Source organism: Lentibacillus jeotgali (assembly GCF_000224785.1).
GTDB lineage: Bacteria > Bacillota > Bacilli > Bacillales > Amphibacillaceae > Lentibacillus > Lentibacillus jeotgali.
This window is the reverse complement of sequence record NZ_AGAV01000017.1, coordinates 1-57,671: the sequence shown is the minus strand read 5'-3', so window position 1 is coordinate 57,671 and position 57,671 is coordinate 1. Positions and strand designations below refer to the sequence as shown.

The following is a 57,671-nucleotide window of genomic DNA, read 5'->3' as shown; positions in this document are numbered from 1 at the left end:
TTTCCTCATCGGCATCCATTGAAATGGCAACCGGTGTATTGCTGGAGTATTTATTTGAACTAAACATCGACCGTATCGAAATGATTAAGCTCGGGCAAAAGGTTGAAAATGATTATATCGGCGTAAACAGCGGCATCATGGATCAGTTTGCCATTGGCATGGGAAAACGAAATCATGCCATTCTATTAAACTGTCAGACGCTTGATTATAATTATGCACCCATCGAACTGCAAGATCATGCGATTATGATTATCAACACGAATAAACAGCGCACGCTTGCCGGATCGCAGTACAATGAGCGCCGCCAGCAATGTGAAGAGGCGCTTACCGATTTAAAATCAGAACTTAGTATTAACAGCCTTGGTGATTTAACAACCGAGCAATTCGAACAGTACAAACACCTCATTCAAAATGACATTAACCGGAAACGGGCCAAACATGCTGTTGCGGAAAACAGCCGCACACTGGAGGCATTAAATAAATTACAAAATGGTGATCTGGAAGGATTTGGGCAATTAATAAATGCCTCGCATCAATCGCTTCGACACGATTATGAAGTAACCGGTGCAGAATTGGACACTGTCGTGGAAGCAGCCTGGAAACAAGAAGGTGTTATCGGAGCAAGGATGACCGGGGCCGGATTTGGCGGATGTGCCATTGCCATTGTGCCAAAAAGTAAAATTGATGATTTTAAAGACAATGTTGGACAAATCTACCAGCATCAATTTGGCTATTCAGCCACATTCTATACGGCCACACTCGGCGATGGGGCCAAAGAAATAACGGAAGGAGCATTATAATGCGTATTCTTGTATTAGGCGGAGCAGGATATATCGGCTCGCATGCCGTCCATCAGCTGATTGATCAGGGAGAACAGGTTGTCGTTGTTGATAACCTGGAAACTGGGCATCACGAAGCCATCCATCCAAATGCTGTTTTTTATCAAGGGGACATTCGCCATATTGAATTTCTACGCGAAGTCTTTGCGAAAGAATCAATCGATGGCGTCATGCACTTTGCAGCCAATTCCCTTGTGGGCGAATCCATGGAAAAGCCGCTCCAATATTTTGATAATAACGTTTATGGCACACACGTGTTACTGAAGGCTATGGTGGAACATAATGTGAAAAATATCGTCTTTTCCTCCACTGCTGCAACATATGGTGAACCAGAATCGATACCATTGACTGAAGCCATGCCGACAAACCCGACAAATCCGTACGGCGAAACGAAACGCACCATGGAGAAATTAATGAAGTGGACTGAACATGCCCATGGGATTAACTATGTTTCCTTAAGATATTTCAATGTGGCAGGCGCACGGGAAACCGGTGAAATTGGTGAGGATCACCGTCCCGAAACACACCTTGTTCCCATTATACTGCAGGCTGCGCTAGGCCAGCGTTCAAATATCACCATTTTCGGCGAAGATTATGACACGGCAGATGGTACTTGTGTCCGGGATTATGTTCATGTAGAGGATCTCATTCAAGCACATATCCTGGCAATGAATTATTTGAAGAATGGCGGCCAAAGCAATATTTTCAATCTCGGCAGCAGTCAGGGTTTCTCTGTAAAAGAAATGATTGATGCGGCGCGAAATGTAACCGGCGAAGACATTAAGGCTGAAACAGGTGAGCGCCGTAGCGGAGATCCGAGCGTACTGATTGCAAGTTCCGATAAAGCGAAGGAAGTGCTTGGATGGAACCCGACGCGAACAGCCATTACAAAAATCATGGAAGACGCATGGAAGTGGCATTCAAACAACCCGAATGGATATAAGTCAGAGAAGGAGTAGATGTATCATGATTTACCAGCATATTAATGCCCTGATCGATAAAGCTATCCAGAGCGGGCTGATCGAAAAGCAGGACCATATTTACGTACGCAACCAAATTATGCACTATCTTAAGCTCGACGGGGACAAAGGGACGGGATCTATGTCCCACTCTGATGCTTCTATCCCCGACTTGCTTGACGAACTGGTTGCCTACGCCGTTCGCCACCACGTGATCGATGATGTTTTTGATGATAAAGAAATTCTTGCTGCTAATATCATGAATTGCTTTGTTGCACGCCCGTCAGTTATCAACGCTGTGTTTCAAGAGAAATACAGCAAATCTCCCGAAGCGGCAACCGATTATTTTTACCAGTTAAGCAAGGACAGTAATTACATCCAGATGAAACGGATTGAAAAAAACATCCATTTTAAGGCAAATACCGAATATGGTGACCTGGACATCACGATTAATTTATCAAAACCGGAAAAGGATCCGGAGCAAATAAAACGGGAACGCGAAAACACGAAACATATTGATTACCCGAAATGTGTTCTCTGTGTTGAAAATGAAGGCTATGCCGGCCGCATCGGATATCCAGCCAGAGCAAACCATCGTGTCATCGAAGTCCCATTACTCGGGGAAAAATGGTATCTCCAATATTCCCCATATGTATACTACAACGAGCACAGTATCGTACTCGCTGAAAAACATCGTAATATGAAAATAGATAAACAAGGATTTGAACGACTGCTGGCATTTATCGATAAATTCCCTCATTATTTCATTGGTTCCAATGCAGACTTGCCAATTATCGGGGGATCCATTTTATCTCATGACCACTATCAGGGCGGCCGGTACCGGTTCGCCATGACAGATGCAGAAGAAGCATTTTCATTTGAACTTGACAATCATGATAACGTCACTGCTCAAGTTTTGAACTGGCCGCTGTCCGTCATACGTTTAAATTGTTCCGATAAAAAAGAATTACTCGATGCAGCCGATCACGTTTTACAAACATGGAAACATTATTCAGATGAATCAATTGATATTAAGGCTTTTTCCGGTAACACACCACATAATACCATCACACCAATAGCACGGATGCGTAATGGCGCTTACGAACTTGACCTTGTTTTACGCAACAACCGCACATCTGAGGAGCATCCGATGGGAATCTTCCATCCACATTCTGATGTTCATCATATTAAAAAAGAAAATATTGGCCTGATTGAAGTGATGGGGCTGGCCGTTTTACCCCCGAGGTTGAAAGACGAACTTGCTGAAATCAAGGAATTCCTATTGGATAAACCCAGCAATATAGAAGAGTATCATCACGAATGGGCACAATCCATTAAAGCGAAACACGGTACCATTTCCACACCGAGTGATGCTGAGCTGATTTTACAGCAGGAGTTGGGCCTGAAATTTGCAAAAGTGCTTGAAGACGCTGGTGTATTCAAAGAGAAGTCAGCCTTTGACCGATTTATCAGAACCCTAAATAAGTAGGTGAACACATGGATATCACAGAAGAAAATGTACACGGAAAATGGAAAGAATTTATACTCACAAATGATCACGGCATGTCCGTCAGCATTTTGAACTTTGGCGGGATTATTACAAACATGATAGTTCCCGATAAGTATGGTAAATGCGAAAATATTGTACTCGGGTATAACAATTATGCAGATTATGAGAACAACACCAATTATTTAGGCGCCCAAATCGGACGTGTGGCAAGCAGAATTAAAGACGGCAGCTTTCATCTCAACGGAAGCCACTACGAACTGGCAAAAAATGAAGGCACCCATCATCTGCACGGCGGACCAAACGGGTTTCATCAGATCATTTGGGAATCGGGAACACACCAATCGGAACATGAGGTGAACCTTGTTCTAACGCATACAAGCAAACATTTGGAAAATGGCTATCCGGGCAATCTTGACATATCGGTTACCTATACACTGAACAATTCCAATGAACTCACCCTAAACTACCAGGCAGCATCCGATCATGATACACCTGTCGCACTGACGAATCATACCTATTTTAATTTGAGCGGCGATATGACAGATACGGTGCACAATCATCGTGTTCAATTTGACAGCCGTTATTTTGCAGAACTCGATGAGGAGCTCATTCCAACCGGCAAGCTGATTGAAACGACTGACACCCCTTTTGATTTCCGTAATGGCCGTTTGCTTGGTGATGGCTTAAAATCGGAAACAACGCAACAGATAATTGCCGGGAATGGCTATGATCATTATGTTATGTTTGGAAGCGAAAAAGCGGTGACTGTATCGGAAAATAATAGCGGGCGCACCATGAAGATTCACACAAACGCGCCGGGAGTGGTGCTCTACACTGCAAACGGACTGGATGAGGGACTAAAATTGAACGAAGGATTATCCCAAAAATACGCAGGCGTATGCTTTGAAGCCCAGCCCCATCCAGCAGCTCTTCATCATGAAGGGTTTCCAAATGTCATATTGCAAACAGAAGAAAAGTATCACAGTTACATTAAATATTCTTTTGAATAGTTAAGCTGACCGCGCCAAACGGGTTGATTAAGGGCAACTTAGGTTTTCTCGCGCATGTTTGGCGCGATCCGGAACATGTTACTGTTTCGTTATCAGCTTCCTCAGTAATCAACGCAAAATGATAGGAGTAATCAGCCGATTCAACTTTCTCAGTTTGAATAAAAAATGTCTTATAACCATAAATAACCATACCAATAAAACTAATACAGACAACAACCCCGCTCACTGTATAAAGCAGTAATCTGGAATGACTCACAGCAACTCACCCCGAATATTTGGACGAAGGGTCAGGATCGTTGTCCTACCTCCGCCCAAAGAAGGTGTCAGTGAGGTGCTCGGGAACCAATCCTCTTCCCTTCTGCTTGATCCCGAGTATGGCTGGAGTGCTGCAAGCAGATTAAATGATGATATCGGCTTGATTATGGCCTATGAAAAAACCGGATATGATACCTCCGAAAAAGGCCGCCTGCCAAATCTGGTCGACAACTATGCTGTCCAGGACTTAGCCGAAAAAGGTGCAAGCGCCTTGAAACTGCTCATATATAACGATCACAATGAAGAAGAAAAATACAATACAATTAAAAAAGCATTTATTAAGCGCGTTGGTGATGAATGCAAGCAAAATGATCTGCTGTTTATATTAGAGCCTGTCTCCTACAGTGCAGAAGGTTTAGGGTCAAAAAGTGCTGAATTCGCCAAGAAAAAGCCGGAAATTGTAGAGTATTTCATGACCGAATTTTCCAAAGAGGAATACGGCATTAATCTGTTGAAAGTTGAAGTGCCGGTATCCATTTACAATATTGAAGGTTACGGGCAATATGATAATTATGAACCTGTCTTCAGCAAGGAAGAAGCTGCAAATTTCTATCGTACTTGCGCCGAAAAAAGCCGGCTGCCATTTATTTATTTGAGTGGTGGCGTCACAAATGACCAATTTGTCGAAACACTGCATTTCGCCAAAGAAGCCGGCGCCAATTTCAGTGGCTGCCTGTGCGGACGGGCCATCTGGAAAGACGGTGTTCAGCCATTTGCGGAAAAAGGAAAAGAATCACAATATCAATGGCTTAATAAAACCGGGTTGGAGAACTTAAATAAAGTGAAACAAGCGGTTAAAGAGACAGCAACACCGTGGACGGGGTTTGTAGAATAAAATAGGTGTGCAAGGACAAAAGCCAAGTTCTGATGATTGTGAACTTGGCTTTTTAATTTATGCTAATGTCCTATTTCAAGACCCAGTTCCTTAATGCGTATACACGCATGCAGACATTTATCATGACATATGTGTAGTTATCTCAAATGGACTAATAACTTTTTTGTCTGTACAGTAATCAATATGAAGTCTTGTTGGATATTATAAAGGTCTGAAGCAGCAGCTTCTGCAATTATTCTTCCGTAAGTCCGGTTATATCGAGTATAGTTGACTTTTTCCCCCGTACAGGCTGAGATTGTGCACGAGTTGGTACCATTTTCGCACGAGTTCGAGTATTCCTGCACAAGTTGGTGCTGTTCTCGCACAAGTTCGAGATATTCCTGCACAAGTTGGTGCTGTTCTCGCACAAGTTCGAGATGTTCCTGCACAAGTTAGCGCCATCCTCGCACGAGTTCAAGACTCCCCCGCACAAGCTGGCACCATTCTCGCACGAGTTCAAGACTCCCCCGCACAAGTTAGCGCTATTCCCGCACGAGTTCAAGACTCCTCCGCACAAGTTAGCGCCATTCTCGCACGAGTTCAAGACTCCTCCGCACAAGTTAGCGCCATTCTCGCACGAGTTTGCACTGCTCTCGCACAAATTCAAGCCTCTTCCGCACGTTTAAAGAGTCAATTATAACACCGCGTTGTCTTCTTCCTTCAGATCGGTTATGAACATATGTCCCGGCGCATGCGTTATCATCATCTCAATGTCACTTTCCATCACAACAGACTGCGGTGTGACACCGCATGCCCAGAATACCGGAACCTCGTCCGCATGAATGGCCACTTGATCACCAAAATCCGGTTTGCTTAAGTCATTAATCCCAATCGCATCCGGGTCACCGATATGGACCGGGGCGCCATGAACGGAGGGGAATCTTGAAGTAATCTGCACGGCTCTTATGGCATCGGCCGGTTTCATCGGACGCATTGATACAACCATTTGACCGCTCAATTCTCCCGCAGATTCACAAGGAATGTTTGTCCGGTACATCGATACGTTACGCCCCTCATCGATGTGCCGGATTGGAATGCCATTATCAAGCAGCGGCTTTTCAAATGTAAAGCTGCAGCCAATGATAAACGATACAAAATCGTCGGACCAGTGATCGGAAATGTCGGTTACCTCATCAACCTTTTCGCCATTTTTGTAGATGCGATATTTGGGAAGATCCGTCCGCAAATCGGCATCAGGTGCTGTTTTAACCGGCACCGGCATCCCTTCATCCGTTACTTCCAACAGCGGACAGGATTTGGGATTGCGCAGGCAAAACAATAAAAAGTCGTACGCATAGCGTTTAGGGAGAATAACCAAATTTGCCTGCGTATTTCCCAAAATCACTCCCGTCGTCGGCTTTGTCCATTCTCCCTGTCTGATTGCGCGCCGAATCTTGTCTACATCATTGCTCATTTTCACGACTCCTTTCCATTAAACAGAGAACACATAAACCGCCTCTTTCCCGTTAATCAGCAGCGTCCTTCACATTCATTTCCAAGATACGTAAAAACTGTTCCTCCTTTACGGCCAGCTTTTGCGCTTCATCCACTTTAATCGGATGAAAGTATATTTTACCGTCCGGGGGCAGCTGTGACACCCTCGGTACATCAATGGAAATGACGGTAGCAATCCGGGCATACCCTCCAGTTGTTTGCCGGTCCGCCATCAGGATGATCGGCTGTCCATTTGCCGGAATTTGTATTGTCCCAAATGGTATGGCGTCAGACCATATATCTGCGCCGTTTTTATGGGGAATCTCCGCTGATTTCAGCCGATAGCCCATTCGGTCGGATTCAGGACTGATGATATGCTGCTGGCTGTAAAACGATTCTATCCCTTTTTCAGTAAAATGGTCAGTATCAGGACCCTCGACCACCCGGATGTACCCTGGATCATTATAATCAGGGATGTCAGTGTGACTCAGCCCCAGACCATGGAATCCATTTACATTAAATCCACTGATGACCATATTTTTTTCAATGACTGTGCCAAGATTCGCACGTTCGTATGTCGACTTGCTACCCATATCAACCGATACATCAAATCCGCCTGCAACAGCAAGATAAGCACGCATTCCCGATAAAGGACGGCCAAACGTGATCCGGTCACCTTCCCGCACTTCAAACGACCTCCACATGGGTGCCCTGACCCCATTGACGGCAGGACTTAAATCCGCACCACATATGGCTATAACTGCAGATGATAATACATCAAGTTCGGGCCCCATCAAGGCAATCTCCAGAGCGCCTTCATCACGGCCGTTGCCAACAAGCAAATTCGACACTTGCAGTGCAAATGGATCCATTGCTCCGGAAACGACAACACCATACTGCTGGAGTCCCTGCCGCCCAAGGTCCTGAATCGTCGTTTGCAATCCTGTTTTTCTGAACTTAAAAAGTGGCTGAGACAAGGGCTATTCTCCAATTCGCCGAATGGCGATTCCTTCATCGGAAAGGCGTTCCCGCAATTGTTCGACAAAATTTAAGGCATGCGGATTATCACCGTGCACGCAAATCGTATCAGCCTTAATGTCAACAGCTGTGCCATCAACAGCAATGACACGGTTATCGTTAATCATTTGCAATACCTGTCTTACCGCCTGATCCGGGTCAGTTATCATCGCTTGTTCATCTGAACGGGGGGTCAGCGTTCCATCCGGCTGATATGTCCGATCGGCAAACACTTCAGATGCCGTCCTCAATCCATACTTTTCGCCAGCATTGATCAGTTCACTTCCGGACAGTCCAAATAAAATCAGATGACTGTCGATATTCTTAACAGATCGGGCAATGGCATCAGCTATTGCTGCATCACTCGCTGCCATATTATAAAGTGCCCCGTGTGCTTTCACATGGTTCATTTCGACATCATGCACATGGCAAAAACCTTTCAATGCACCGATCTGATATGTCACAAAATGGTACACATCTTCCGGATCAACGACGATGTTACGCCGGCCAAATCCCATCAAATCAGGCAATCCCGGATGCGCACCGATACCTGCACCATTTTCTGTCGCTGTCTTGACGGTGTCAAACATCGTATTATGATCACCGGCATGATACCCGCAGGCAATATTGGCTGACGTGATAACTTTCAGGACTTCATCATCAAGACCGATTGTATAGGCACCGAAACTTTCCCCTACATCACTGTTCAGATCAATCTGATGGTTGCTCATTCCGAATCACTTCCTTTTCAACTTGAAACGTATTGTTATGGACTTGTTTTTCAATCGTTCTGTAGTCACTTTCCGAGACGGGCACGAACCTTATCTTGTCGCCTGCCTGATATAAAAAAGGGGCATCACGGTCCGGATCAAAAAGTTTTACAGGGGTTTGTCCGATTAAATTCCAACCGCCCGGTGATGCCAGTGGATAAGCCCCTGTTTGGCTGCCAGCAATTCCGACCGATCCAGCGGGAACACTGCTTCTTGGATTGTCCAGCCTTGGTGTGGCCAATTCTTTCGGCAGTCCACCTAAGTACGGAAAACCGGGCAAGAACCCGATCATATAAATAAGGTAATCAACACCGGAATGTTTTTCAATGACCTCATTTACACTCAATCCGCTCTTTTTCGCCACTTTTTCCAAATCCGGTCCAGCGCTCCCGCCATAGAATACAGGGATTTTAACGAGCATCTTTGTATCTTCACCAAGTAACATATCTCCGGACGCAAGCTCCAATAGCATATTTCGGATCGTTTCATATGACATATGATAAGGGCTATAGTAAACCGTTACAGAATCAAATGAAGGCACCCATTCGATTATTGCCTCAACTGCCTGATGACTCAACCGTCTACAAAATGATCTGATTTTGCGGTTTAATGTTGGGGTTACATCCTCATTAAATTTAATACGAATAGCCGCATCTCCTACTGGATCACAACTGATCATATCGAATCACCTTCTCCGGTCCTAAGAATAATCGCTTAAAGAATTCCAAATGATTGTAATGCTAACAAAATCGTAATTGCAAAAATTAACCAGCCTATTACATTTGTCCACGTCCTGTTGACATGTTCACCAAGCAGTTTTCGATTGTTCATTACAAACATGAGAAGCAGAACAATAACCGGCAAAATTAATCCGTTTGCATATTGGGAAAATAATATGACCTGAATTGGCTCGTATCCCAAACTTGCAAAAGTAACACCAATCAGAATGATCGCCATCCAAATCATACGAAAGCGAATAGATTTTAAATTCCTTTCCCAGCCAAGTGCACCGGATGTCGCATATGCTGCAGCCAGTGCTGCTGTCATTGAAGATGAAATGCCGGCTGCAAATATCCCAATTGAAAAAACATATTTTGCCCAGGAACCAAGCAGCGGTTCCAATTGCACTGCCATCTTAGCCGGATTATCAAGGGCCGTTCCAACCGGAAACGAAGCGGCCGCTGTCAATAGAATTGATATCGAAATAACGCCGCAAATAACCATGGATGCTATGACATCAAAGCGACCGTCTTTTATACTATCCTTTCCTTTCCAACGCTCTTGGACTGTCGAGGCTTGCAAGAATAACGTATAAGGCACAATGGTTGTCCCTATCAGTGATATAACAAGCAATCCCGCTCCATCCGGTATCGTCGGGATGAACGTACCTTCAAACACTGCACTCATGTCAGGCTGGACAACGATTGCTGTCAGAACAAAACAAAAACTCATGATCAGAATAAGGGTGATAAAGGCCTTTTCAATAACCTTGTAGTTTCCTGTCCAAAGCAACAATGCTGCCACAGCACCAATAATGATACTCCACGCTGGTACGGGAATACCGGTAATGGTCGTTAAGCCAATTGCGCCACCTGTAATATTTCCCGTTTCATATGCCGCGTTCCCTATCAGTATCGCAGCAATAATAAGAATGACAGTTGCTCCCCTTAAGATTGGATGACTGAATTGATCCCGCATCACGGTACCGAGTTCTTTTCTGCTGACAATTCCAAGCCGGGTTACCATTTCTTGAAGAATCATTGTTGCGATAATGGAAAAAACTAGTGCCCAGATAAGCACATAACCGAATTCCGCGCCCGTGGCGGAGGCTGTCGTAACCGTACCAGGCCCAACAATAGACGCCGCAACAAGCGTTCCCGGCCCCAATGATCGCAGCCTTTCAAAAAACCCCTTGCGCTCCATAATATCCTCCAATGTTTATGTACTTAACATATTCTATTTATGGCAACAATTATACTGATTAGAAAAATACGAATCAATTATCTATGTAACTTGCTTCAATTTAATAGAAACTAAAATAATAGGAGGCAATTTTTCCTGGAAAACTGGGATATGGTGTCTGAAAGCATCTGACGCTATATCCCAGTTCGAATAAAAAAGGTGACATTACGCCACCTTTAGTTGTATTCCAGAACACTTTAAAGTTTAATGCTATAGCTTACTCACGGTTCACAACATACTCCCGCAACGCATATGCTACGCCGCTGTCATTATGGTGTTTCGTAATGAAGTTAGCACACTTTTGCACTTCCTGCTCAGCATTTTCCATCGCAATGCCTGTCGCAGCGGTCTTAAACATTGAAATATCATTCAGATTGTCACCGATCGCCACGGTATCTTCCAATGGCACCTTAAAATAAGCTGCAATCGACTTTAATCCATTCCCTTTACTGGCGTTTCCATGTGCTATTTCAAGCTTTTCTCTGCTGCCAGCTGTCAGGGAGACATCCTTCATTCTCGACAACTCTCTATGAAGTTGTTCCAATGCATCAGGCTTAAATGACAGTACGAACACTTTATAAGGGTTTGATTCGGCGAAATCAACAGTATGAAAATCAGGAACATACACAATACCATGCTGGCTATATTGGGTGCTTACCATTCCGGCAGCATGCTCTCTTTCGGACTGCTGGTTCAGCTGCTCTATTTCATCATAAAGTATATGTGTTCTTTTCTCACTGATTAATATACCTTGATTCGTGTAGATTTCGTAATGCAAATTGTATTTTTCAATCGAACGTGTGATTTTTCCAAGCGTCTTCAAAGGTAAAATGAACTGCTGAAGGACCTCCCCGGAATAATAGGTCATTCCGCCATTACCGGTAATAAATGGGCAGTCGATCTCGGCTTGTTTCAGTAACTCACGTGTATCATGCAGTGAACGGCCTGAAGAGATCACAATTATATGACCGCTTTTTTGCGCCTCATAGATAGCATCTTTATTTTCCTGACTTATGTTGCCGTCATCCGAAAGCAGCGTACCATCCAGATCAATTGCAATTAACTTCATCTGATTCTTCCTTTCTATTACCAAAATAATCGTTGTTGACATGTGATAGATGTCGATGTAGAATGAAAACGTAATCATACATTTGTTACAAAGTATAACATATGTTACGATTTTTATCCAAAAGTGCTTTTCTGGAACAATTGTTACAGAAAAGCTCCTAATTGCACTATGAAATATAGAAAATTGGAGGAAACAATTATGTCTATTTACCAAGAACTTTTAACGCGAGACGATGCGAATCAGCCGATCAAAGTAGGTATTATCGGTGCCGGCCAGATGGGATTTGGACTTATCTCTCAAATTTCAAATATTCCTGGCATGGTAGTTGGCGGTATTTGTGATGTTAATGAAGAAAACGCTAACAGGGCCAAAACGTATTATCACTCACAGGAGAAGCATGATGTTGCTACTGTCGTATCCAGTGACTACCGCGAAGTAATTCAATCTCCAAGCGTTGAAGTTGTTATAGACGCAACCGGCGTACCTGAAGTCGGAGCTCAAATTTCACTGGAAGCGCTGCGCTCCCGCAAACATCTGGTTTTATTAAATGTTGAGGTTGATATTACAATCGGTTCGTATATGAGTTCCCTATTTAATTCAGCTGGCTTGATTTACTCAGGATCCGCAGGTGATGAACCAGGTGTCATAATGGAATTATATGAATTTGCCAAAACGATGGGACTTGAAGTGGTCGTCGCGGGCAAGGGCAAAAACAATCCATTAAAACCAACCGCAAACCCGGATACGGCCGCAGACGAGGCAAAAGCTAAAAATATGAATCCTCATATGCTGGCAGCGTTCCAGGACGGTACTAAAACGATGGCAGAAATGAACCTGTTAAGTAATGCGATCGGATTGGGACCGGATAAAGTTGGCATGCATGGTGTACAAGCGAACCTCGATAATCTCGCTGAAAAACTGAACCTGAAAGAAAACGGCGGCGTGCTTGATAATCTAGGGGTTGTTGAATATGTAGATGGTTTGGCACCAGGTGTCTTTGTCATTGTAAAAAGTGAACTGGAACCAGTTGATGAGGAACTCCGTTATCTATTAAAAGTAGGTGAAAACCATGGGCCACATTATACACTTTATCGACCTTACCATCTGGCAAGTCTTGAAACACCGATAACAATTGCAAAAGCGGTATTGCAACATGATACATCTATTCATCCGATTGGAGCACCGGTATCAGAAACAGTAACAGTCGCCAAAAGAGATATCAAAGCCGGTGAAACCTTGGATGGGATTGGCGGATATTCCGTAAGAGGAGTCCTTGAAACACATGAGGATATGAAATCTAACGGTCACATCCCGATTGGATTAATCAGCGGCAAGGTTGTTGCTAAACAAGATATCAAAGAAGGTCAATTCGTAACACATGACGATGTCGATCTTGACCCATCAACAACTGTTTGGAAATTAAGATCGCTTCAAGATCAAATGTTCTCAGAATAAGTTCGATAAGTGAGGAGGGGGTTGCTGTGGAATTAATTATCATTGCCTGTGTAATATTGGTGTTGAATTATATTCTCACCTTTATTCAGGTAAGAAATTACCGCAAAGAAATGGACAAGCTGATAGGCAAATACAGAGGCAAGAATGATTATTATTTGTTCTCAGGACAGGCCAGAAGAAAATTGAAATCCGGATCAATAGCAATGCTCATAGTCGATAAAGACTACACAATTGTCGAGTGCCAAATAATGAAAGGCGTTAGTGTATTGACAACCTTTAAAGAGCTTAAACAATACAAAGGTCAGCACGTTGGCAGTCTGTTGTCCAGTTTGCATGACGAAAATACTGTATCTAAAAAAAGCAAGAAACAAAAAGGACCCGCAATCAGCACAGCTTTAATGGAAGCAGCGGAAAATGCCCTGCTATCCATTTCTAAACAAAAAGTAGCTGTTAAATAATGCGGGGCTCCCCCTCCTGATTTAAACGGAAATTGAAAGGGGTAACAAAATCCATGGAATTTAAGGAGTGTTGTAAATGGATTGGATCGAGTGGTTTGGTGAACATTTCATAGGTTTGTTTAACGCTGGTGGGGAACAATTCATGAATCTATTCAATTCAATTGTTCCTACATTAGTCGTTTTGCTGACATTCACCTATGCTATGATTAAATTCATTGGTGAAGATAGAGTGACCAAAGGAATTCAATTTGCATCGAGATTCACAGTCTTAAGATATACGTTAATGCCTATTTTATCTATTTTACTTCTTACAAATCCAATGGCTTATACATTTGGCCGATTTGTAAAAGAAGAGCAAAAACCGGCATTTTTTGATTCACTTGTTTCATTCTTGCATCCGGTCACATCATTATTTCCATACGCTAACGCCGGCGAACTTTTCGTTTATCTTGGTATTGCAAATGGACTGGCACAGGCCGGATATTCCCAATCAGAGTTAGCAGTAAGGTATTTCCTGGTTGGTATAATCGTTATCCTAATACGGGGTATTGTCACAGAGCAGATTTCAAAATATTTAGCGAAAAAAATGCAAAATTCTGCAGTTAAGGGGTGATTACGTTGTCTTACAATCCTGTTTTTGTAAATAAAGGATCCGGAGGCTGGGGAAAAGGCCTTCAGATTGAACCAACCGATCAAAAATCAAAAATAGTTTCAGTTACGGGCGGTGGAATTCATCCCGTTGCACAAAGAATCGCTGATCTAAGCGGTGCTGAAGCAGTTGACGGCTTTAAAAATTCCGTTCCTGAAGATGAAATGGCATGTGTCATCATTGATTGTGGAGGGACTGCCAGAATCGGTGTCTATCCAATGAAAAATATCCCTACAGTTGACATTATGGATGCTTCTCCATCAGGCCCTCTAGCCAAGCATATTACAGAGGATATTTTCGTATCAGGGGTTGCCGCAAAGGATGTTGAAGCGTCTGAAGACACAGAAGCATCTTCAGCTAATGAGTCACAGGAAGCAACTGAAGGTAATAAGGAAGAAACAACTGCTCGCTTCGATACTTCCGATAAAGAGCAGTTTCAAGCGGAGTATGAAAAGGTAAAACAGGAAACGAAAGAGCAGCATGAACAAAAAGACAACCTTCTCATGCGATTCTCAAAAGGCATTGGTGGCGTAACGGGCACGTTCTATCAGGCAGGCCGTGATTCAATCGATATGCTGATTAAAAATATCTTGCCGTTCATGGCATTTGTCAGTATGCTTATTGGTATCATCAATTACACTGGAATCGGCGACCTGATTGCCAATACGCTTTCCCCTCTCGCAAGCTCACTCTGGGGGTTAATCGTTATCGTACTAATTTGTACGCTGCCCTTTTTATCGCCAGTACTTGGACCAGGGGCAGTTATTGCGCAGGTCATTGGTGTCCTGATCGGAAGTCAGATTGGTATGGGAAATATCCCGCCGGAGTTTGCGTTGCCGGCATTATTTGCCATTAATGGACAGGTCGGAGCAGATTTTGTTCCAGTAGGCTTGTCACTGGGAGAAGCAAAGCCTGAAACGGTGCAATATGGTGTGCCAGCCGTCCTGTACAGCAGATTAATAACCGGTGTGTTAGCCGTTGTTATTGCGTACTTTGCAAGCTTTGGAATGTATTAAAATATTTGGAGGTATAAATATGTATAAATCAACTGTTAAACAAGTCGGTCCACTAGCGCTAGCATTTGAGGAAGAAAAGGTTGTTATATTATTTGGCCCTGATGCGCCGGATGAATTAAAGGAAGTTTCAATCATCCACGAAGCAGAAGAGGACTCTGATAATGAACCGATTAAAAAAGACGGAAAATTTGCTGTAGACAACCAGGAGTATACCATTACAGCGGTAGGCTCATCAGCCAACGATAATTTGAAAGAACTCGGTCATATTTCGATTTATTTCTCAGAACCAAACGAAGATGTATTACCGGGAGCCATTTTTGCATCACCTTCCAAACTCCCTGACATTCAGGATGGCAGTGTCATTACGTTTAAATAATATCGATGTTTGATTAAGGTAAATAATGCAACTTGGTTAGGATTGATAGAATGTCTTTTCTTGATGACCGAAGACTGATGGTTAAAATCGCTCATATGTATTATGAAGAAGGTACCACACAGTCAGAAATCGCAAAAACAATAGGAATCAGCAGATCGTTAGTTTCAAAGTATCTTACCAAATCAAGAGAATTAGGTATTGTTGAAATTATCATTCATGATGAGGGGAGCCACCCTTTCACAGGATTGGAATCGAAGGTGGAACAGAAATACGGGCTCAGGGAAGTTGTTTGTGTCCCGCATTCAGAAAATGGTAACTCTAAAAGTCAGCTGGGAGCTGCGGCCAGCAAATATCTGTTAAGAATGGTAAGAGACGGTCAAATTATCGGCGTATCATCTGGTACGACTTTATATGAAGTTGCAGCAGCCATGTCCTCCAGTCAATATTTTCCGGATCTGAGTTTTGTTTCATTAGTCGGTGGAATGGGAGACAGAAGACTGGATATACACGCCAATCAAATCGTAGCGCAATTTGCCGAGAGCCTTCAAGCTAAATATCGGCTTCTCCATGCCCCGGTGCTCGTAGACTCAAAGGAAGCAAAAGAAGTTATTATCAACCAATCTTCCATAAAAAATGTTTTGGATATAGCCAACCAGGCAAACACTGCCATCGTCGGCATTGGCGGTACACCTGAACATTCTACAATGGTAAAATCCTATCTTGGCCGGGAATTGGACAGTAATTTTGAAGATGAAGGTATTGTTGGTGATATTTGCTACAATTTTATCGATGAAAATGGCGAACCGGTGGACAATGAATGGAATGAAAAGTCTATTTCATTAACTTTAAATCAATTAAAACACATTCCACTAGTAATAGGGGTAGCTTCCGGGAAAGAGAAAGTAAAAGCAATCAGAGCTGCTTTACGAGGAAACTTAATTCATGTGTTAATCACAGACGATGCAACTGCAAAAGAGTTATTGGATTGAACTAATAAGGGCCCACCATAAAAGCCGCTATTGGCAGCTTTAGGGTGAGGCCTTTATTTGTTTCTGTTATATAAAACATTTCAATTAGAAAAACTAAGGCACGATTAGAGATGATGATGGTGGATGAATTGTGAGGGCCGCGCGAATTGGGTACCGCCTCGCGCGATTTTTAAGATTGTCGCGCGAAATGAATACTAAGCTCCTGCGGTTCAAATTATATATATGTTTGATTGGATCGATAACCATCTCTAAGCCCAGAAACTAATTCCAATCACCCCAATCCCCCTCTTTCTCATAAATCTGTCAATCTTGCCCCCTTTATAGCATGGCTCTGACCCTTATGGTATACTATCATAAACGATTGGATTGGAGGTGTAGAAATGAATGATAAAGAGGATCATAAAAAGAAGCGCTCCTATACTGAACTCATAAAAGAAAACAACCTCACATATGATGACTATGCTTCAATTGATGACGGAAATCGCTACGAACTCGTTAACGGACAATTAGAACTGATGAGCCCGGCACCATCTGTCACCCATCAAATGATCAGCTTTCAATTACAAAAGCATATTGCTGAAAGCTGCGAATCAGACTATATTATTCTACATGCTCCTGTTGATGTCATATTGGCCGATAATGAAGTCAGGCAGCCAGATCTTGTCCTTATTCACCGGAGCCGGATGAATATTCTAAGCAATCGCGGTGTCACAGGACCCCCGGACCTTGTTGTTGAAATTCTTTCCCCCTCTACATTAAAACGGGATAAAATTGATAAGCTCAATACGTATGTAAAATTCGGCATTCCCGAATATTGGATAATTGAACCAAAGGCAGGTTTTTTAGAGCAATATTCCCTCTACAATGAACAGTACAGTCTGATTAATATTTTTCAAGAAGATGAGCATATAACCTCTCCCGCCATCCCATGTCTAGCTTTCACAATGACTGATATCATGAAAAGTATTCCGAATTTAGATTAAAGCCGATTAGCACAAAATCACATTTAGATTACCTCTTAAAACCTAATATTTCTCGTGCTTTCGACATTATATTCCCCAAAATATTTCCCGGGCAATATTTTGGGGAGACGTGTCATATTATGAAATTTCTTATTTGAGTGGTGGATTCAATTCAAACACTCGCGTCCCTAACATTACAATTGCAGATTCAACTCGATCGTTTTTCCGTTCCGCTCGATCTCCCTTTTCTTGTGACCGCTCACGCTTTCCGCATTGAGCTAAACAGTTAATCAGCATTACAAACTCCCTCACCAAATCAATACAACTTCCCAGCCGTATTCTTGCTTATTCCCATTTTGACTTTCTCGGCATTTTCGTAATTTTTGATGGTGAGCCCTGTGCAAATAAGATCAATCAGAAATAATTGCGACACTTTAGCCACAAGTGATCCGCTGTCTAATGGGCTTTCTTTTGCAGATGAAAGCAGGACATGATCGGCATATTGTGTTAGCGGTGATTTGATATAATTCGTTAAAGCGATAACGGTCGCGTTTTGCTGCTTGGCAATTTCGACTGAATCCACGATGTCTTTTGTACTGCCGGTGAGGCTGACAGCAATGACTACTGTATCCTTATCCATCGAGGAAGCGCGCATAAATTGGAAATGGGGATCGGTCACAGCGCTCACATGTTTACCGATTCGCATGAGCCGGTTTTGCATGTCCAGTGCCGCAATGGCTGAGGAACCCACACCAAATAAAACGACATCACTTGAAGCATCAATCGCGTCAACACATTTCTGTAGTTCATCATAATCAATAATTTCATGAGAATTTCCGATGGCCTGCAACATATTGTCTTTAATTTTATCTGCGTAAGTTTCGTCATGATCATCATCGTCATTCACTGTCACTTCCTGGGCAAAGAGAAATTTAAAGTCTTGAAACCCTTTAAAACCTAATTTACGGAAAAAACGAAGAACAGTCGCTTCAGCCACACCGCTTGCCTCCGATAATTCGGTTAATGAATGATACAGAACCTGCTGGCTGTTGGACTGAATATAGTGATATATTTTTTTCTCGGATTTTGTAAAGCTGTGTTTATGCTGCTCCATCGTAATTGATGGTTTGATACCATTTAGCTGATTTTTAGCCACATCATCACTCTCCTCCGCCACAGTCAATAAAATGTTTAGCCGCTCCCAGCAGATTAGCTTGATTGGCATGTTGGGCTATCCTGATGTCCAAACTCGCTGCGTGGTTCGGCATGATTTTTGACGACAGCGATTTCTTTATAGGGTTCAACAGAAAATCACCCTGTGCCGATATCCCGCCGCCAATGACTATCAATTCCGGATTTAAAATATGCACGATAGATTTCAGACCTGTCGTCAAATCATCAATCCACCGATTATATAGCCACGTGCATTTTTCGTCACCTGCGCGCAGTCTATCAAAGAATTCTTTCAATTCCATTTTATACCCTAATGTTTCAAAAATCATCTCCTGGAGTGCAGAGCTTGATGCGTATTGTTCAAGACAGCCGCTATCACCGCACGTGCATGCCTTTCCGCCGGGGTATAAATTGATGTGGCCGATTTCTCCGGCCGAGAAACGTGATCCGGTTGATAATTTTCCGTCTGTAAAAATCGCACCGCCGATACCGGTTCCGATGGTGACACAGAGAAAATCTTCCGCGCCCATTGCTGCACCTTTCCAGTATTCTCCCAATGCCGTACAGTTCACATCGTTTTCCGCAGTTACGTTTAACCCTGTGGCATCCTGTATTGTTTTTTTAATCTGGACACCCGTGTATCCAGGGATATTGCCGGTAGCATGAACAACGACACCTTCCTGGTTGTCGATCTGTCCCGCGGAACTGATGGCGATACCATCCAAATTCCATTCATGTTGCAGTTCCCTGCTTTTGGCAATGACGTTTTTTATTATGGCCTCTCCTCCTAGGTGCGCCTGTGATGGAAACGAATCATCCATTAAAATACTGCCAGCTTCGTCGACAACACCATATTTTATAGACGTCCCGCCGATATCAAAAACAGCAATTAACATAAGCAGTCTCCTTTGCTATAAAAAGAGAAAAACCACGGTCAGGTTTTTCTCTAAACTGATTTTCATTGATCTAAAAATGTAAATGAAGCTGTTTCATTCTTTTTTGAAATAAATAGCCGCTTGTCATATGACGAATCCTCTGCAGGGTAATCCTCCCTGTAATGGGCTCCCCGGCTTTCTTTTCTTTCTTGCATTGATCGAAGCAGAATTCGGGCCATTTTTATAAAGTTCCTTCCCTTGATGGCAAGTTTTCGTGATTGTTTGTGATCAAGAAGATCTGTAAACATGAATCCTGTTTCAAGTTCGCTTATTTGCTTCAATGCCTCTTCCAGCCGTTCATCAGAGCGGACGACATTCCCATGATACCACATGATTTCTTTAATCTGATCGATCATCTTATTTGCTGAGAGTTTATTATCAGCAGATGAACCTGAATCAATCGACTTAGATAAGCGTGCTAAATGTTCGTCCCCTTCTGCTTCACTTATTTTATAAGCATTCGCCGATTGCAAGTACTGATCACAATCAAGCGCCGACCTTTTCCCAAACACCATGCAGGCACCAGTGGAATTACCGCCTAGACGATTCGCCCCTTCTATGTTGGAAGAAAGCTCTCCAATGGCATAAAGGCCGGCGATACCCGTTCTTCCATTTTCATCAATGAATACACCACCATTGCTGGCATGAGCAAACGGGGCAATCTTAACTTCCTGTTCTGTTAAATGGACATTTTTCTCTTTTAGCCAATCCAGATAAACCTTATAAAATTCTTCCTCATTATCATAAAGTTCATCTTCGTACAGCAATGTAAAGCCATTTTCGTCCTTGGTTTTAATAATATTCTCCATCATGGCAATATCAAAATACTTGGATTCAAGTGAATGGGTAAAAGGGCCGTGTGTACTTCTGATTTCCAGGCATTCTTTTATCGAAACGTCTTCTGGCAGATGCGGTTTAAGCAAGCTTTCCCCATGGTTATCAATGATATCCCGGCAATACATCAGGGTGTGCTCGCCGAAAAGTGTTTTATACCGTGGCGTCGTGATGCCGGGGATAAATTGGATAAATTCCATGTTCACTAAACTTGCACCTGCTTCCAGTGCTAACATATGCCCGGAACCATCTACATCGGCAGGATTCAGATTGTGCTTATAGATACTGCCAAAGCCACCTGATGCCAATATCACTGCTTGGCATTCAATCAGTACAAATTCATTATGATCATCCAGCAGAATTGCCCCCGCGATTTGATTTTCCTTTTTTATTAAGGAGACAACAACCGTTTTCTGCATCACGTCTAGATTATCGTATTGATTAAATATTGCCTTAACATTTTCCCGGATTTGATCCCAATCACTCAGCAGATAAATATCCCGGGCATGATTGGCAAAACAGGCTTTCCTTTCGCCTTCCAGCTTTTTCGCCTGAACACCTATATCCTTGTATTCCTTCACACGTTCAGGAATATCGTTCACATAGACTTCAGCAAGATCCTGATTGTGCATTCCACGACTCAGGTCTTCTATATCTTCTAGGAAAACGCGTCTGTCATCTTCATTCTTCGTTACCTGTGTGCCCAAAGAAGCTTTTAAGGGATAGAAGCTGGAACCTGACGCCAGCTTCGTCTTCGTTACCATTAAAACATCACGATTCATGCTTGCCAATTCTTTCGTTGCTTTAATCCCTGAAAGCCCGCTTCCAACCACCAGAACCTCAGTTGTGATTCTTCTGCTGATTTCCAACACAATCCCACCTAATATAGCTTACTGAACATAAGAATCATCTTTATAACCATTTAATTCTGTTTTCCGGTCATAAAAGGTAAGTTCCAAATTCTCATCTTCTGCCTTACTTCTACCACTGAAAATTAAGCTAAACACATATCCGAACACAAGGGAATTCACCAGATTGATGATGGAATAAGCCCATAGTGAAATGTCCGTAAAATAAGATACATAGATTGCAATGATTGACGTTATAATAAATCCAACCATAGCACCTTTAGAATTTGCTTTTCTAGTCATAACACCCAGTGTAAATGTACCACCGACAATACCAAGAACAAGTCCCATCAGTCCATTGAACCATTCATAGGCAGAGCTGATATCAGAATAGGCAAGGACAGTCGCAAATACTATTGAGAATATGCCGACGACTGTGGATACAAATTTGGCTATCCTTGTACTTCTTTCATCACTTAAATCAGGCTTCAAGACCCTTTGAATATCGAGCGTCCAGCTTGTTGCCACACTATTCAGACCGGTTGAAAGCGTTGATTGTCCAGCTGCAAACAGCCCCGCAATCAGGAGCCCTGAGATACCGGCTGGTAGCTGGCTGACGATAAAGTTTGCAAAAATCAAGTCGGAATTACCGCTTGGGATATTACTGCCCATTTGCTGGGTGTAGAAGACGTACAGAGCCGTTCCGATAAAGAAGAACAACGTCGCTGTACCAAGTGACAGAATGCCATTACCGATCGTCATTTTATTCATCTGTTTCAAATCATTTGTCGTTAAATAACGCTGCACCATATCCTGGCTTGATATATACGAAAACGCAGTCGATAAACCAGCACCCAAAAAGATAATGAACAGACTATCATTCACAAGATTTGGATCAAAAAATACTTCCTCACTTAAAAATTTATTATTTTCAAGACCTGTATCGAATATGGCAGGCAGACCGCCTTCAATTGAAAAGATTAGAACGATGAAGGCGAAAATTCCGCCGCCGATCAATACAACACCTTGAATAAAATCTGTCCAGAGTACGGATTTGATGCCTCCGACAGATGAATAAATTGTTGCGATGACACCCATAAACAGAATGATGAATACAGCATTGATTCCCGTCACCGCAGAAAGGGCAATCGATGGCAGATACATAATAATCGACATTCTGCCTATTTGATAAATGATAAACAGAACACTTGCCAAGAGCCGCATATTTTTATCGAACCGTCGCTCCAAATACTCATACGCCGTATCCAAATTCAAATTACGATATACCGGCAAGAAAAAGATAATAGCTACAGGCACTGAAATGAACAGTCCCAATTGAGCCACCCATAATTGCCATGAATCCGAATACGAATTTCCGGCAAGTGATAAGAACGAGATCGGACTTAACATTGTCGCAAACAAGCTGACAGATGTCACCCACCATGGGATTTTCCCGTCACCCTTAAAAAACTCTTTTCCTTTCATACCCCTTTTGGCGACGGCCATGCCAATATAGAGTATAAACAATAAATAGCCAATTAGGATAATATAATCAATCATCGCGAAATTACCTGTCATATGATTCTCCCTCCCAATTTATTGACTTTATTAAGTCGTCATCTTAAGCGTTTTCAATGTTTGACTAAAAGATAACATTGTGAAAATTTATTGTCAATATATTTTATAATATGACTTACAACTATCATTTTAACAAAAAGTGAAATAATATTTAGTGAAGTACTTTTCCCACTGTTGAAGATTTATACAGGCAGCCCACCCACGTTTTTTAAATAATGGGGTTTGCTGCCTGTTAAGGGCGGGTTTAACATCACAAGTGTTTTTCAGCAATCTCTTGAGCCCTTGTTACACCTTCCTGATCGAGTGATTTCAATGGCTTGCGGCAATAGCCTGCATCAACGCCTTTATGTTTCAATATCCCCTTAATTGTTGGATAAAGGCCATTGTCTAAAATCTCTGCAATCAGATCGTTGGTCACTTTTTGTATTTTGCGTGCTTCATCAATCTGACCATTCTGGGCAAGTTCAAAGATTTGTCTCGCTCGCCGGCCGTTAACGTTAAATGTACTGCCAATCGCCCCATCGACATTTAACACACTTGCCGACAGCAGCATCTCATCAAAACCAGAATAAATTAACTTATCCGGAAACGCATGTCTGATTCGTTCCAGCAAAAAGAAATCCGGTGCTGTAAATTTCACACCAATCACTTTGTCATTTTTAAAGAGTTCACCAAACTGTTCGAGATTCATGTTAACGCCTGTCAAAGCTGGTATGGAATAAATGATCAAATCATTATCAACATTATCCAGAATCGTATTGTAATAGTCTTTTATTTCGTCAAAGTCAAACTTGTAGTAAAACGGTGTCACGGCAGAAATGGCATTATAGCCTAGTTCTGTTGCGTATTTTGCGAGTTCCACAGCCTCATCCAGGTTGAGAGCACCCACTTGAGCGATAAGCTTTACGTCATCCCCTGCTTCATTCTTAACAATGTCAAAAATCTGCTTCTTCTGTTCTTTGGAAATGAGGAAGTTTTCCCCGGTGCTGCCGTTCACATACAACCCATCGACTTGCTGTACATCAATGTTGTGCCTGACAATCTCCCGCAAGCCTTTTTCATTCACATTGCCATTTTCATCAAACGAACACATTAATGCTGTATATAAACCTCTCATTCTATCACCTTTCTATCTGTTGAATTGTTGTTAAAATCCAGTACGGCCTGACTGAACTTCTCCGTAATGATTTGCGGACGTGTGATAGCACTCCCAACGACCACGGCATGAGCACCCAGCTGCAATGCCTTTTTCACTTTATCCGGTGAATCGAAATTACCTTCTGCAATCACCGGGACCGACAAATGTTCAATAAGTTCCGTTAACAGATTCATCGGCACTGTATCTTTTGAATAAGGCGTATACCCTGCGAGCGTTGAAGCAACGATATCGACGCCCATTTTTTCAGCATTGATTCCTTCCTCCAATGTGGAAATATCCGCCATAAACAGCTGATCCGGATACTTAGTCTTAATGTTGGAGAAGAATTCCCTGAAGCTTTTGCCATCGGGCCTTTCCTGCCCAGTGGCATCAAACGCGATGATATCCACACCTTCCCGATAAAGTTCATCAACTTCATGCATCGTCGGCGTAATGAAAACACCGCTATTGGTGAAATCCTTTTTGATGATACCAATAATAGGGAGATCCACTTCTGTTTTGATCGCCTGTATGTCCTGGACGGTATTGGCCCGAATACCGGAGGCACCACCCTGTTTCGCGGCCAAAGCCATTTTCGACATAATATAAGGGCTGTGAAGCGGCTCATCCTCCAACGCCTGACAAGACACAATCAATTTCTGCCTGAGTTTCTCCAGTATGTCCATAAATAGTCCCCTTACTGATTCCTATAGCTTTTAAAACGATTTCATTGGTTGTAATGTATCAGATGTGACTTGTTATTGTCAATATGTATATTATTTATGATAATTGATAATCAAAACACCCCCCTATTACACAGGGGCTACAGTTAGCCATACAGGTTGAAAAATCTATACCAGTTTGGGAGCGATTATAGTAGGGCTCTTTAATAGAAAGATTTTCGGCAACGGCCGAAAATCAACAGCATTTAAGGGGAATTGGAACTTCGGACGAGCTACCCTTATTCAAAGTGAGTTGGCGGCGCTGACAGATATTTGAGGCACTCCGTACGATTGATTTAGTGATTGTTCGATCGATTTTACCTGTTTCCCGATCGATTACCAACTGCTGCACCATGATGCCCGGACGTGGTGTCTGACGATCCTGGTACTCTTAAATAATAAAACTTGAGGAATGCCCCTGATCAAAGGAGCATTCCTCATCATTCGAACACATTTTCAATTTACTGATCCAAATCATTCACAATCACTTCATCAAAGTTAAAAATGTTGCTGCTGTCAGAATCAAAATTAATAACACTCATCAGCGCTTTACCCGTTTCATTTTCCAATTGTTCATCCGAAGAGAGTGCGTGCACCATATCCCATTCTTCGGGTTCTTCTTGATCATCTTGCCAGAGGCGCACCATCAGCTCATCACCCTGTTTACGTAACCGTACCCAATGCCATTCATCTGACATATTCGCATTCATACGATCAAAATAAGTGGAGCTGCTGTCATATCTGCCTCTAAGAATCAATTCATCCGTGTTGAGGTTTAATTCAACACCTAAGCCGTTCACTGGCATTGAACTGCCTGTTGTAAATGTATCAGACTGCAGCCACAACCGAAGCCGCTGATCATTGCCTGTCTCATCAGCCTTGAAACGAACCAGCATCTCACTGTTCTCTGTTTCTTCCATATCAGGCGTCATACGACCGAAAGCACTGCCGTTCTCCTGCAGACGGTTATCGAGCTCAACCTGCCCGGTGTTGTCCTGAATCGTGTATGTGGCACCATCCGGATTCGATGGCCAGGTATGCAGATCCACAAAATCCGATGAATCCCAGCTGTCGCCATTGTCCCAGGTAAACCCTTGATAAAAGGCATACTGCAGGTCTTTCATGTAACTGTCAGCCTGTGGTTCAATCAGGTTATAAGCATCTTCGGTGAGCAGTTCATTATCCTTTTGATGCTGCAGTAAATCCAGTAAATTTTCCAGATGCTTAACAACCTTTTCTGCTCTGCCCTGTTCTTCAAATCGGCTGATTGCAGCCAAGTGAACCTCTACAGCACGAGCAGCTCCATCATTTGCAAATTCCTCGTCTTCTTCAAAGCGGTCAGCGAGAATCTCTAAATTTGCCAAACTTGGTGCTCCCAGCGGCGGTTCAACTTCTCCCGGATTTGAACAATTGTCCAGCGGCAATCCGTTCACTTCGTTATAGTTCGCTCGTTCATCAAGCAAGAACGGAACCACTGTCATCATAGGTTGGTTCATCGTAACAAATACGCCGTGTTCACTGACTTGTTCTGTCTGCAGTGAAAACAAGTCAGTATGCTTGCTTACTTCGTCTGCCTGAGAACTGTTGATAAGATAGCCGCATGCTTTTGGATCGAGCACAATCGTCGGATCCCAGTTATCTGCGCCATCGAGATAGAATGGGTCTGATGGATCGGCCCCTGCTTCTGCCTGACGCTCTGGCGCTTCATTGACAACTTCAGTGACATCATCAAACCGCTCCCGATAGAATCGAAGTACCGAATCAGCTGCTTCCCTTTGCATTTCCACCCTTTCCAGTGGTTCCTGACTGCCGGCACTCTCCGTTAAAATTCCAATGCCATTCCGAAGCCCCAGCATATTGCGCAAAATCCGTTCATCTCCGCCGCCAGCGCCTCCAGGGGATCCATACAATCCGGTTGAGAAACCAGCTTCTTCAACATCCGGGATCATATAATCCTGGACCAGCTCTTTATTCAGCGCACGCAATTCCTCATCCACATTAAGATTACGTGGCCAGAGCATCTCCATATCCGGGTTTCCTGTTGCGCTTGGCCGCTCATGAGCATCCATCGTTATATCGGGCTGAAATTTATCCAAAATCCCCGCAACCGTTTGCATTTCCGGTGTATCCAAATTGAGGTGATCACGGTTGTTATCAACACCCCAGGCATTCCCGCGTGTATTCGCAGCTCTTCCGTCCGGATTTGGTGTTGGGACAAACAATACTGTCGCATCTTGCAATTGCTCTATCATTTCCTCATTCTCTGTAAATGCCAAATCCCTCATCAATTCCAGTGTCATCTCACGTCCTGCAGGCTCATTTCCGTGCGGCGTTCCCATGATCAAAATACTGTTTCCCTCCGCAATTTCTTCATCAGACGGCGGCTCCGGGGAGCCTACCCGCACTAAGCGAATCGGGCGCCCTTCAACCGATGTCCCGACCTGGGTGTAGGAAACCCGTTCGGACATTTCCGTCAGGTCTTCCAAAAATGCCGCTTCCTCCTCAAGCGTCGTCCATCCGTCACCATTCCGGTCCTCAAACCCTGTCGTTAATGTTTCTTCCGGAGCGTCTAAAGTTTTTGTACCGCTCTCAGCAGCCACACTAAATGGACCTAGGGTTAAGAGGAATGACAGAATGATAATGAACGGTATAAACGCTTTATTTACATGTGTCATTAATATTGGCCTCCTCTTCTAAACATTTAGATAATAAATTGTAAGCTTTGCTTCTTTCTCAAGAATTTGATCATCCCTTCCAGCAAGGATTTATCTATTATCCTATCTTCTGCTGATAAGAAAGATTTGATCAAACGTTTAATTAACTATCTATGTTGTATTGGACTGCCTGCTCTTCTTCTATTACCTTATTTTTGCACAGCCATATCAAGGTGGCCCTAACTGCTGTGTCAGTTCTCGGCATTGCCTTTCAGGGGCTCGTACTTGCGATGGCTATTTAATCGACTCGATGTCATTTATAAGCAGATTAAATATCAGCACTGGCATGAGCAGGAGGCTGTTCCCGCATGAGTTTGATGCGTCCTCGCGTGAATTCAAAAGGCTTCTCGCACAAGTTTGGTTAGTTGTCGCACAAATTACGTCTGCTTCCGCACGGGTTCAGCCTATTCCTGCACGAGTTTAAAGCACCCTTGCACAAGTTCCGAGAGTTCTCGCACGAATTCAAAGGCGTCTCGCGCAGGCCGGCGTCATTTCTGCACAAGTTCAGGTTGCTCTCGCACAGATTTGCGCAATACTCGCACGGGAATAGAGCGTTCTCGCACAAGTTCATCTACTACTACTGCACAGGGTTGGCCTATTCCCGCATGAGAACGTTCACATTGACAAACCTACTCCCATTCATCCAGCAGCTCACCAGACGCCGCCATCAATTCCTCATAAGCGTCCTCTGAAATCAAATCATTATCCATCTGATGGTCAAGCAGCGACTCAAATCCATTCAAATGTTTAACCGCCTTGTCCATGGCTCCAGTATTTTCATAATGCGCAAGTGCTTCTAAATGAATGTCAGCTTGTCGAATGGCCGTTTCGCCGTTATATTCGCCGTCCTCTGCTAGTTCATCAACAAGATACTGCAAATACGCAACCGTTGACGCTTCCGGCGGCAAATCTTCGGCCGAAATTCCGATGGCTTTGCCTTCTCTGGTTGAATCGGCAGCGCCAAAGTAAGTCCCGCTTTCAGAGTCGATCCTTAAGCTGTTGACGTTCCCGATTTCACCTGGTGATGATTCCCATTCATGACCCATTGATGACAGCTGCTCCCGTACATCTGACGGAATACCTTCTTCCCAGCTGATACGTGGATAGGAACTGCTGAAGATTCTCGGTTCTTCAATGGCAGCCTTAAGCTCCATATCATACCCGATCACATTGACAATGGTCTGCAATACTGACGTAATGATGGTTGTGCCGCCTGGTGATCCGACTGTCATGTACGGTTCGCCGTCCTCTAAAACAATCGCTGGTGTCATGCTGCTTAGCGGCCGTTTGTTCGGCTGGACTTCATTCGCACCACCAGGAATAGCATCAAAGTCCGTCAGTTCATTGTTCAGCATAATGCCGTAACCGGGCACCATAATCCCTGATCCGAATACTTGTTCAATCGTCGTGGTATATGACACAAGGTTGCCTTCGTTATCGGCAACGGTAAAGTGCGTCGTCTGGCCATTCTTTTTGTCACCAGCTTTTTCACTTATGTCAGAAGGCTCACTTTCCTGGTACGCCCATGGGTTCCCTGGCTGAACGTTGTCATTGGCCTGATTTGGATCGATTGTATCAACCCTTTCTTCAATATAATCAGGGTGGAGCAACCCTTCAGCAGGCACATCTACAAATTCCGGATCGCCCATATAAGCGCCTCTGTCTGCATAGGCAAGGTGCATCGCCTCAGCCATAAGATGATATTTTTCGGCTGATTTGATGCCATGTTGTGTCAGGTTCATCTCTTCAAACATGTCCAGCATTTGCTGCATTGTCAGACCACCTGAACTCGGCGGGGCCATGGAGGCAATATCATATCCCTTGTAATCACCCCATACTGGTTCTTCATGGGTGACGTCATACCGGCTGAGATCGTCCGGTGTCATACTGCTGTCACGTTTTTGTACCTCCTCAGCAAGTGCTTCACCAATTTCACCATTGTAAAATACATCGGTACCATGTTCGGCAATCAGCCTGAATGTTTTAGCCAAATCCTCCTGCACAAGCAAATCGCCTTCTTCCAGCGGTTCACCATCAGGTAGGAAAACTTCTTTTGCCGCTGTGTTGGACAGTTTTTCCTCATTACTCTCGATGGCGTTGGCAAGCACCCAATTCACTTCAACGCCTTCTTCCGCCATTTCGATTGATGGTTCGATCAGTTCTGCCATTGAACGTGTGCCCCATTGATCGAGAGCCGTTTCAAGCCCTTTCAGCGTCCCTGGCACACCAACTGATTTACCGCTGCGGACCCGTTCTTCAAAAGGCATGGGATCACCGTCTTCGTTCAGAAACATATCCGGTGTTGCACCGGCCGGGGCCCGCTCCCTGCTGTTAATGACCGACACATCTTCACTATCAGCGTCATAATACATTAAAAAGCCGCCACCGCCGATACCGGACATCATCGGCTCATTTACATTCAGTGCAAACTGAATCGCAACAGCCGCATCAATGGCATTACCGCCATTTTTTAATACATCTGCACCAACTTCAGATGCTAATGGATGTGACGTCACAACCATGCCATAATCGCCTTTTGCCGTCTGTTCATCCTTAATGCCCTGCGCATTGGCAGTTAAGCCTGCTGGAATCAAGACACTAACTAGAAGCAGCAGCGACATGAAAATCGACAGCCATTTGAATGTTTGATTCTTCACTATCATTCTCCTTTCTGTATTCATTGTGCTTTTTAATTTTTTCCGGGCATGTCATCTATCAACCTCCTTTCCATATTATAAAAAACCCTTGCGGCGAGCGATTGTCCCGTCGCAAATAAGGCTTTTCTTGCTGCTGTCATAATGGATTTGTAAATTACCCCGGCTTACTGATAATTTGCGATAATCTATGAAATTCCAATGAATCGGCTTACTTATTAGTTTTTCTATATCTGGATAAACGTTTTGCGGAATCTAACTTCTAATGAGGTCACAAAGAGGTTCATTGATGTAACTGGTCACCTTTCATTTCTTGTCAATTTTAAGGACACCAGACGACAAAAATGGGTTAAATTATAATTGTTTTTACAATAATAAAAATCTTATTAATAGACTATCAAGTTATAATGCAGCAGTCTATATAACTTTAGTTTTGATTGTCCATATTTTCTATAATTTTCCTGTCCATTTACCTAGTACTTTTCACCTTTTTTGCCTAATCTACACCGCCAATGTTCAGAAAATTAGTATAAAATCCTCTTCCTATTTTTTCTATTAAACGCTAATCTAATATTAATCAATAGATTAGGAGGGAGTTTTGTTGAAACATGATATATTCAAAATTTTACTGATTACGCTGATTCTATTACTGTCAGCTGTTTTTACCATCCCGTCCCATGCAGACGCCAATACAGAAGGCGATTCTGTATCTGGCTACCAGCTCGAAAATGGCGTGACAGAATCAATTTATTCGTATGAGGATGCAATCAGAGAAACAATCTATGTCGAATCGTCCTTGGACAGTGATAACGATGGTAAGTCTGATCGGATCGCGGTGGATATCATCCGTCCACAGAAAACCGAAGATGATTTGCAAGTACCTGTTATCATGGATGCAAGTCCTTATTATGAAAGTCTTGGACGCGGAAATGAATCCGAGATAAAAGACCCCGATGGTGATGGCGACAATGAAAAATTTCCGCTATTCTATGATAATTATTTTGTGCCAAGGGGCTATGCCGTTGTACAAGTCGATATGGTTGGTACAAACAACTCCGATGGCTGCCCTACTACCGGAGGCTATGAAGAGACGGAAAGTGCCAAAACGGTCATTGAGTGGCTGAATGGGAACGGGACCGCCTGGAATGAGGATGGTGAAGAAATCGAGGCCGACTGGACGACAGGTAAAACCGGCATGATCGGAAAATCATATGACGGCACAATTGCCAATGGGGTTGCCGCTACTGGTGTCGAAGGTCTGGAAACCATTGTCCCAATCGGAGCCATCAGCAGCTGGTATGACTATTACCGCTATGGCGGCATTCCATTTTATCCAAATGGACCAAGTGGCCTGGCCAGAACAGTGGTAAGCAGTGACAGTATTGACGAATGTGCATCTGTCAGGGAGGAAATCAGAGCAGGAGCTGACGATGAAACCGGTGATTACAATGCGTTTTGGGATGAGCGTAACTTTGTGAAAGACGCTGATAATGTCAATGCCAGTGTGTTCGTTATCCATGGTTTGAATGACTATAATGTTAAAGCCAACCACTTTTCCAATTGGTGGGAGGAGCTTGCCAACCATGATGTCCCGCGTAAACTTTGGCTGTCACAAACCGGACATGTTGATCCATTTGATTTTCGCCGGGCAGAATGGGTAGACACGCTTCATAAATGGTTTGACCATTGGCTGCTTGATATCGACAATGGCATTACGGATGAACCGACAGTCGATATCGAACGGTCAGCCGATGAGTGGGAAACCTATTCATCCTGGCCACTTGAAGATTCCAAATCAGTTAAAGTAAAACTTGGACCGGCGACAGAAAAGCTCCCAGGAACAATGACAACCACAGCCGTCAAAGGAAATTTCACGCAAACATTTACAGACGACCCTGAACAGACAGAACAGGAAATGGTGGCAGATAAATTTACAGCAAAAGAAAACAGATTAATGTTCCTGTCCCCTGAATTAAAAGAAGATGTGACATTGAGCGGCGTTCCGGAATTTGATATCCAGGCGATGGTGGATGAGGAAGATACAAATCTGACAGCCATGATTGTCGATTACGGAACGGACGAGCGCGTCAATCATCGTGACAGCGGCGAGGGTGTCCGTACGTTGGAGACTGAGTCGTGCTGGGGTGCAAGTACAGATGTCGATGATGCCTGCTATAAGGAAACAGAAAAGACGACACACACGGCACCATACGAAATTGTCACGCACGGATGGCTTGATGCTCAAAATTGGAGGAGTCTTAAACAAACGGACATTTTACAGCCGGGTAAAAACTACCGTTTCCAATGGGATACACTTCCTGAAGACTATGTTTTCAAAAAAGGTCATCGCATTGGCATTGTGATTGCTGGCAGTGATGACAGATGGCTTATGCCGGATGAAACCCGAGCAACGTTAAATGTTTCTCTGGGCCAAAGTCATGTGAAACTGCCGGTTGTCGGCGGCAAAAAGGCATTTGAGCGAGCAATGGGAGGAATTCCGTATTTACAAAACCTGGTTGATAAATTGAAGCGTGATGGCGCATTCAACGATGAAGAGGCAACCCGCAACGTTGAAACCCATTTAACGGCACTTGCTCATTATAAAAAGACAGCAGCCATGGAAAAAGCAGTAAAGCATCTGAATGGATTTAAACCGCTGCTCGAGCATCATAAGGATCAAGATTTAATTTCGGACTTGGCTTACAATAAGTTAATGTCAGCATTAGATCGTTTACTGGAAGATTGGCAGTAGTTTCTAAGATTGACACAAACGGCACAATATATATTTGCAGGCGCAGTCATTATGGACTGCGCCTTTCCTATTTCAACCTCTTCTTCTCGCGAATAGTGACAGCTCTAGCACAAGTTCAGAAGCTTCTTACACGAGTCTGGGGCGCTGCTGCACAAGTTGAGCCGTTGCCGCACAAGTTTAGTGCATTCCTGCACGCGTTGAGGTCGTTCCCGTACGAGTTTAGTACATTCCTGCACGAGTTGAGGCCGTTACCGCACATGTTTAGTACGTTCCTGCACAAGTTGAGGACGTTACCGCACAACTTTAGTACGTTTCCACACGCGTTGTGGCCGTTACCGCACAAGTTTGGTTTGTTCCTGCACGAGTTGAGGCCGTTACCGCACATGTTTAGTACGTTCCTGCACAAGTTGAGGACGTTACCGCACAACTTTAGTACGTTCCTGCATGAGTTGAGGCCGTTGCCGCACATGTTAAGTACGTTCCTGCACGCGTTGAGGACGTTACCGCACAACTTTAGTACGTTTCCACACGCGTTGCGGTCGTTCCCGCACATATTTAGTGCATTCCTGCACGAGTTGAGGCCGTTGCCGCACAAGGTATTTCTCCCAACTTCCCTACTTTTAAAAAACGCTTCAACCCCAAAAACCGGACAGCCTAATTGTCCGGTTTTTAGGGTTAGCCTCATGAAATTCCCATCTTCAGACTGACTTATTGCCACTTCCCAATCACATAATCTGCATCCGTCTGAAGTGTCTCATAGGCATCCTCTGCCATATTTTCCTGCTGGTGATCCAGCAAGTTTTTAAAACCTTCCATATGTTTGATCACTTTATCCGCTTCGCCCTTGTCTTCATAATGGCTGACAGCATTCAGGTGAACCTTTAACGCATGAGCGGTCTCATCACTTGAGATTTTCCCTTCAGCTGCCAAATCTTCGACAAGTTCTGTCATAGTGGATGCACTCCATGCATTAATGGCATCAGCCGTCTTCCCAGCAACTGCCTGACGTATCGGATTGGTGGAAGGTGCTTCACGTGTCGGATGGACTTTGTTTGTCAGTAAAATCGCCACCGTTTCCTTCTCCGGATTAATAACGATAGACGTTCCCGTAAAGCCGGTGTGCCCCATTGTCGCTGGTCCGGATAGTGCACCCATATACCAATCCTGGTTCAGTTCCCAAGCAAGGCTGTGCGCATCCCCCGGAAACTTAGGCAACTGATTCGTTTCCATTTTTTCCACAGTCTCAGTTTCAAGAATGCGGGTACCCTCATATTCACCATCATTAAGAATCATTTGGGCAAATACCGCCAGATCCTGTGCTGTTGAAAACAAACCGGCGTGACCGGCAACACCATCCATCGCCCAGGCGTTTTCATCATGCACCTCACCCCAAACGATTCCCCGATTTGTCTGTGGCTGATACTCCGTTGCCGCAACACGGTGCTGTAGCGATTCAGGCGGATTGAACATTGTGTCAGTCATTCCAAGTGGATCAGTAATATTCTCTTCAATATATTGATCGAGCCGCTCCCCTGAAATTTCCTCGACTAATGCCCCAACTGTAATCATGTTCAGATCACTGTATCCGTAATGTGTGCCGGGCTTATGATCCAATGATGCCGCGAACACTTCTGCGTAGGCTTCCTCGCGGGAATCCGTCGTTTGATAAAGCGGGATCCAAGCCGGGAAGCCTGATGTGTGCGTCAATAGTTGCCTGATTGTGACATCAGCCTTACCGTTTTGGGCAAATTCCGGAATGTACTCCGCCACTGGATCATCCAGGTTAAATGCGCCCTGTTCGTATAACTGCATTGCGGCCGTTGCGGTAAACACTTTTGTAATAGAAGCTAAATCAAATATGGTGTCTGTTTGCATGTCTACCGGATTTTCCATTTCCGTAAAGTCATTATCCAAATAGCGCGCTGCATAGCCGTACGCATCTTCCTTAACAATGGTTCCGTTTCTGGCTGCCAAAAAGACAGAACCTGCCATGTACTTATCGTTGATCCCCTGCTGCATAACGTCATCGATTTCATCTAACGGCGCCTGCAGCATCTGGACACTATCTGCTGGTCCAGGCTGTACGATGGGTGCGGAAGCCGCTGCTTTTCCGCTGCCTGCAACAAACAGCGAAACGAGCAGAACACAAGCCAGCGTTGTCGGGATAAACTTGTTTTTCATTTTGTGACTCCTCCCTATATTTTGCATTCAGCCAGAATCGGAGGGGAGCGGACAATCCTTTTGCTTAGATCATCCGTTAACTCCCCATTGATCCGATTGTGTTAAACTAAGGTCCAAATTAATTTTAAGATTGTCAGTGTTTTTACCCTTTTCAAGTTTGAGACGTTTTCGCACGCATTGTGATGGCTTCTGCACGTTTTAATGCTGCTCTCGCGCGTTTCGATGCCGTTCTTGCACATTTTGGTGCTGCTCTCGCACGTCTCGATGCCGTTCTTGCACATTTTGGTGCCGCTCTCGCACGTCTCGATGTCGTTCTTGCACATTTTGGTGCCGCTCTCGCACGTCTCGATGTCGTTCTTGCACATTTTGGTGCCGCTCTCGCACGTCTCGATGTCGTTCCCGCACGTTTTGGCGCTGTTCCCGCACATTTAGTGTGCCGCTCCCGCACGAGCAATCGATTGCAACAAATTAACGCTTGCCATAGAGAGATGAGCTATTAAATGACTCCCACTTCTCTATCAAAGCATCAGCATCATTATCAAGAATGTTAAATGCCTTTTCAGAAATCACATCATTTTCTTGTTGGTTGTTGAGTAAATCTTTGAATCCTTCAGCATGTTTGACGACTTTTTCCGCTTTTTCCTGTTCCTCATAACGGCTCACAGCAGTCAAATGAACGCTTAAAGCGCGGGCAGCTCCGCTATCTTCAAGCTCCCCATCGTTTTCGTAACGTTCAACACGCTCTTTCATCCCGGACGCAGTCGTCAGAATCGTTTCTTCTCCCGGATAAATCGCGTTGGAAAGCAATCTGTACAAATATTCCGGATGAGCTCTGAACCCTGCTTCCAATCCCATCAGTGTCACATTTTGATCGATTCCTTTCAAAATGACGGGCTCGCCTTGTGCTGCATCAGCATTTTTCCAAAAACCGGCCTTAAAAAAGTTTTCATCAGCGAAAGATGCTACGACTCTATCGTTTTCAATATCCGTGTACCAGACAGGATTGTAGACAAATCCGATATCCTGTTCGCCGTATCCAGCAGTTAACGCTGTATCTTTGTAATTCACGTTGACAACACCATTACTGTTACGCGCACCGGTTTTAATGCTGGCATCTGTCAATCCAAGCTCACTAGCCCTGTTAGATGCCCTTGCACCGATGGCAATGTATTTTCCGCCGTCATCTATAAATGAATGAATGGTTTGTTTGTATGCATCACCGTCATCAATACCGGAGCCGTTCGCTACCAAAACATCGTAACCATCCAAACCATTATCCGAAATCGCTTGCGGTTTAAGCTCGTCCACCTCAAACCCAAGCTGTTCAAGAGCTGTCCTTATGCCATGCTGACCACCATCCTGCAACACGGCCACATTGACATGACTCAACTCTTTTGCATCCTCAGGTATTGCTGCTGTTTTTACCGTGAGACCGGATTCTGCTACAGCCTGAGCCAACACATCACCGTTGTCGCCTTCAACATAAAAATGGCCGTTTTCTGCTTTATAAACTGATAGATTGCTCTGGATTAGCTTGTTGACAAGTGCCACAGCGTCAACCGAACTGTTCGTCACTTTATACGGACCTTCTCCGATTAATTCGCCCTCTATATCAAGCTTTTTCGCTTCTTCAACCGGGACATCTATCGATGAATCGGTCGGTATGGCAGCAAATCCCCATAGCTCCGGTAAGTTCCACGCAGAAATATCATACATGGCACTCGCCTGATCACTGATATCCTCGCCGTCCCACAGGAGCGTATTCGCTAAAGCTGCCTTTGGCTGATCCAGTGGCACAATAAACGTTCCTTCATCATATTGTTCACCGTCAACCGTAAATGGCGCTTCAGCTTTTTCTACTTCAACATCGTGTCTCAGCAGATTGTTAATAGCCTTCTCAGTTGTCGTCGGATCGGTTTCATCAACAGGCAATACATACGCTTTCGGGAAAAATCCATCTTCATGTTCAGGGTGATCAAATTGGATTCCCCGCCTGAAGATTTCCAGCTGATTGTTGGTCATCTCAACTTTGTTCTCTGAGGCAAACTTCAACGCGCCCATCACCGCATCATAATGCCACTTGACACCATCCACACTGTTTGTCGGTGTTTCAAGGGTATGACCGTATGCCCCGTGCAGCATCGCATACATTGGTGTGAAAATTGGCGGGTAATCATCCCAGCCATCCTCGGCGTCTCGATACGGAATATGGGTGCCTTCCATATTTTGATAGAGTCTAGTTTCATAATCTTGTCTGTTTGAAACGATTTCTCCTTCCATGGCCTTAGCCTGATCCAAGGCGTACTCTAGGTACAGGCCATGTTCATAGTTAGGATTGTGCGGCCCAGTTGTCGGTTCAATCAGGCCGGGCTTATCGTCTGATCGCTTCACGAAACCATGCAAATCAAGAAATACCATCGGATTCCATTCGGTAATCAAATCAACATTGACTGCCGATTCCGGTTGTGACAATGTCACGTGGTCACGGTTAAGATCAAACCCTTCCCCATTTTGCCTCGTTCCTAAAATACGGCCGTCGGGGTTATTAACGACATTAAAAACAAGAATGTTGTTGTCAAGAATATCCTTTGTTGTTTCATCATCGTCATAGGCAAACCGATCAATCAGCTGCAATACAGCATCAGTGCCCGGATATTCATCCCCATGGATTGAGCCATTAACCATGAACGGTACTTTAAAGTCAGGGTTTTCTTCAATAAAATCCTTAGCATCTTCCGGGTTCGCGATCATCTCCTCCCGCTTTTCTTTAATTTCTTCAAGATCGTCCCCCGGTTCAGAAATAACCACACTGTACAGGTCATGCCCCAATGCAGATTGACCGATTACTTCAACTGAGACACGGTCACTTTCCTCTTCATGCTGTTCAAGGATAGGGTAAATGTCTTCATACGGAACCGGATTATAAGGTGTTTCATTTGCCTGAACTGTCCCCGATACAGGCATTATGGCTGTAACAGCTAGCATAAATGCAAAGAATAGCATATATAAAAATGATTTTTTTGTTGGATACATTTTCTTTCTCCTTTCCCAGTAAATCAGAAAACTATCAATCTAATTTATTTATCTATTTGATAAAGAAGCAGCCGTTCTTACAAATTTACCTACGGAAAGAACGGCTGCTTTTTCTACCATTAACTGGCGATATCTGTGTCCTGCTCTTGTTCGATGGGAACATCGGAAATGGCTGAGTTGATTAACTCCCCAACCATTTGAATTTTTTCAGGGTCTACCCGATCAATGGTGTCACCAGCCGAGTGATACCATGGTTCGATACCTGCCTGCCCTGGCTCTGTCCCTGGTTCCATCCAGATAAACAGTGCGGCATCAATACCCGCTTCATGGAAGAAAACGTGATCAGACCTGCCTAATTGGTGGAGCGTCAATCGATCGTCTTCCAGCCCTAATCGATCAGACGCTGCATCAACAGATTCCCATACAGCATTTGATTCGCCATCAACGGTGCTGACATGGAGCTGGGAAGCCGGATCCCAATCCGTCCCAACCATATCCATGTTAAAATTGGCGGCGCTTCTATTAATCTCGTCATCTGATAATTGACTGACATAATGCTGAGAGCCTAGGAGACCAGCCTCTTCGGCACCAAAGAAAACGAAGCGGATTTCTTTGTTCGCAGGCTTGTCCTTCATGATCTTGGCCAATTCCAGCAGAGAAGCCGTGCCCGAGCCATTATCGTTCGCCCCCGGAGAACCAGGTACACTGTCATAATGTGCCGTTGCATAAACAATTTCAGGATTCTCAATGCCCTCGGCTTCCTTGATGGCAACCACGTTTTGTGATTGTTGTTCACCGCCGTTAAATTCAAATGTTTGTGTGGAAGTGCTGTATCCCAGCTTTTCAAGTTCACCTTTTATATACTCGGAAGCCTCTTTTTCAGCCTCACTGCCGGGAGCTCGCGGTCCAATCTCTTCACTTAAATGCTCGACATCAGCCATTGCCCGCTCTGAATCGAAAGCGAATGCTTCCCATTTCTCGATTAATGCATCAGCTTGCGATTGAAGCAGGTTATAGGCTTCTTCGGTCATCAGCTCCTGCGTTTGCTGATGATCCAGCAGATCCTTAAAGCTTTGCATGTGTTTGATGACTTTTTCATCGGCTTTCTGCTCTTCATAATGGCTGACAGCATCCAGGTGACGCTTTAGAGCACGCGGTGCCACGTCACTCTCAAACGCGCCTTCTTCCTCCAGCTGATCAACAAATGCTTTAATATCTCCTGCACTTTCAGGTGCCGCCGCTTCATAGTTTTCCCCATGGCCAAATTCATAGTGTCCTTCAATGGTTACTGGAAGTTTGCCACCCGGACTGGCACCGTAAATGACATCAACAGCAGCTTCCCAGGAGACCGGGACTGCCGATCCCCACCTTTCAATCGCATACGTTGCAATATGGGCATCCACCTCAGGATACTCTTTAATGTCGTATGGAAGGCCTAAAGAAATCGACGCAACCGGTTTTTCTGTTTCGCCAAGGGCTTTAACCAATTGGCTTTGTCCTGCGGGAAGTTCACTTGCTGAGAATGTTGAAACGATGATCCGGTCTGCTTGTTCAGCTTGCTGGACTGCTTCGTCAATCTCGCTGTCAGAAGGATCTTCGGACGTGACGTAATGATCAACTTCCCCGTTCGTTTTCCCCTGAACGGCGTCAGCTATATCTTCAATGTAATGACTTTGGTTATAGATTTCCGGACCAACGACAAGTGTTGATTCATCGGATTCAGAATCAAAAGGCAGCGTGTCGTCATTTTTCACGAGTGTCATCGAGTCTTGAGCCATGCTTTCTGCCAATTCCTTGTGGGATTCCGAGTTCACGACATCTGTCGCTTCACCCGGATCGACATAACGATTATCAAAAAGCCCATATCTCACTTTTGTGGCCAGAATGCGCTCCACGGATTCGTCAACACGCTCCTGTGACAATTCACCAGATTCATAGGCTGAAAGAAGCGCCTCAAACGTTTCTTTTTGTTCATCCAGTGAGCCGGTAGCCATGACAATATCAGCACCTGCCTGAATCGTCATCACGGCTGCTTCGCCTGCACCCCAATTGTCTTTGATCGCCTGCATCGACATGGCATCGGTTACAATAAGCCCGTCAAAGCCCATATCTTCACGAAGCAGGCCGGTCAACACATCTTTTGACAATGTTGCTGGAAGGTCCGGGTCAATCGCTTCAATGATGACATGCGAGGTCATAATCGATTCGGCCCCAGCGTCAATGGCTGCCTGAAATGGCGGCAGATGAACCTCTTCCAATGTTTCCCGGTCATATGTTACAGCAGGCAGATTATGGTGTGAGTCCTGACTCGTATCACCATGTCCCGGAAAATGTTTTGGCGTCGATAATACGCCGTTTTCCTGATAGCCTTCTACTTGTGCAACGGTCATATCCGAAACAAGGTCTGTGTTTTCACCAAATGATCTGACACCAATCACTGGGTTATTCGGATTTGTGTTCACATCAGCAAGCGGGGAATAGTTCCAGTTAAAGCCTGCCGCTTTCATTTCCTCAGCCGTCACGCTTGCCATCTCTTTAGCAGCTTCTAAATCCCTTGTCGCAGCAATCCCCATCTGGCGTGGAAAGGCAGTCGCATCTGTCACATGCTGATTGACACCGTATTCAAGATCAGCCGTTGAAAATAATGGGATGCCCGTATTTGTTTCCGATGCCCATTCCTGGAGTTGATTATTGTATTCAGCTGTTGTCTCGGCATCGCGGTTTCCATAAATGATCACAGAACCAGCTTTGTATTCTTGAATCAGTTCCTTGGTGTCTTCATTGGGCATGCTCTGTTCGTTATCGTGGGTGGATGGCATCACAAGCTGTCCGATTTTTTCCTCAGGAGTCATTTGTGCCGCCATTTGTTGAACCATCTGTTGCTTCGCATTATCCTGTACAACAGGTTTCTTTCCTTGTTGCGTTAATGATGATGGTGTTAGAGCCGAAACCGGGGTTGTAAGGAGAAGAACGAACACTAACATGTAACTTAGCAACTGTACAAGTTTCTTCACTTCATTCTCTCCTCTCGTTTTGATTCTTTTAAAAGGTACGAAAGAGCTGGCCATAACGGGTTTCATGACTTATGGCACAGCTCTATTAACATCAATTATTCTTCATCGCCTGATCCTTGTTGTGCATTAAAGGTCCACTCCAACTCTAATGAGTCGCCCTGGAATTGGTTTTGATTTTCTCCGTTATCGACAAAATTGAATTTGACAACCAGATCATCGAGCGATCCCGGCTCAAGCCCATCTTCAAGCAACGGATCGAACACATGCTCATTGACCGCTTCAGGTGACATGTTTTGCAGTTCTGCTAATGTTGTCTGATAAATCACTTCATCCAGCTTATCAGCGTTGTATAGAAATTCGACTTCAATATGATTGCCAAAGTCACCACTGTTGTCCCCTTCTGCATCGATCACGTCATAATTTGTTTCCAGGAGTACCTTGTCGATAGCGAGTGACCCGTTATTTTGCAGCTCAAAATCGCGGGTCATCGAGTCACCTGGCTGGATATTGTCAACTTCAATCACTTGTGTCGGCTCTACCGCCAGATCCAGTGTCCCTGCTGCAAACGTGTTGTTCGTTGTCTCGCTGTCGCTGAAGTATGCATACGTACCCCCTCCGACTAATGATAAACCAAGCGCCGCTGTCATGACGCCCATGCCTAATTGTTTCTTAATACCCATATAAATGCCTCCTTTATATTTTTCCCTCTGATACAGGGATGTTTATATTTGAACGCCTCATAGAATGGGTATCTATCAGCGTTACAAACGATTTAAGTGTGGTTGTACAAAAAGTCCGGTAACAATGATCCTCCTTCTTAAAAGCGGTCTTTAATGTTTTTCAGCCGCTTTTGAGTCATCGAATTGCCTCAGTGCACGCCAGATGGTAATGCCCGAGTAGCCAACCAGTAACAGCCCGGGTAAGATAAGCATCAGTGCAGCCCCTTGTGACGTATTAGCAAAATTCATCACATAACCGATATACGGTACCGTGAACCCGGTATATTTTCCAACAACATTTTGCGCCAGAATCGGGTCTAAATCAGCCCCCTCGTTGTTGTCCCCTTTGGTGATATACTGCTCACCATCTCCTATGACCTCAGCGATTCGGTGGGTGACGAGCATATCTTCAGGTGTTCTATAAGTGATGACATCACCTTTTTCAAAACGTTTCATATCCCCGCCCTTTTCAATCGATATAATGGACCCCGTCTGTATCTCAGGTTCCATCGAGCCGGACAAGACTGTCTTGAATTGATAACCGAAAATGGCCGCTTCCCCTCCCGATGCTCTGAAGGATATTACCAACAGCACGGTTACAATTAATACAGCAAATAAAAGGAACGTGGTAATGTGGTTAATCACGTTTAGGATTTTTTTCATCATCTTTGTCATCACTCCGATCCGGATTTGATTCCGTTGTTACTTCTGACGTCTCTTCGGCATTGGTCTCGGAAGTTTTCGATTTTTTCTCACCGCCTGTCTCCTCTTCAGCTTTCTCACTGTCTGTTTTTGGCGTTTGCTCTGATTTTTCTTCTTCTTCGGATTGATCTGGTGTTTCTTCTTTTTCCTTTTTTATGTTCTTATTTGAGGATGAGACTTCATCATTGCTTTCTGTCTTTTTGTCCTGCTCATTCTGATTTGTCGCTTCCTGCTGGTCGGTCTCGTTTTGATCTTGAGGTTGGCCCTTTTCTTCAGTGCCATCCTTGTCTGATTGTTTTTGGCCATCATTAAAATCATCAGCAGTTGAAACGGTTGCAGAAGCGGTTTCAAAATCCTGAAAATAGGCAGTCGTTGGTGAGGTAAGCATGATAGCGGTGCAAAATAACACGTAAATCACAGCAAATAACTTAACGATCACATGTGCATATTTGTTATTGCGGTTCTGTTGGCCTCTCATATAAAACACCTTCCGTTATTCGGTTTACAACAATTATTAACGCTGCTGTTAAATCTATTTTCAGCAGGGAGAAGGGAGCAATGAAGCTTTTATAAAAATTTCGACTAGAAAATTAACCATAATTATTTAAATAATTTAAATGTTATTAATAGACTATCAAGTTGAAGTGTGGCAGTCTATATAACTTTAGTTTTGTTTTGTCAAAATTTCTACATATTTCACATCCTTTTACCTAGTACTTTTTTCGTCTTTTATCGAAAAAATGGATTTAGACCAAAAAAACACCTGGTCTTGTCGATTACAAGACCAGGTTTCTGTCGATAGATAACGTTAACCGGAAATACGAAGCCCCCAAAGTTGTCCATTCAAGAGGAGGCGGTTCGGCTGCACGAGTTGGGGCTGTTCTTGCACGAGTTTGTGGAACTGCCGCACAAGTTGAGGTCACTCCCGCACGAGTTTCTGGGTTGTCGCACAAGTTGAGGTCTTTCCCGCACAAGTTTTTGGAGCTGTCGCACAAGTTGAGCCCGCTCCCGCACGAGTTTATAGAGCTGTTGCACAAGTCGAGGCCTTTCCCCCACGAGTCGAGGTCTATCAGCAATAGAAAACAGCCCCGCCACAAGACAGGACTGCTCCTTATTCCGAAATCCCCACTATCTAAGCAATATTTTTCCGATCAAGCGCAGCCAATCGCTTCTTATTCGTTGCAATAACGTAAATGGCAATGCCCCAGATGATCACGGCCAGAATCGAGCCGAGGTTGAATATGCCTTTGTCGGCGGTCCACATAATTGAGTAGCCGATCGAGCCTGCGAGCAGTGCATAATAGGCAAACGGGATCAGTGTTTTCCGAATGACGTGGCCTTCCTTGCCGACAAGGCCGACGACAGCTGATGCGGCGACGACGTTATGCACACAGATCATGTTCCCGGCTGCTCCACCTACCGCCTGCAGGGCAACCATCCATGTCGCGCTGCCGCCGATATTTTCGCCGACACCGTACTGGAAAAGGGAAAACATCATGTTGCTGATTGTATTACTGCCGGCCACAAATGCACCAAGTCCGCCGATAAATGTGGCGAAGATCGGATACATGGTGCCTCCTAAATCAGCTGCGGCTTCAGCGAGGATAAGCGGCATCTCCTGGAAACCAGCTGCTCCGCCGTCCGTGTTCAGAAACACTTGCACCATTGGCACCGTGAAAACAAGTGCTGTACTGGCTGCGATCATGTTTTTCCCAGAATCCTTCCAGGCGGTGGCAAATTCATTTGGTTTCATGCTATGCATAAAGTATGTCAGCACAGCGACAACGATGAAAATGAACCCTGGTGAATAGAGAATTTCCCATTCAGCTGTGATTTCTGTACCGAAAATGTTTGGCAGCGTCAGATTCACCGATTTTAGCCAGTCGCCGACGACCGTCAGCCTTGATATAATCAATAGAGCGGCGATCAGCACATATGGTGCCCATGCGCGCCACATGCTGATTTTTCCGGCATTGACATCACTGTGCTTCAGCTCCACCTTGCCATTCCAAAGCGGGTCCCAGCGGTCTTTTGGTTCGAAATCCCATTCTTCACCTTCTTTCGGCATTAAGAAACCTTTTTTCGCGGCCGGAACGACAATTGCCAGACCAATCAATCCGCCGAACATGGCCGGGAATTCCGGACCCATCGTGTAAGCAACCAGTAAATACGGAAGCGTCATGGCAAGCGCGGCGAAAATCGCGAATTTCCATACCTGAAGCCCTTCACTGAACGATTTGTTTTTCCCGAAAAACCGGGTCAGGAGTCCCACTAAAAACAACGGTATTAAAATCCCCGCCAACGTGTGGAGCAGGGCGACTTTTCCGGCAAGCCCAAATACGAAACTTGACACGTCGGATACCTGGGTCAGCGGTTCAACGCCTGATCCCACCCCGACAACGATCGGCGTGCCAACCGCACCGAATGAGACGGGTGTACTTTGAATCACCATGCCGGAGACAACAGCTGCCATCGCTGGAAAGCCGAGTCCGACCATTAGCGGTACGGCAACAGCTGCTGGCGTTCCAAAACCTGCAGTCCCTTCAATAAACGATCCGAACAGCCAGGCGATAATAACAACCTGTATCCGGCGGTCCGGCGTGATATCTGTGAAACCGCGCCGAATCGTATGAAGCCCACCGCTTTCCTGTAAGGTGTTCAAGAGCAGAATCGCACCGAAAATAATGAATAAGAGCGTAACAGCAACGATCAGACCGTTGACAGAAGCAGCAGCGACCTGCGGAAACGCCACATCCCAAACAAAGAGCGCGAGCAGTACAGCTACAATGTAGGAAATCGGCATGGCTTTACTTGCGGGCCATTTAAGACCTACCAGAAATACAGCGACTGCAATAATCGGAAGCAACGCAAGAAAGGCTAAGGTTCCAGTTCCCAAGGTAAATTCCTCCCTTTTTAATTTTTAACCCGCATCTAATGGTCAATTCGTTCAACTAACCATCAGTGAAAAGGGTAAAAACCCCTACTGATGATCGTTTATATCGCAAACAGCAGCATGACGTCGGTACGCGTTCATATGCGTACAGACAGTCAATGTTGCTGTACACGCACTTTTTGTTCGACAGGGTTATGAAGCTCTCCGATGCCGTTAATGCTGCATACGATTTTATCATCGGCTTTCATCATCTCCGCTCCAAGCGGGCTTCCGGTTAAAATGACATCGCCAGGTTCCAGTGTCATTACGCCGGACAGGTAAGCAATCATTTTTCGCATGGAGACGATCATGTTCGCTGTCGGGCTGTCCTGTTTCTTTTCGCCATTCAAATATGCTTCAACGCGTGCATTGTCCGGATCAAATTCAGTTTCAATACAGGGGCCAAGTGGTGTGAACGTATCGAATGATTTACCTACCATCCAATGGCCGTCGTCATGAAAATATTGCGGTGCCGTCACGTCATTGGCCACGGTATAGCCAAAAATATGATCCATCACGTTATCCTCTGCGATATTGCTGGCCGTTTTCCCAATGACGGCCGCCAGTTCTGACTCAAATTTCACTTCGCTGATCCCTTGTGGAATAACAATGGATTCGCCGCTTCCGACAACCGATGAAACCGGTTTGTAGAAAAACACTGGCAACTCAGGCGCTTCAGCGGGCAGATCACTTGGTTTTGCAACATAGTTTGCCCCAATACCAATCACATGCCGTGGTGTAATTGGTTCCAAAATGTCGATCGTATCGGGATGATAGATTCCGCCTGTTCTCTCCCAATCGGTAAACATATCGCCTTCGATTTGCTGGATGCCGCGGTCTGTTATGATGCCCTGTAAAATGGTTTGTACGCCTTTTGGTTTGAATCTAGTAAATTTCACTGTATCCACTCCTTGTGATTGAGATGGGCCAGACGCCGATCTCAATGTTTTATACACTGACTTTTTTACGTTAATTTTGTTGCGCGTGAACCCTCGCAGTTGAGATTAACTGCGACGTAGTAAAAAATGTGTGCGATATCACCGCTTCGGAAATACACTTCGCACACCTTAGGGCGGCTGGCGAGCTTCCTTGTTCGCAGAGAACGCTCGAGATGGGGGCTCTTAGGCTCGCTGTCCCATAGCGGGCTTGCATTCTGTGCCCCGATAACTCGGTTTTCTCCCACTCGAGCTTTTGTGTTGTTCGAATGCGTGATGCTGGCACAAGATCGTGCGGCGCTCTGAATTTCGCGCGAGGGTGGCATGAATTCGCGCGTGGCTCTCCGAATTTCGCGCGAGGGTGGCATGAATTCGCGCGACACCCCTCTGAACTTCGCGCGAGGGTGGCATGAATTCGCGCGTGGCTCTCTGAATTTCGCGCGAGGGTGGCATGAATTCGCGCGACACCCTCTGAATTTCGCGTGAGGATTCCTTGTAATCAATCGAACTTTTGTGCCTTTCGATTAATCCCCCCCGTAGTCGATCTAAGTTTAGGTTTTTCAATCGAAAAATCACCGCGCTCCTAGTTTATCCGTCATAAAATATTTGTTTTACCAAGATGTCGTAAACAAAATACACTGCGCTGACATGGCGTTGATTGGAGCAAAAGGCAGGAGACTCCTGCAGGGAAGCGGGCAGCTTAAGATCTGAGCAGGAAGCGGTCTTTGCTTCCGAGGAAGCTGAAGCGTTGCGCTAAGGTTCGCGACTGCCCAAAGCGAAAATCAACCCTGCCTATCACCCCGTCGCATTAATTGTCAAAATCAACAACCTCCTAGAAAACAGCCATGATCTTAAACGGTTGCTTTTTTCTCATCATGCTTCACTTCGACACAACGGCCCGGTTCAGGGAACAATTTCCCCGGATTCAGCAGGTCGTCCGGATTGAAGACATGCCGGATATCGGTTTGTGCTGCCATTTCCTCATCACTGAAGATAAAGCGCATTTCAGCTGACTTTTCAATGCCGACACCATGTTCACCCGTAATCGAGCCGCCAACATCCGCACACACCTGCAAACATTCCGAACCCGCTTTGGACGCGCGGTCACTCTCACCGGGGACGCTCGCATCAAACAAGATGAGCGGGTGCAGGTTCCCGTCACCTGCATGGAAAATATTCGCAATCCGCAGTTCATACTTGCGGCTAATGGCGTTGATGCGTGCGAGTACTTCAGGCAGTCGGGTCCTTGGAATGACGCCATCCTGGACAAGGTAGTCCGGCGAAATTGCCCCCATCGCGCCGAAACCCATTTTGCGGTTGGCCCACCACATGCTTCGCTCCGCCTCGTCTTTGGCCACCTTTACGTTGCGCACATGATTGCTTTTGCACACCGTCAAAATATCATCGATCTGATCGTCAATCCCGGCTTGAATGCCATCCACTTCAATCAGCAAAAATGCCGCAATGTCACTCGGGTGTCCGACTGGATAGGCCGATGCCTCAACACCTTCAATCGCGATTTCATCCATCATCTCGAGCGCCGCCGGGATGATGCCTGTTGCGATAATGTCCGACACCGCCTGGCTGGCATCATCGATATCGTCAAAATAAGCTAGGACCGTTTTCTTGCCTTCCGGGTTTTTCAATATGTTCACGGTAATCTTTGTCACAATGCCAAGCGTCCCCTCCGATCCGGTGAGGAGACCGAGCAGATCATACCCCGGCTGATCCGGCACACCGCTTTTGCCAATTTCAATAATCTCACCACTTGGCAGAACCACTTCAAGACCCAAAATATGATTGGTCGTGACACCGTATTTCAGACAGTGCGCACCACCGGAGTTCTCAGCAACATTGCCACCGATTGTGCAGGCATACTGACTTGATGGGTCCGGGGCATAATAGTAGCCTTTATCGGAAATCGATTGGGTCAGCTTCAAATTAATATACCCTGGTTCGACAACAGCCTGGCGGTTTTCCAGATCAAGGTGGAGCAGCTGCTTCATCCGGACAAGGCTGATGATCACTTCGCCGCCCCTTGGTGTCGCACCGCCGCTCAAACCTGTGCCAGCACCGCGCGCAATGTAGGGAATCTCCCGTTCATTCAATTGTTTGACGACATCCGAAACGTGCTGTGTGTTCCGGACAAACACGACCGCTCTTGGCATGCCCCGTTCCAGTGTATACCCATCACACTCATAGGACAGGAGATCTTCCTTCAAATAGAGCACATTTTCTTCACCGACAATATCCATTAACTTCTTTACGGCTGCATCCGGCTTTTGCTTGGCTCGCTTTTTTCGAAACATCCTTGTCACCCGCTTTCTGTATGTTTCCTATAATTCGTATTCATGCATTTTCTGCTTATCTTTCTCATAGGCCCAATCAAGGAGCTGAATGGTATGAACGACTTTTTCTTTTCGGCCGTATTTTTGCACACCCATCGCAATCTGCAGCATACAGCCGGGGTTGCCCATCGAAATCATATTAATGTTATCCGGTATGTCATCTATTTTGCGGTCAAGCAGCTTTCCGGCCATCTCGGGATGGGTCAGATTATAGATGCCCGCACTGCCGCAGCACCGGTCCGCATCAGGCAAGTCAACCACCTCAACGCCCGGAATGTCATTTAAAATTTGCCGCGGTTCAGATCGAACACCCTGGCCGTGCGCCAGATGACACGCATCATGGTACGTCACGGTTGTATCAACTTCAGAGTGAGGCCGTTTGAAATCATTGTCGTACAGAAACTTGGTGATATCCTCAACCTTCTCGGAAAATTCCTCAGCGAGCGGCAGCATCTCCGGATCATTCCGGAATAGTTCATCATATTCCTGAAGCGCACAGCCGCAGCCTGCCGCGTTCACGAGAATTTTATCGTAGTCTTTGAACGCCTCAATATTCTTCCTGGCAAGTTCTTTCCCCGAATCCCGCTCACCGGCGTGAATGTGAAGCGCCCCGCAGCAGCCCTGATCAGGCGGCAGCCCCACCTCAAATCCATTGTGCGTTAACACGCGGACAGTCGATTTGTTCACGTCATTAAACATAATGTCCATGATGCAGCCCGTCAGGATAGCAACGCGCCCTTTTGTCTCACCCTCTGCCGGAATGACTTCAGGATACCTGCCCAAAATCGGCTTTCCTGCTTTCGGAAGTGTGGCTTCCATATCTTTTAAGTGATCCGGCATTACATTGAGGACACCTGTTTTCCGAGCCACCTTTTGCAGACCGCTCTGCTGATAAAACCGCATCAGACCGCCCAGTTTTTCCATCCGCTTCTTATTCGGGAAAAATTGGTTCAAAACCGTCTTTTTAAATGTACCGGAGATCCCTGACAACGGCATTGACTGATTGATTTGCCCGCGCGCTTCTTCAATCAGACCGCCGACCTGGACGTTTGCTGGACAGGCGGTTTCACAGGCACGGCAGTCGAGGCAATTATAAACTGGGTCGGCAAACGCCTCATCAAGACTGATTTTGCCTTCTGCTACCGATTTAATTAAGTAAACCCGACCCCGTGGTGAATTCTGTTCCTCACCCGTTTCCTGATACGTCGGGCATGCTTCCAGACACATGCCGCAGTGAACACAGTCAGCCCATTTCGTCGCATCCGGTACATCATCCCAGATGTAGTTGCCAAGCGGATTCGACTGGCATGCCGGATCCATTTTATTTTCTTTCGTAGCAACAGCGGCAGCTTCACTATTAGACTTGCCGCCACTCAGCATGTTGACTAAACCAATGCTCATTTAAATCCCTCCTACAAACCGCTGCCGGTTTAAACGTTTTTTCGGATCATTCGCCCGTTTAACGCCATCTAATAATGGAAAATAAGCAGGCTTTTCGCCCCACACATCAGCTTCTTCCCTCAGCGCGAAAGGTAAATGAGTGCAAACAACGTACCCATGCTTCTTTTCTGCTTCTGACCTTAGCGCTTTTATGAGGGTGATAACATCCTCTGCGTATCCGTTGATATAGACGCGCGAAATCCCGTGCCCGGCGCCGCCATGTGCTTCCACGGAAACATGATGAGTTTCAGCAAGTTCTTCTGCCTTTTTCAAATTGCCGGGTACGTCTGAAGGCAGACTGCCGATCTTCAATGCGGCCTGTGTTTTGGGGTCGTCTGCGCCATCGTTATGACCGTTCGGGCCTTGACGCCGGAACGCCTCCCACCATTCGACTGCTTCCTGTTCATGCAAGACTGTTTGCTCGACATCCGGTGGCAAGTGCTCCGTCACCCATTTTTCCTGCTGAATGACAGCTTTTTCCTGATCTTCAAACGCAATTGCCAACGTATCAAGCCGTTTACCGGTTAATTTTTCTGCCATTGCTGGTGTTAGTACTTCAAGCGATACCGGTTCCATCATCGAGTCCAGGATACGTTTTGCAAAGTCGTGAATAGCCTGCTCATAGCCATCTGGGAAATGCAGCAGTGACAGGGCCTCATATTTCGGGAGCGGCCGCAATTTAAGCGTGATTTCACTGATGACGCCCAGTGTCCCCATCGCACCGATAAACAGTTTGTTCATGTCATAACCCGCCACGTTTTTTACCACTTTGCCGCCCGTACGGATGACACGACCATCCGCGTAAACAATCCGCGTGCCAATGACGTGGTCCCTCGCTGATCCGTAAAGCAGCCTTTTGGGACCGCTTTCATTTGCGGAAATAACGCCACCAATCGTCGCCAGCTCCGGCCACGACGGATCAAGCGCCAAACACTGCCCACTTTCCGCCAATTGATCGGAAATTTCCTTTATGGTCGTTCCAGGTCTGACGGTCAGCGTCAAGTCACCGACCGAATGCTCGACAATCCCTTTGTAGTGCGCGAGCGACAGTAAAATGTCCGCCTCTTTTATCGTCCCACCATAACCCCGCTTCGTACCGCCGGATATGATGTTTACAGTTCGATTGTGATCGTTCGCGTATCGAAGCACATTCGCTATATCGTCTTCGGAACGGGCTTCGATTGTCTGCCGGGCACCATTCCCCAACGGATGGTCTGATTCGTTCTGTTTGATTTGGTCTTTCGGCACAACCGCTTCGATTATTGATGTGCTCATATGGGAATCCCCCTTTCCTTAGTAAACGTCAAATTTTGTTATCATGATCGCTTTGGATGTGTGATGTTGTCTATAGTTAACCAGTGTCATATAGGAAAGTCAATGTTATTTTTTTAATTATGCAAAAATTGACAGGGTACGAGTTTCTGCGCCTTTGTTCGACAAATGCGGCGGGTGTGGCTTGTTGTGGTGCTGTTGCACGAGTTTGAGCTGTTCTTGCACAAGTTGGTGCTGTTGTTGCACAAGTTTGAGCTGCTCCCGCACAAGTTAATGATCTTGTCGCACGAGTTGGCGCTGCTTCCGCACAAGTTTGAGCTGCTGTCGCACGAGTTTGAGCTGTGTCGCGCGATTTCATGCCGTCCTCGCGCGAAATTCGGGGGCGTCGCGCGATTTCATGCCATCCTCGCGCGAAATTCGGCGACGTCGCGCGATTTCATGCCATCCTCGCGCGAAATTCGGGGGCGTCGCGCGATTTCATGCCATCGCCGCGCGAAAAACCATGGACACCGCGCGATTTCATGCCGTCCTCGCGCGAAATCCGAGAAGTCCTCGTCAAGGCCCCACTTGATCGACTGCCCGCTCGGCCCGAGCACCTCAATCACCCCACAAAAAACAGCAGGAAATTGAGAGGCCCCTCATAATCGCCTCTCATTTTCCTGCTAACATTTATTTCGCCGTATTCACTGCTTCCTTCTCCTTCGCTTCCAGCCGGCGCTTATGCAAAATTGGCTCTGTATAACCGCTTGGCTGCTCATGGCCTTTAAACACCAGATCACATGCGGCCTGGAACGCAACAGAGTCATCAAAATTGTTCGCCATAGGACGGTACGCAGCATCGCCTGCGTTTTGCCTGTCAACCACTTTGGCCATCCGCTTCAATGTGTCCATCATCTGCTCCTTGGTGCAGATGTCATGATAAAGCCAGTTGGCAAGCATCTGGCTGGAGATGCGTAATGTCGCGCGATCTTCCATCAGTGCAACGTCATTAATGTCAGGGACTTTTGAACAACCGACGCCCTGCTCAACCCAGCGCACAACATAGCCGAGCAGTGTCTGGCAGCTGTTGTCCATTTCCTCCTGAATTTCGTCAGCTGACCAATTCTTATCGACCGCAACAGGAAGCTGCAATATATCATCACGGTAGTCCTGCAGATTTTCCTCAATTTCCGCCTGGACTTCTTTCAAATCCACCTGATGGTAGTGCAGCGCATGCAGGGTTGCTGCCGTTGGTGATGGCACCCATGCTGTGTTCCCGCCTGCTTTCAAATGGCCGATTTTTTGCTCAAGCATAGCCGCCATTAAGTCAGGCATTGCCCACATGCCTTTGCCGATTTGCGCTCTCCCCTTCAAACCGGCACCAAGACCGACCGCGACATTATTTTTCTCATAGCCGTTCAACCAGGTTGATGCTTTCATGTCGCCTTTCTTGATCATTGGGCCTGCCTCCATAGAGGTATGGATTTCATCACCCGTGCGATCAAGAAATCCGGTGTTGATGAATACGACGCGTTCGCACACCTCATGAATGCAATTTTTCAGGTTCAAGGTCGTGCGGCGCTCTTCATCCATCAAACCGATCTTCAGCGTGTTGCGCTTCATGTCGAGCATATCCTCTACACGTGCAAATAGTTCATTGGCAAGCGCTGCTTCTTTTGATCCGTGCATTTTTGGCTTCACAATGTAAACAGAGCCGGTCTCGGAATTTTGATACGGGCCGTTGCCGAGCAGACTGTGCTTTGCCATCAGGCTCGTAAACACACCATCCATAATACCCTCGAACACGTCGTCGCCATTTTCATCGAGAATCGCGCTGTTCGTCATCAGGTGACCGACATTACGCACGAACATGAGCACACGGCCGTTCAGACTGATCTCGCCGCCATTCGGAGCCGTATACGTACGGTCAGGATTCAATTGACGTGTGACGTCTTTGTCGTTTTTCGAAAAGGTCGTTGTCAGATCGCCACGGTTCAGACCGAGCCAGTTTCGGTAAATGAGCGTCTTATCTTCAGCGTCAACTGCAGCGACCGAGTCTTCGCAATCCATAATGCTTGTTGTGGCCGACTCCAGAAAAACATCTTTAACACCGGCTGGATCCGTTTTGCCAATCGGATGATCCGAATCAACCTGTATCTCAATGTGCATGCCGTTGTTCTCAAGCAAAATCGCATCAGGTTTCTCAGCGGAGCCCTGATAGCCTGCAAATTGCTCCCCATCTTTAAGAATGGTCGTCTGGCCGCTTTCAAGTGTCACGCTGAGTTTGCCATCATTGACCGTATACGTGATGGCGTCTTTATGTGAGGCATTCTCAAGTGGTGTATGCTCATCAAGGAAGCGTTTGGCGAATGCGATCACTTTTTCGCCGCGGACAGGATTGTACGGACCAGACTTCTCAGCACCGTCCTCTTCACTGATTACATCGGTACCATACAATGCATCATAAAGTGAACCCCAGCGCGCGTTGGCAGCGTTCAGGGCATAGCGCGCATTGTCGACCGGCACAACAAGCTGCGGCCCCGCCTGCCTGGTGATGACCTCATCAACATTTTCAGTTGTAATCTTGAAATCGTCCACCTCAGGCTCTAAATAACCGATATCTTCAAGGAATGTTTTATACGTATCCAAATCAAATGCATTGTTCAGCTTGTGCCATGTATCAATCTGTTTTTGCATGGATTCCCGTTCATCCAGTACTGCTTTATTTTTCGGTGTCAGGTCAGCGACAAGCTTTTCGAGGTCCTGCCAGAATGTTGCTTCGTCCAGCCCAGTTCCCGGCAACGCCTCCGAATTGACAAAATCATAAAGCTCTTTAGCGACTTGCAGATTGCCCGATTTGATATAGTCTGTCATCCCTGATTCCTCCCCTTTGTGCTTTTCTTTATTTTAATACGGCCCGGGCAAAAACTAAAATACATGTTTTGCATGAACACTATTCCTTTTAGCTATACCTTGACGTATAATAGGCTTAACCATTGATATATGAAGGGCGGCGATTCATATGGACATCAGGCAATTGACTTGTTTTGCAGAAGTTGCACGGCAATCGAATGTCACACGGGCGGCTGAAACGCTTCATATTTCGCAGCCATCGCTGAGCAAAACGATCAAAAACCTTGAGACTGAATTGGGTGCACCGCTGTTTGACCGCAGCGCGCATCAGCTGAAATTGACCGATGCGGGAGAAGCTTTTTTAGTCAGCGTGCGAAAAGTCCTCGATTCATTTGAAAATCTCACATCTGAAATGGATGATGTGATTGATTTAAAGAAAGGCGAAATCAAAATCGGCATCCCCCCGATCATCGGCGCTGCGTTTTTCGCACCATATATCAGCCGCTACAAAGAAACTTATCCATCGATTGATCTGTTACTGACTGAAGTCGGCTCGAACGCCATCAGACAGGGCGTCAGTGATGGCGAACTTGACATCGGGCTGATCTGCAACACCCCGGCAAGGGAGGAAAACCTTGCAACGATTCAACTATTAAAAGATCCTCTGGTGCTTATGGTACATAAAAACAACCCGCTCGCTGGTGAGACGACAATTACATTTGACGCTATCAAACACGAACCGCTTATTTTATACCGCCATGATTTTTCACTGCATGACCGGATTATGGAGGCCTGCGCCTATTACGGATTTGACCCGAAAGTCGTCTGCGAAAGCTCGCAGAAAGATTTTATGATTGAAATGGTTGAAGCCAAACTGGGAAGCACCCTGCTGCCAAGCCGCATCAGCAGCAATATTGATAATGATCAGCTAACAGCGATCCCTTTCGCCCAGCCTGTCATTAATTTGGAGCTCGGCATGGTCTGGAATAAAGATAAATATATGCCATATGCGGTGAGAGAGTTTATTGAGATGTCGGAGAGCTATCGGGTTTGAGGTGCGCGTGGTGCGTGTTGTACGATTGGGACTGCGCTTGCACAAGTTTTGGGTGTTCTCGCACAGGTTAAGGCTGCTCTGGCACAGAATTGGGGTGCTCTCGCACAAGTTGTGGCCATTTCCGCACGAGCTGGAGCTGTTCTCTCACAGGTTTTGGCTGCTCTCGCACAAGTTGGAGCCACTCCTGCACAAGTTTAAGATGTTGTCGCACAAGCTTGTACTGCTCCCACACGAGTTGGACACGTTCTAGCACGATTAGGAGCTATTCCCGGGACATAAAAAGCCCCCGTACTCTGACCAGGGAGGACATTCGAACCATAATAGTATTTTCGGATGAATTGTTGCTATAATCGTTTAGCAGATAGATTTCCCGGTTAAATTGATAGTGAGAAAATTGGGAAAGGAGAATCTGAATGAAACGTTGGATATTCCTTCTAGTGCTGTTGGTAGTTACTTTTGCGCTAGCATCTTGCGGCGGAAATAACAATACCGATTCAGACCAACAGAATAACATGGGTGGATCAAGCAACCAAAATGAGAACGCCAGTCAGAAAGCCGTTACAGTAGATTTACAAAGCGGAGAAGGTGAATCAGCCGGCACTGCCACGTTAGAACAAGTATCGGAAGGTGTCAAAGTAACCCTTAACGGAGAAAATATTCCAAAAGGAACACACGGTTTCCATATACATGAAAAAGGCACATGTGAAGCACCCGATTTCAAATCGGCAGACGGACACTTCAATCCCGGTAATACCAAGCATGGGTTTGATACATCAGAAGGACCGCATGCGGGAGACATGCCAAACATTACCGTTGGCGAAGATGGTACTGTAAAAATGTCTTATGTCGCAGAAGATGTAACATTGGAAAAAGGACAAGATAATTCACTGCTTGGCGATGGCGGAAGGGCACTGGTCATCCACCAAGGTAAAGATGATGGAAAATCACAGCCGTCGGGCGATGCCGGTGACCGGTTCGCATGTGGTACGATTAGTGAATAAGTTGCGCGATCAGATAAGATAATCGTTTTAAGCATGCTACTGCCGCACGAGTTGGGGGCGTTCCCGCACACGTTTGGCGCACTCTCGCACTAGTTCGATGCACTCCCACACAAGTTTGAAGTGTTCCCGCACGAGTTGATGCGGGTCTCGCTCAAGTTTGGCGCGACCCTGCACAAGTTGACGCGCCGCTCGCACAAGTTTGGCGCGACCCTGCACAAGTTACTGCTTCCATCGCACGAGTTTGAACCATTCCCGCACGAGTTCGGAGTGCTCCCGCATGAGTTGACCACGCCCTCGCACAAGTCAAAAGCTCGCCCTTCCAAAAACATCAAGGGACGCTGAATGATTCAGCGTCCCTTGATGCCGCCCCTTCACTATACCAACTCAATCTCCTCAACCGTCCGTTCAACAATCCGCGCCTCTTTGATGGATACGACATCGCCACCTGATGATGTGAACGCATTCTGATTGATGATGTCGTCCATTGCAGCTTTAATGGCTGCTGGATCGGCCGGCTCGACCGGCTGTTCCAATGAATATGTGACGGTCTTGCCGTCTTCGTTCAAAAATTTCAATTCAAGCTTTTTCATTTTGTCACCTCCTCCTCGTACTAAGTCAAGACATTCAGATCCCCGGCAGAACTATGATTCGTGGTTTCCCGAATCCCCCCTATAGTTCTGCCACCTGCAAAAACTTCCCCATGACTTATGCGCCTGCGGTGATTTCGGAGCTGTCATTACGTTCCACATCTACCAGCGGGCGCTGCTGCAGCCCTACAACCGACGTTGCGATCGCATAAAGCTGATCGGCGGTTGCTTGTGTTTTGACATTGTTGAAGCCTTTCGTTTTGAAAAGCTGCTTCCCGGACATTTCGTCTATCCCATCATCCAGGATGAGACGCAGTCGCGAGCTGACCATTTGCTGTTCGGCCATGTTGCTCACCTCCCTTCACCCCTATAATCGAAATGAAACGCAAAAAAGGGGCATGGAAAACAAAAAATTTTTTGTAATGCCATGCCCCTTTTTACAGGTTAGATTCGATTATAGGAGAAAGAAGGGTTTTGGATAGTCGAGGATTTTCGGCGGCGGCCGAAAATCGACTTATTGAGAGACAGAACATCCCCTTCCATTACGGAGGTCAAAAAAGCGGCACATAATTACAAGCTCCAGTAATGGTACCCTTTCGCTTCACATTC

General features: G+C 45.5%; 46 protein-coding genes (1 of these 46 running past the window's edge). 17 read left to right on the top strand and 29 right to left on the bottom strand.

Annotation, left to right across the window (positions count from 1 at the left end; all coding sequences use genetic code 11):
- The 4 genes in view from ON01_RS14035 to ON01_RS14020 are tightly spaced (at most 8 nt apart) and all read left to right on the top strand, a layout consistent with a single transcriptional unit that may run on beyond the window.
- Positions 1 to 800 carry the 3' portion of a galactokinase gene (locus ON01_RS14035; RefSeq protein ID WP_010531701.1) on the top strand. 376 nt of this gene lie to the left of the window's left edge, so the window shows 800 of its 1,176 coding nt (coding positions 377–1,176); the start codon falls outside the window, past its left edge; it ends in the stop codon at positions 798 to 800.
- Positions 800 to 1,798, top strand: coding sequence for a UDP-glucose 4-epimerase GalE (gene galE / locus ON01_RS14030; protein WP_010531700.1), 999 nt, complete (start codon positions 800 to 802; stop codon positions 1,796 to 1,798). Before ON01_RS14035 ends, galE begins: the two co-directional genes overlap by 1 nt.
- Before the next feature lie 7 nt (positions 1,799 to 1,805).
- On the top strand, positions 1,806 to 3,287 hold the full coding sequence (gene galT, locus ON01_RS14025; RefSeq protein ID WP_010531699.1) for a UDP-glucose--hexose-1-phosphate uridylyltransferase: 1,482 nt from the start codon (positions 1,806 to 1,808) through the stop codon (positions 3,285 to 3,287).
- Positions 3,288 to 3,295: 8 nt separating this feature from the next.
- On the top strand, positions 3,296 to 4,318 hold the full coding sequence (locus ON01_RS14020) for an aldose epimerase family protein (protein WP_010531698.1): 1,023 nt from the start codon (positions 3,296 to 3,298) through the stop codon (positions 4,316 to 4,318).
- On the opposite strand, the gene ON01_RS14015 is transcribed toward ON01_RS14020, so the two are convergent.
- On the bottom strand, positions 4,299 to 4,574 hold the full coding sequence (locus ON01_RS14015; protein ID WP_010531697.1) for a hypothetical protein: 276 nt from the start codon (positions 4,572 to 4,574) through the stop codon (positions 4,299 to 4,301). The two genes, ON01_RS14020 and ON01_RS14015, sit on opposite strands and share 20 nt — an antisense overlap.
- Between ON01_RS14015 and ON01_RS14010 the strand changes: the two genes are divergently transcribed.
- A complete protein-coding gene (locus tag ON01_RS14010; RefSeq protein ID WP_083838404.1) occupies positions 4,566 to 5,468 on the top strand; it encodes a tagatose 1,6-diphosphate aldolase in 903 nt (300 codons plus the stop codon). The two genes, ON01_RS14015 and ON01_RS14010, sit on opposite strands and share 9 nt — an antisense overlap.
- A 673-nt stretch (positions 5,469 to 6,141) precedes the next feature.
- Here the strand turns inward: ON01_RS14010 and ON01_RS14000 are convergent.
- From ON01_RS14000 to ON01_RS13975, 6 genes are all read right to left on the bottom strand, one after another.
- On the bottom strand, positions 6,142 to 6,921 hold the full coding sequence (locus ON01_RS14000; protein ID WP_010531694.1) for a putative hydro-lyase: 780 nt from the start codon (positions 6,919 to 6,921) through the stop codon (positions 6,142 to 6,144).
- 52 nt (positions 6,922 to 6,973) lie between these two features.
- Entirely contained in the window at positions 6,974 to 7,918 is a 945-nt protein-coding gene (locus ON01_RS13995) for a 5-oxoprolinase subunit C family protein (RefSeq protein WP_010531693.1), read from the bottom strand.
- A gap of 3 nt (positions 7,919 to 7,921) precedes the next feature.
- Positions 7,922 to 8,689 carry a LamB/YcsF family protein gene (locus tag ON01_RS13990; RefSeq protein ID WP_010531692.1) on the bottom strand — a complete coding sequence of 256 codons (768 nt, stop codon included), beginning with the start codon at positions 8,687 to 8,689 and terminating at the stop codon, positions 7,922 to 7,924.
- Positions 8,670 to 9,407: a 5-oxoprolinase subunit PxpB gene (gene pxpB, locus ON01_RS13985; RefSeq protein ID WP_010531691.1), complete on the bottom strand. Its 738-nt coding sequence runs from the start codon at positions 9,405 to 9,407 to the stop codon at positions 8,670 to 8,672. The genes ON01_RS13990 and pxpB overlap by 20 nt, the downstream gene beginning before the upstream one ends.
- A 35-nt stretch (positions 9,408 to 9,442) precedes the next feature.
- Positions 9,443 to 10,651, bottom strand: a complete 1,209-nt coding sequence (locus ON01_RS13980) for an Nramp family divalent metal transporter (RefSeq protein ID WP_010531690.1) — start codon at positions 10,649 to 10,651, stop codon at positions 9,443 to 9,445.
- 256 nt (positions 10,652 to 10,907) lie between these two features.
- Positions 10,908 to 11,759, bottom strand: a complete 852-nt coding sequence (locus tag ON01_RS13975) for a Cof-type HAD-IIB family hydrolase (RefSeq protein ID WP_010531689.1) — start codon at positions 11,757 to 11,759, stop codon at positions 10,908 to 10,910.
- Between the two features lie 198 nt (positions 11,760 to 11,957).
- On the opposite strand from ON01_RS13975, the gene ON01_RS13970 reads away from it, so the two are divergent.
- The 7 genes from ON01_RS13970 to ON01_RS13940 all read left to right on the top strand — a co-directional run bounded on the left by ON01_RS13970 (position 11,958) and on the right by ON01_RS13940 (position 17,685).
- A complete protein-coding gene (locus tag ON01_RS13970; RefSeq protein ID WP_010531688.1) occupies positions 11,958 to 13,214 on the top strand; it encodes an NAD(P)H-dependent oxidoreductase in 1,257 nt (418 codons plus the stop codon).
- A gap of 26 nt (positions 13,215 to 13,240) precedes the next feature.
- Positions 13,241 to 13,672: a transcriptional regulator GutM gene (locus ON01_RS13965; protein ID WP_010531687.1), complete on the top strand. Its 432-nt coding sequence runs from the start codon at positions 13,241 to 13,243 to the stop codon at positions 13,670 to 13,672.
- 76 nt (positions 13,673 to 13,748) lie between these two features.
- Entirely contained in the window at positions 13,749 to 14,285 is a 537-nt protein-coding gene (gene srlA, locus ON01_RS13960; protein WP_010531686.1) for a PTS glucitol/sorbitol transporter subunit IIC, read from the top strand.
- Between the two features lie 5 nt (positions 14,286 to 14,290).
- Positions 14,291 to 15,337 (top strand): PTS glucitol/sorbitol transporter subunit IIB, encoded by a 1,047-nt coding sequence (gene srlE, locus ON01_RS13955; protein WP_010531685.1) that lies wholly within the window; start codon positions 14,291 to 14,293, stop codon positions 15,335 to 15,337.
- Between the two features lie 19 nt (positions 15,338 to 15,356).
- Positions 15,357 to 15,713 carry a PTS glucitol/sorbitol transporter subunit IIA gene (locus tag ON01_RS13950; protein WP_010531684.1) on the top strand — a complete coding sequence of 119 codons (357 nt, stop codon included), beginning with the start codon at positions 15,357 to 15,359 and terminating at the stop codon, positions 15,711 to 15,713.
- Between the two features lie 50 nt (positions 15,714 to 15,763).
- Positions 15,764 to 16,702, top strand: a complete 939-nt coding sequence (locus tag ON01_RS13945) for a sugar-binding transcriptional regulator (RefSeq protein ID WP_010531683.1) — start codon at positions 15,764 to 15,766, stop codon at positions 16,700 to 16,702.
- Between the two features lie 380 nt (positions 16,703 to 17,082).
- A complete protein-coding gene (locus tag ON01_RS13940) occupies positions 17,083 to 17,685 on the top strand; it encodes a Uma2 family endonuclease (RefSeq protein ID WP_010531682.1) in 603 nt (200 codons plus the stop codon).
- Positions 17,686 to 17,980: 295 nt separating this feature from the next.
- Here ON01_RS13940 and ON01_RS13935 read toward each other — a convergent pair whose 3' ends face one another.
- The 8 genes from ON01_RS13935 to ggt all read right to left on the bottom strand — a co-directional run bounded on the left by ON01_RS13935 (position 17,981) and on the right by ggt (position 30,269).
- Positions 17,981 to 18,820, bottom strand: a complete 840-nt coding sequence (locus ON01_RS13935; RefSeq protein ID WP_010531681.1) for a MurR/RpiR family transcriptional regulator — start codon at positions 18,818 to 18,820, stop codon at positions 17,981 to 17,983.
- Between the two features lie 4 nt (positions 18,821 to 18,824).
- On the bottom strand, positions 18,825 to 19,733 hold the full coding sequence (locus tag ON01_RS13930; protein ID WP_010531680.1) for an ROK family protein: 909 nt from the start codon (positions 19,731 to 19,733) through the stop codon (positions 18,825 to 18,827).
- A gap of 62 nt (positions 19,734 to 19,795) precedes the next feature.
- Positions 19,796 to 21,478 (bottom strand): FAD-binding protein, encoded by a 1,683-nt coding sequence (locus ON01_RS13925; protein ID WP_083838402.1) that lies wholly within the window; start codon positions 21,476 to 21,478, stop codon positions 19,796 to 19,798.
- An 18-nt stretch (positions 21,479 to 21,496) separates the two neighbouring features.
- Positions 21,497 to 23,032 (bottom strand): sodium:solute symporter family protein, encoded by a 1,536-nt coding sequence (locus tag ON01_RS13920; protein WP_010531678.1) that lies wholly within the window; start codon positions 23,030 to 23,032, stop codon positions 21,497 to 21,499.
- Between the two features lie 250 nt (positions 23,033 to 23,282).
- Positions 23,283 to 24,149, bottom strand: coding sequence for an N-acetylneuraminate lyase (locus tag ON01_RS13915; RefSeq protein WP_010531677.1), 867 nt, complete (start codon positions 24,147 to 24,149; stop codon positions 23,283 to 23,285).
- Positions 24,146 to 24,856, bottom strand: a complete 711-nt coding sequence (locus ON01_RS13910) for an N-acetylmannosamine-6-phosphate 2-epimerase (protein WP_010531676.1) — start codon at positions 24,854 to 24,856, stop codon at positions 24,146 to 24,148. Before ON01_RS13910 ends, ON01_RS13915 begins: the two co-directional genes overlap by 4 nt.
- 497 nt (positions 24,857 to 25,353) lie before the next feature.
- Positions 25,354 to 27,567 (bottom strand): M14 family metallopeptidase, encoded by a 2,214-nt coding sequence (locus ON01_RS13905; protein WP_010531675.1) that lies wholly within the window; start codon positions 27,565 to 27,567, stop codon positions 25,354 to 25,356.
- A gap of 668 nt (positions 27,568 to 28,235) precedes the next feature.
- Complete coding sequence (gene ggt, locus ON01_RS13900) at positions 28,236 to 30,269, bottom strand: gamma-glutamyltransferase (protein WP_425357510.1); 2,034 nt, start codon at positions 30,267 to 30,269, stop codon at positions 28,236 to 28,238.
- Between the two features lie 592 nt (positions 30,270 to 30,861).
- Here ggt and ON01_RS13895 point away from each other — a divergent pair.
- Positions 30,862 to 33,012, top strand: a complete 2,151-nt coding sequence (locus tag ON01_RS13895; RefSeq protein ID WP_010531673.1) for a Xaa-Pro dipeptidyl-peptidase — start codon at positions 30,862 to 30,864, stop codon at positions 33,010 to 33,012.
- A 708-nt stretch (positions 33,013 to 33,720) separates the two neighbouring features.
- Here ON01_RS13895 and ON01_RS13890 read toward each other — a convergent pair.
- A complete protein-coding gene (locus tag ON01_RS13890) occupies positions 33,721 to 35,193 on the bottom strand; it encodes a serine hydrolase domain-containing protein (RefSeq protein ID WP_010531671.1) in 1,473 nt (490 codons plus the stop codon).
- Positions 35,194 to 35,375: 182 nt separating this feature from the next.
- On the opposite strand from ON01_RS13890, the gene ON01_RS13885 reads away from it, so the two are divergent.
- Positions 35,376 to 35,693: a hypothetical protein gene (locus ON01_RS13885; protein ID WP_029329136.1), complete on the top strand. Its 318-nt coding sequence runs from the start codon at positions 35,376 to 35,378 to the stop codon at positions 35,691 to 35,693.
- Here ON01_RS13885 and ON01_RS13880 read toward each other — a convergent pair.
- From ON01_RS13880 to ON01_RS13835, 10 genes are all read right to left on the bottom strand, one after another.
- Entirely contained in the window at positions 35,662 to 38,226 is a 2,565-nt protein-coding gene (locus ON01_RS13880) for an FIMAH domain-containing protein (protein WP_010531669.1), read from the bottom strand. The genes ON01_RS13885 and ON01_RS13880 overlap by 32 nt on opposite strands.
- Positions 38,227 to 38,345: 119 nt before the next feature.
- Complete coding sequence (locus ON01_RS18600; protein ID WP_010531668.1) at positions 38,346 to 41,240, bottom strand: M20/M25/M40 family metallo-hydrolase; 2,895 nt, start codon at positions 41,238 to 41,240, stop codon at positions 38,346 to 38,348.
- Between the two features lie 95 nt (positions 41,241 to 41,335).
- Complete coding sequence (locus tag ON01_RS13870; protein ID WP_010531667.1) at positions 41,336 to 41,920, bottom strand: CalY family protein; 585 nt, start codon at positions 41,918 to 41,920, stop codon at positions 41,336 to 41,338.
- A gap of 150 nt (positions 41,921 to 42,070) precedes the next feature.
- Positions 42,071 to 42,625, bottom strand: a complete 555-nt coding sequence (gene sipW / locus ON01_RS13865; protein ID WP_010531666.1) for a signal peptidase I SipW — start codon at positions 42,623 to 42,625, stop codon at positions 42,071 to 42,073.
- Complete coding sequence (locus ON01_RS13860; RefSeq protein ID WP_010531665.1) at positions 42,597 to 43,139, bottom strand: hypothetical protein; 543 nt, start codon at positions 43,137 to 43,139, stop codon at positions 42,597 to 42,599. The genes sipW and ON01_RS13860 overlap by 29 nt, the downstream gene beginning before the upstream one ends.
- A 654-nt stretch (positions 43,140 to 43,793) precedes the next feature.
- Positions 43,794 to 45,557: an L-lactate permease gene (locus ON01_RS13855; protein ID WP_010531664.1), complete on the bottom strand. Its 1,764-nt coding sequence runs from the start codon at positions 45,555 to 45,557 to the stop codon at positions 43,794 to 43,796.
- A gap of 152 nt (positions 45,558 to 45,709) precedes the next feature.
- Positions 45,710 to 46,492 carry a fumarylacetoacetate hydrolase family protein gene (locus ON01_RS13850; RefSeq protein ID WP_010531663.1) on the bottom strand — a complete coding sequence of 261 codons (783 nt, stop codon included), beginning with the start codon at positions 46,490 to 46,492 and terminating at the stop codon, positions 45,710 to 45,712.
- A gap of 887 nt (positions 46,493 to 47,379) precedes the next feature.
- Positions 47,380 to 48,837: an FAD-linked oxidase C-terminal domain-containing protein gene (locus ON01_RS13845; protein WP_010531662.1), complete on the bottom strand. Its 1,458-nt coding sequence runs from the start codon at positions 48,835 to 48,837 to the stop codon at positions 47,380 to 47,382.
- A 27-nt stretch (positions 48,838 to 48,864) separates the two neighbouring features.
- A complete protein-coding gene (locus tag ON01_RS13840) occupies positions 48,865 to 50,256 on the bottom strand; it encodes a (Fe-S)-binding protein (RefSeq protein ID WP_425357511.1) in 1,392 nt (463 codons plus the stop codon).
- Positions 50,257 to 50,277: 21 nt separating this feature from the next.
- A complete protein-coding gene (locus ON01_RS13835; RefSeq protein WP_010531660.1) occupies positions 50,278 to 51,591 on the bottom strand; it encodes an FAD-binding oxidoreductase in 1,314 nt (437 codons plus the stop codon).
- A 186-nt stretch (positions 51,592 to 51,777) separates the two neighbouring features.
- On the opposite strand from ON01_RS13835, the gene ON01_RS19255 reads away from it, so the two are divergent.
- A complete protein-coding gene (locus ON01_RS19255; protein WP_138919795.1) occupies positions 51,778 to 52,218 on the top strand; it encodes a hypothetical protein in 441 nt (146 codons plus the stop codon).
- A 39-nt stretch (positions 52,219 to 52,257) separates the two neighbouring features.
- Here the strand turns inward: ON01_RS19255 and ON01_RS13830 are convergent, their stop codons facing one another.
- Positions 52,258 to 54,441, bottom strand: coding sequence for a malate synthase G (locus tag ON01_RS13830; RefSeq protein WP_010531659.1), 2,184 nt, complete (start codon positions 54,439 to 54,441; stop codon positions 52,258 to 52,260).
- A gap of 148 nt (positions 54,442 to 54,589) precedes the next feature.
- Here ON01_RS13830 and ON01_RS13825 point away from each other — a divergent pair, with 148 nt between their 5' ends.
- Both ON01_RS13825 and ON01_RS13820 read left to right on the top strand, forming a co-directional pair.
- The gene (locus ON01_RS13825; protein WP_010531658.1) at positions 54,590 to 55,474 is read left to right on the top strand and encodes a LysR family transcriptional regulator; all 885 of its coding nucleotides are present in this window, start codon (positions 54,590 to 54,592) and stop codon (positions 55,472 to 55,474) included.
- A gap of 413 nt (positions 55,475 to 55,887) precedes the next feature.
- A complete protein-coding gene (locus ON01_RS13820; protein ID WP_010531657.1) occupies positions 55,888 to 56,475 on the top strand; it encodes a superoxide dismutase family protein in 588 nt (195 codons plus the stop codon).
- 374 nt (positions 56,476 to 56,849) lie between these two features.
- Here ON01_RS13820 and ON01_RS13815 read toward each other — a convergent pair whose 3' ends face one another.
- Together ON01_RS13815 and ON01_RS13810 are read right to left on the bottom strand one after the other, a co-directional pair.
- Positions 56,850 to 57,065, bottom strand: coding sequence for a DUF2922 domain-containing protein (locus ON01_RS13815; RefSeq protein WP_010531656.1), 216 nt, complete (start codon positions 57,063 to 57,065; stop codon positions 56,850 to 56,852).
- 115 nt (positions 57,066 to 57,180) lie between these two features.
- Positions 57,181 to 57,408, bottom strand: a complete 228-nt coding sequence (locus ON01_RS13810) for a DUF1659 domain-containing protein (protein ID WP_010531655.1) — start codon at positions 57,406 to 57,408, stop codon at positions 57,181 to 57,183.
- Between the last annotated feature and the right edge of the window lie 263 nt (positions 57,409 to 57,671).

Coding starts and splice junctions, on each gene's coding strand:
- galE (WP_010531700.1), top strand. CDS start 800: ATGCGTATTCTTGTATTAGGCGGAGCAGGATATATCGGCTCGCATGCC.
- galT (WP_010531699.1), top strand. CDS start 1,806: ATGATTTACCAGCATATTAATGCCCTGATCGATAAAGCTATCCAGAGC.
- ON01_RS14020 (WP_010531698.1), top strand. CDS start 3,296: ATGGATATCACAGAAGAAAATGTACACGGAAAATGGAAAGAATTTATA.
- ON01_RS14010 (WP_083838404.1), top strand. CDS start 4,566: ATGACTCACAGCAACTCACCCCGAATATTTGGACGAAGGGTCAGGATC.
- ON01_RS14000 (WP_010531694.1), bottom strand. CDS start 6,921: ATGAGCAATGATGTAGACAAGATTCGGCGCGCAATCAGACAGGGAGAA.
- ON01_RS13990 (WP_010531692.1), bottom strand. CDS start 8,689: ATGAGCAACCATCAGATTGATCTGAACAGTGATGTAGGGGAAAGTTTC.
- pxpB (WP_010531691.1), bottom strand. CDS start 9,407: ATGATCAGTTGTGATCCAGTAGGAGATGCGGCTATTCGTATTAAATTT.
- ON01_RS13980 (WP_010531690.1), bottom strand. CDS start 10,651: ATGGAGCGCAAGGGGTTTTTTGAAAGGCTGCGATCATTGGGGCCGGGA.
- ON01_RS13975 (WP_010531689.1), bottom strand. CDS start 11,759: ATGAAGTTAATTGCAATTGATCTGGATGGTACGCTGCTTTCGGATGAC.
- ON01_RS13970 (WP_010531688.1), top strand. CDS start 11,958: ATGTCTATTTACCAAGAACTTTTAACGCGAGACGATGCGAATCAGCCG.
- srlA (WP_010531686.1), top strand. CDS start 13,749: ATGGATTGGATCGAGTGGTTTGGTGAACATTTCATAGGTTTGTTTAAC.
- ON01_RS13950 (WP_010531684.1), top strand. CDS start 15,357: ATGTATAAATCAACTGTTAAACAAGTCGGTCCACTAGCGCTAGCATTT.
- ON01_RS13945 (WP_010531683.1), top strand. CDS start 15,764: ATGTCTTTTCTTGATGACCGAAGACTGATGGTTAAAATCGCTCATATG.
- ON01_RS13940 (WP_010531682.1), top strand. CDS start 17,083: ATGAATGATAAAGAGGATCATAAAAAGAAGCGCTCCTATACTGAACTC.
- ON01_RS13930 (WP_010531680.1), bottom strand. CDS start 19,733: ATGTTAATTGCTGTTTTTGATATCGGCGGGACGTCTATAAAATATGGT.
- ON01_RS13920 (WP_010531678.1), bottom strand. CDS start 23,032: ATGACAGGTAATTTCGCGATGATTGATTATATTATCCTAATTGGCTAT.
- ON01_RS13915 (WP_010531677.1), bottom strand. CDS start 24,149: ATGAGAGGTTTATATACAGCATTAATGTGTTCGTTTGATGAAAATGGC.
- ON01_RS13910 (WP_010531676.1), bottom strand. CDS start 24,856: ATGGACATACTGGAGAAACTCAGGCAGAAATTGATTGTGTCTTGTCAG.
- ON01_RS13905 (WP_010531675.1), bottom strand. CDS start 27,567: ATGACACATGTAAATAAAGCGTTTATACCGTTCATTATCATTCTGTCA.
- ggt (WP_425357510.1), bottom strand. CDS start 30,269: ATGATAGTGAAGAATCAAACATTCAAATGGCTGTCGATTTTCATGTCG.
- ON01_RS13890 (WP_010531671.1), bottom strand. CDS start 35,193: ATGAAAAACAAGTTTATCCCGACAACGCTGGCTTGTGTTCTGCTCGTT.
- ON01_RS13885 (WP_029329136.1), top strand. CDS start 35,376: ATGGCTTCTGCACGTTTTAATGCTGCTCTCGCGCGTTTCGATGCCGTT.
- ON01_RS13880 (WP_010531669.1), bottom strand. CDS start 38,226: ATGTATCCAACAAAAAAATCATTTTTATATATGCTATTCTTTGCATTT.
- ON01_RS13870 (WP_010531667.1), bottom strand. CDS start 41,920: ATGGGTATTAAGAAACAATTAGGCATGGGCGTCATGACAGCGGCGCTT.
- sipW (WP_010531666.1), bottom strand. CDS start 42,625: ATGATGAAAAAAATCCTAAACGTGATTAACCACATTACCACGTTCCTT.
- ON01_RS13860 (WP_010531665.1), bottom strand. CDS start 43,139: ATGAGAGGCCAACAGAACCGCAATAACAAATATGCACATGTGATCGTT.
- ON01_RS13845 (WP_010531662.1), bottom strand. CDS start 48,837: ATGTTTCGAAAAAAGCGAGCCAAGCAAAAGCCGGATGCAGCCGTAAAG.
- ON01_RS13840 (WP_425357511.1), bottom strand. CDS start 50,256: ATGCTGAGTGGCGGCAAGTCTAATAGTGAAGCTGCCGCTGTTGCTACG.
- ON01_RS13835 (WP_010531660.1), bottom strand. CDS start 51,591: ATGAGCACATCAATAATCGAAGCGGTTGTGCCGAAAGACCAAATCAAA.
- ON01_RS13830 (WP_010531659.1), bottom strand. CDS start 54,441: ATGACAGACTATATCAAATCGGGCAATCTGCAAGTCGCTAAAGAGCTT.
- ON01_RS13825 (WP_010531658.1), top strand. CDS start 54,590: ATGGACATCAGGCAATTGACTTGTTTTGCAGAAGTTGCACGGCAATCG.
- ON01_RS13820 (WP_010531657.1), top strand. CDS start 55,888: ATGAAACGTTGGATATTCCTTCTAGTGCTGTTGGTAGTTACTTTTGCG.
- ON01_RS13815 (WP_010531656.1), bottom strand. CDS start 57,065: ATGAAAAAGCTTGAATTGAAATTTTTGAACGAAGACGGCAAGACCGTC.
- ON01_RS13810 (WP_010531655.1), bottom strand. CDS start 57,408: ATGGCCGAACAGCAAATGGTCAGCTCGCGACTGCGTCTCATCCTGGAT.